Below are 57671 nucleotides of genomic sequence, written 5' to 3'. Positions count from 1 at the left end.
TATTAACAACTTATGAAATAAATTTTATTGCTGGGCAAATAAAAATTACTGGTTTAGAAAATTGGAATAAAACCTAATCATGGTTCGTTTAACGGATAAGCGCGCTCAATTTTACGCAACAGAGGATTTAACCAACATGATTCAAAATCGTTACGCTTCACTTCGCGTCAATTCGAATAGATTGGCGCCCCGTAAGCCAATGCCATGGTTGTTTGCATGGCTGTTCGCCTGCGTATGGGGACTGTTAACATCCGTGCCGGCATTCGCCGCGCAACAAGAAATGCCACTTCCAGATACCTTTGCCGAACATAAGGTGGTTTTACAGATCAGCGATCGCGATCCATTTAAACAAACTCTGGTACTGAATGTCGCCGCAAACCTGCAACGCTATTACGGTGCCTCTAATCTGGATCTGGAAATTGTGGGGTTTGGTCCCGGAGTACGCCTAATGCTCAAAGACAACGTCAATCAATCACGTATTCAGTCCTTGATGAATGCCGGAGTACGTTTTAGCGCCTGTTCCAACACGCTGAAAAACTTTGGCAAAAAACTTGGAAAGGAACCTGAAATTGCCGAAGGGATTCAAAGAGTTCCTGCCGGAGCAGGCCGTATTTTGCAACTGAATGCCGCTGGCTGGCAAATTCTAAAACCTTAAATATAAACAATAATCAAAGAAGGATGGATAGCCATGATGAAATCAATTAAACACGCGTTTCTAGTCCTGTTATGGATCGGCGCCGCACTGCTTCCCAACAGTTCTTATGCAGACGGCGGAAGCAAATACGGAATGCAAAAAGTGGTGTACCACATCAACTATGACGACGCCAAAAAACAGTCTTCAACCCTAAGAAACATTCAAAATCACATCAATGCAGTTGGGGCAGACAAACTTGACCTGCAAGTGGTGCTGCATGGCAATGGCCTTTCATTGTTACTCAAACCGGAAGCCTTGAAAAATGTACCCAAGTTCAAGACAGCCAATGCCACCCAAACCATGACTCAGAAGATCGATCAGCTCAAAATGCAGGGGGTTAAATTCAATGTCTGCGCCAATACTGTCAAAGGACGTAACGTTGATGTGACTCGCGATCTATATGACGTAGACACGTCCACGATAGTACCGAGCGGCGTCGCCGAACTCGCCTATCTGCAATCTAAAGGGTATCTCTACCTGCGCCCTTAATTACTCTTAGTTGCTAAAAATACAACCAAATACAGTCTCTATTCACGGAGAAGAGGATTCTTATGTTTAAAAAATCGATGAAAAAAACGGCTTTGCTGGTCGCTTTGGCCGGCGCATTCTCAGCCCAATCTGTTCAAGCGGCTAACTGGCTGATGCTCCAAGGAACGGAAAAAGAACACCAAGCCCCTAGAGCCAAGGTGTGGGGATTTGTACAAATCGACTATCAATCGACTAACGACACCAAGCTCAAGGCCGGACCCTTTGCCGGACAATCTGCTGCATTTAACCAATTAGGACCGCAGCTGACGACCTCTCAGGGATTTAATGTCCGTCGTGCCCGCATTGGCGTAAGAGGTAACAACTTTCCGTTAGATCCAAAAGTAAACTATTTCCTATTGGCTGAATTTGGAAATAACGGTATCACCACCGGAGGGAAAGCCTCACAAGGTCAACTGACCGATGCCAGTGTCACTCTGAACCACATCCCCGGGGCGCGTATCCGTGCAGGCCTGTTCAAAACGCCTGGAGCCGAAGAAGGTCTTCAGGCGATTGGCGTCTTTAACTACATCAACTTCACCAATGTCACCGACCGCCTGCTGCTGGAACGCCCTTTTGATAATGCCGCTGATAATACCGGCAGAAGCGGCCCGGTCGGCGCATTCCGTGACACCGGTATCCAGGTTTTCGATGCATTCCGCCAGGGAGACTGGGAACACAGCTATGCCGTCATGCTCGGCAATGGTAATGGATTGGCGATGACCGATGACAACAAACATCAAGACCTTTATCTATATGCCTCCACGGAAAAAATCTTTGGCGATTCCAAAGGAGCACGACGCCACGGCATGAAATTTTTTGCCTGGATGCAGGATGGAAAACGGACTCTGGATGATGTGGGAACGGTTGATCGTAAACGTGCCGGTTTAGGGACCACCTATTGGGATGGCAAATATCGATTGGCTGCCGAGTATATTACCGCTGACGGTATGATTTATGGTGGCACCAAGGGAGCAGGACTTCCAGCAGACGGCGCGACTTTTAGCGTACTGCCGGATGAAAAGGCAACCGGATATTATGTAGATCTCGGTTATCGGGTCTTACCAAACATGGAACTGAATCTGCGCTACGACCTGCTTGATGCGGCCACGGAAACCGATGCCCTCCACCGTGAACTGCAAACCACCACTCTCGGTGCCCAATATTTCTTTAACAAGAAGATGTCTCTAAAGATGAATTACGAACTGCGTAATATCGATGCACCGGATCTGCCAAGCGCGTCACCGGTACACGATATTCTGGACAGCATTGATAACCGTGTATCCGCACAGTTCAGCCTGATTTACTAAGGTGAATAGGGGGGAGTTGCTCCTTGGTTCCCCTTGTGAGTTTTACATTAACTAAGTCTAAGCCTTTGCCCGTATCCGTTCCAACCCGATGCGGGCTTTTTTTATGGTTGCTCTATGCGTTTTATTACGCTGCAATGCCAGTGTGACGCAGTAGAGCATCAATCTGTGGCTCACGTCCTCTGAATGCCTTAAACAGCACCATTGGATCCATAGAGCCCCCTGCCGCAAGAATGGTGTTTCTAAACTTGGCACCGGTCTCAGGGTTCAAAATGCCCGTCTCTTCAAACAGGCTGAAGGCATCGGCTGACAGCACCTCTGCCCATTTATAACTGAAGTAACCCGCCGCATAACCGCCGGCAAAGATATGGCTAAAGCTGTGCAGCATACGCGTATATTCTGGCGGTTGTACCACCGCCACTTCTTTGCGAATGCGTTTCGCCAACTCCAGAATATCCTCGGCTTCTTGAGGATCATAGAAACTGTGCAGTTCAAAATCCATTAAGCCGAACTCCAGTTGGCGCACCATCATCATCGCGGACTGGAAATGGCGACTGGCTTTGAGCGATTCAAATAGATCGTCCGGCAAAGGCTCATCTGTGTCGATGTGTCCGGAAATGCAATCCAAGCCCTCGCGTTCCCAACAGAAGTTTTCCATAAATTGCGATGGCAATTCCACCGCATCCCACGGCACACCGCTGATGCCGGAAATATCCAGATGTTCCATCTTAGTAAACAGATGGTGAATACCGTGGCCGTATTCATGGAACAAGGTGGTCACTTCATCATGCGTCAGACAGGCCGGTTTATCGCCGACCGGAGGGGTGAAGTTGCACACCAGATAGGCGACCGGTTTTTGCAAATCGCCGCCGCTGTGTTTCCAACGACTGATGGCTGAATCCATCCAGGCACCGCCGCGTTTGTTTTCACGCGCATACAGATCAAGATAAAATTGACCGATCACGTCATCGGCTTCATCCACCAGCTCGAAAAACCGCACGTCTGCATGCCATACCGGCACGCCATTCTCGCCCGTCGGTTTTTCACGCAAACGAATGCCAAACAGTGTTTCGGTGATTTCGAACAGGCCTGTTAAAACCTTATCAATTGGAAAGTAGGGGCGGAGCGTCTCTTGTGAGAGCGACAACGTTTGGTTTTTGAGCTTTTCGGAAGCATAGGCGACATCCCAAGGTTGCAGATCCTCAATCCCTAAATGTTCCGCTGCAAACGCTTTTAAGGTGTTTAATTCCTGTTCCGCTTGAGGCTTGGATTTAACCGCTAAATCACGCAAAAAACCGAGTACCTGATCCGCATTTTCCGCCATTTTAGTCGCCAGAGAATAGTCGGAATACTGTTTAAACCCGAGCAGATTCGCCAACTGATGACGCAGTTGACGGATCTGTTCGATAATTTCGGAGTTGTCGTAATCGGTATTATGGGCCTGATCGGAAGCACGCGTACCAAACGCTCGGTAAACTTCACTGCGTAACTCACGATCATCTGCATGGGTCATTACGGCAATATAGGATGGAAAATCCAAAGTGACCAACCAACCTTGCAAGTTTTTCTGCTGCGCCAGTTGCTGCAACAACCCGAGCGCACTTTCGGGCAGGCCGGCTAATTGTTGCTCATCGGTAACGTGTTTTGACCAGGCCTGGGTCGACTTCAGGACATTGTTACCAAATTGACTGCTCAGTTGAGAAAGACGCTGCTTGACCTGCTGATATTGTTTTTGCTGTTCGGCAGGCAGATCAATTCCGGATAGCTTGAAGTTACGAAGCGCGTTTTCAATCACTTTTTTCTGCGCCAGGCTATAACCTTGAAAATCAGGGCTCTCTGAAATGGTTTTAAACTTTTTGAACAGGCCTGCATTTTGCCCGACTTCCGTACTATAAGCGGTGATCTTTTGTAAGCAGGCGGTATAGGCTTCATGCCATTCGTCACTGTTTTTAACCGAATCCAAATGACCTATCGGCCCCCAGACACGTTCTAATGTATTATCGATTTTCTCCAATGGCTCAATAAAATTTTCCCAGTTAGGTTCAAACTCACCTTCAGACAAGCGCTTTATCTCTGCACGACTCTCCTCCAATACCGCATCAACCGCTGCTTCAATATGTTCCACGTGAAACAAATCAAATTTAGGCAGACCTGTTAGGTCTAATAGAGGATTTTTTAAAGTCGTTTTTTGCGCTGTTTGAGTCATTAAAGCTTACCGTTTTAGAATGTTTAAATCGAAATCTGTCTATTATAGCCCATCCCCCACAGGCCTTGAACTTTGCTAAAATCCCATGCCATTCACAAGCCGAGAATTTACGATTATGAAAACGTTTCAAACTGAACTCACCTTAGAAAGTCCTAAGCGGGGCACTTACAACATTACCCATGAAATCGAACGTGCCTTAACAGATTCTGGAATCACAACCGGACTGTGTCATGTCTTTATTCAACATACCTCTGCGTCGCTCATTATTACCGAAAACGCCGACCCTACGGTGCGCGAAGATATTGAATACTGGATGAAAAAAACCATTCAGGACGGGGACCCAAACTACCGCCACAACTATGAAGGCGATGATGACATGAGCGCACACATCCGCTGCATGATCACGGATATGGGCCAGACCATTCCGGTCACCCGAGGGCGTTTGAACCTGGGCACGTGGCAGGGACTGTTTCTTTATGAACACCGTACAGGGCGTTTTGAAAGAAAGATTGTCGTGACCATTCAAGGCGAATAAGCAGGCGTCTTAAACCAAATCCAATGCAAAGGATCTTACGCAGTTGCGCCCCGTTTTTTTTGCTTTGTACAAAGCACTATCAGCCTGCTTATAAAGTTCTGTTTCACTTTGCCCTTTAAATTCAGACACCCCCAAACTAATGGTTACCTTTCCAACTTTTGGGAAGTCCGTTTCTTCAATTACACCGCGCAGCTTTTCTGCGGCTTTTTCCGCTTGAGTGGTATTCTGATGGGTTAACAAAATGGTAAACTCTTCCCCGCCGACGCGGTAAAACAGATCGCCTTGACGCAGATGTGCCTGGATCTGTTTTGCCAAAGTCTGCAAAACAAGATCGCCAATATCATGTCCATAGGTATCATTAACCTGTTTAAACAAATCAATATCAAAAAGAATCAAGGATAAATTCGAACGATAACGTTTAGCCGTTTCAATCTCTTTTTTGATGTTTTCATTAAAACTGCGACGGTTCCATGCGCCTGTTAACTCATCTTTAAGGGCTCTTTCAACTAACTGCGCTTGTAAATATTCGCTTTTAGTGATGTCATTCATAACCACGACAGATAAACCTTGCGATTTATCAATGCAATTGGCTTTTACATTAAAAATCCACTCTTGAAGCTGATAACGAACCTTGGCTTTATACTCTGATTCTGGGTGACTCAGTAAATATTCAACCCAGGTTAATTCCCCCATTTTTTCTTGTAAAAACCCCTCCTCATTCACAAAGAGATTACAGATGCACTCATACTCTTCCTGAAAAGAATCCAGTGAGCTGTGGTCCTTAAAATAACTAAAAAACGCTTTATTCGCGTCTTTTAGCTTTTGACCGTCGGTGATGAGCACCACTTCATTCTCCTCATTGATAATGGCGCGATAATATCTTTTTTGATTATTAACCACTAATAGAAGCGCAACAAACAAAACTACAACCACCGACAGATTGCGCAGTGCTTCTATCGCATGTGACTCATCATCAAGCTGGTGCAATATTCCAACGACATTAATCTTATCAAGCGGTTTAAATACCAAAAACACCCCATGAAGCTGTTGATCAACACTCATCAAAGGATAGCGGACAACAAGTTGATCGTTCCAGATGGCAATATGATCTTTTTGGGAAAACCAATTTTGGAGATCTTTTTTGCCAATTTTGCTCAACAAATTCTGATCAGGCTCAAAATTCGCCAGATAATAGCCATGTAAGCGATTCTGACTAAATGGCTGGCTGATTAAACCGCTTCTCTCACTGGTTGCCACAACCAGCGAACTTAAGCCCTCTTGTTCCAAATCCTTCTGTATCGAATTGAAGTGGCTGATTACTTCGAAAAAACCAATCAGTTTTTTCTCATTGTAAATCGGCGAAATCGCCTTAATCGACAGATCACTTCTGCCTGAAGAGACGCTTGTTAAATGTTTTGGATGTTTCGTTAAATAAGAAAACTCGGGCTGCAAACTTGCTTGAGTGTGGTTAGAACTTAGCCATGAACGATATAAAACAGCCCCCTTTTTATCGGTGATTTCAAACTGGAGGTTTTTATATGCGGTATGTTGATTTAAGTCATTTAAAATGGGTTGCAACTCTTCTAAAGAAAAGCGGGAAATTTTCTCTTTAAACGGTAAATCAGGGCCCAAATTCGAAATTTGCGTCGCAAGACTCATGGATAAAATCAGGGTAGCCTGCTGTTTATCTTCGATTTTCTTGCGGAGTTGATTGGAAATCTTTTGGCCAATACTTTGATAGAGAACATCCTCATACTCTTTGTTGACAGACTGGCTATACTGAAAAAACAAAGCATAAATTAACGGAAGGCCAATAAATACGGTCAAAAGACTGCTTTTGTATCTGAGTAAGCGCTTGAACATACTAGTGACCGCAAGTGATTATGTTACTTAAACCTACCCTGATTCAATCTGAGGGTAAATAAGGCTTTTTACTCAGTATAACCAAGTTTACGCATACACTCATCATATGGGATTAGGCGTTGTCCCTCTGTCTGCCCTTCTCCTTGCCCTGTCGCCAATCCTTGGCAATAGGCTTTATCCTGGAGAAACTGTGTTTCACTTTGTCCCTGTTTGTTTGCAAAATGATGCGAAGTACAGCCTGATGATAGAATGGAAACCGAGAGTAAACACCATCCCAAAACACTACTTTGAGATGGTTTGAATAATAGATGTTCTGTTTGTTGCATGTAAAATCACTCCCTTCCCACTTGCTTTAACCGATATTAAACGGATTATTTCTGATTTTCAGAAACACGTCGTTCTCAAAGTAAACACATCATCAATCACAATCTTACACAATCCGGTCTTTGCCATAACCCCGGTGTTTCACGTGAAACCTAATAAAAAACGCAAAAAAATTAAAAATCCTCATTTAAATCGCCTATAAGGCGATTTTTACAAAAACCCAAAGTTTTTGCATCAAACCGCTAAAAAAACCTCTTCAACCCCCGTTTATTTGCGTCTAATTTTTGCACCGATTGATTAAATTTTAATCAATTAGCCTAGCTTCTATTCGATGCCGTTTTAAGTAAAACAAACATTAACTAATCACTTTAGAACTACTGTCTGATCCTGACTCTTTGGAAATTTCTGATAACTGTTGACGGGCAATCCGTTTTGACAAAGTGTGAAGTTGTTTTAATCCGTCAACAAACTGCATCTCATAACGAAATACTTTTAAACGCATTTCATTAGGAGTAAAGTGACGAATTTGGTGTGCTAACGCTTCTTGAATCAAATGATCAATCGTCGGTTTAATCGCGATCACTTCGAGAGCCGCTTCGGAGTCCTGCTTGTAAATACTTAACAACGCATTATCCATGGCCCTGCCAACCTCAGAACTTAATTGACCAACCAAATTCTGCATGGTTTCACTCGGCTTAATGTCCTCTTCGATCATTTCATGAGCTACCGAGAGAATATTAGATTGCATGCTTTCAAGCATCGATTCCAAATTATTCAGGACATTCATAAGCTTAAAGTGCTCATGCTGCTCTTCTGCGGACATTTCGACCTGGCCCGCCCGGCCTAAATAACTAAGGATTTTTTCCTGATAAGCCCTTAGGCGGCGAATCATTAAATCTTCACGACTCAACTTATCCATATTAGGTGAAGCAATCTGCGCCAAACTGCGTTTATAAAATAAATCCAACGGCTTTTGGTAATGCTCTAACTCTAATTTCACCGCCTTCATTGCCAAACTCGGATCCGAAAGCAGCGATTCATCCAAAAATTCAGCTTTAAATTCACCTCCCCCTTTCTCTTCGGCTAACACCGGAACCAATTTATTAACGACCCATAAAAACAAAGGAATCGCCGGTAAAAACACCACTAAACTGATCAAATTAAACAAGGTATTGGCATTGGCAATTTCGCGAGGGGTGTTTTCCGCCAACAACATCATGACCTCGTTATCCGCATAATCATGAGCAGAAATCCAAATTGAAAGCTGAGAAAGCTCCGGAATAAAGGGCAACCAAATTAATACCGCGAGTAAATTAAATTGGACATGAATCAGCGCTGTGCGCAAGGCTTCTCTGGATTTGCCAATCGTGGCTAATAACGCGGTAATTGTGGTTCCTATATTCGCTCCCATTGCTAAAGCGATTCCAGCTGGCAACGTTAAAAAACCATTACTCGCCATCACAATCACAATCGCAATCGTCGCCGAAGAGGATTGAATCAATGCGGTAAACACCATACCGATAAAAATCCCCCAAAAGGGGTTTTGTAACTCTCTTATCAGTGTCAAAAACGGCTCATAATCCCGCAGCGGAGCCATTCCTTCCCCCATCAGATTCATACCAAAAAAAATCAGTCCAAAGCCCATCAACAGCTCACCAATCGCCACTTTTTTACGAAGTTTGGCTAAAAACTGGATAGAAAAACCCACTGCGATTAATAAAAGTGCAAAGTTTGTAACTTTAAACGCCACAATTTGGGCAGTCACTGTTGTCCCTAAATTGGCCCCCATAACCACGCCGGCTGCCTGCGACGCGGTCATTAATCCAGCCGAAACAAACCCCACCGTCAAGACACTGGTGACCGAAGAGGATTGAATGACCGCCGTTACTCCCGCTCCCGTCAACGCCCCCATAACACGATTGGTTGTTAATTTAGCCAGCATGGACTTCATTTGATCTCCGGCAATCACCAATAGGCCTTTGATCATCTTTTCCATGCCGTACAAAAACAGCGCCAGTCCGCCTAACAACTCCATCAGCATGACGAACCAATCTAAATTAATGCCCGAATCCGTTAAATTTTGTGCTGAATAACTCAGATCAGAAAACATCATAAGACAGACTAATCCGCCCAGTATGAGCCAAAAATGCAATTTTCTATCAAAAACGGAATGGATCATGGGTCAAAAGCTTTATCAATATCAAAAGGGTTATCCAGCCATCATAAACCATTCACGCGCCAGGGTAACAATTAAGTGACGATTGGTATAAGTGATTAATATATTTAAAAAATTTATTAATCAATAAGAATAGAATTTGTTTATTAATAAATCGAATATTTATATTACTATATTCTTATATATTGTTATAAATTAGCCACTAATTACTTAACTACTACGAGGTTTTACTATGAAAAAGCGTATTATTGGTGCCGCTATGGCAACCGTTCTTTCGTTTGCTGCGGTGAGTGCTTTTGCTTCACCAGAACCTAGCGACCCAAAAAAACGTACTCCGCAAGGATTGTATGTGGACGCTAAAGAAACCTATGAAATGATGAAAAAAGATCCAAGCGTGATTCTGGTTGATGTTCGTACACCTGCAGAATGGCAATTTGTCGGTTACACCCCAATGGCGCAAATCATGATCCCTTCGGTTTTTTTCAAATACGACGCCATGGATGACAAAAAACCGCGTTACCGCTCACTTCTGAATGATAAATTTATTACCGAATTTGAAGAAAAGCTGTTTGATCTAGGCGCAGATAAGGAATCGACTTTCGTGATTATGTGTCGTTCTGGCGCGACCCGTGCGCAACCGGCTGCAAAAATGCTGGATCAATACGGTTACAAAAATGTTTATATCATGACCGACGGTTTTGAAGGTAGCAAACTGAAAGAGGGTGAACATAAAGGTTACCGCTTGAAAAATGGCTGGAAATACAACGGCTACCCATGGACCTATAAAATCGACAAAGAAAAAGCCTATTTCGAAAAATAAGACTCTCGGCTTTTCATAAACGGTTAATTGTATTTAAACCCAGTAAAAAAACCGCCATTGACGGAGTCTCTGGCGGTTTTTTTCACGTGGAATTCAATAGGCCTGGTTATTTAAACCGGTTAAATGCCTAAGCCTGTAATCCCTTAAGCAGCGCCAGAATCATCGCGGAGACCGAATCCTCAGCCATTGCTACGCCCACAGCTTTACGCTGCTGAGATTGCAAATAGACATAAGCAATCGCTTTAGCTTCCTTGCCACTGTTAGGCAGTGTCGGTTGATCAATTAAATGGACCGCATGCTCTGAATAATCCAATACATCGATGGCTTCACCGGTACGTTGCTGCCAAGCATCACAAAGGGCACTTAAGGTTCCGTTACCATGCCCCTTCCAAAGTTCACCATCAATTTCAATACTCAACTGTTCCTGGCCATTCACACGGTCCAACTGATAGTGATTCAATTGGATGACGGCTTGATCTAACGAGTAGTGTTCAGAAAAAGCCATGTATAAATCCTTATGGCTGACCACCCCACCCTGCTTTTCTGCCAAATTTTGCGCAATCGGAGCAAAGTCCAACTGTACCCATTTAGGCAAATTTAATCCATACTCTTGGGCGAGAACAAAGGCGGATCCCGCTTTTCCGGATTGACTGTTGACGCGAATAATTGCTTCATAATCTCGTCCCAAATCCTTGGGATCAATCGGCAGATACGCCACATTCCAAGGAGCGTTTTCCTGTTGCTTAAGCAAGCATTTGCGGATCGCATCCTGATGACTTCCGGAATAGGCGGTATAGACCACTTCCCCCACCCATGGATGACGAGGGTGGGTTTTGATCTGCGTGACCGATTCCACCACGGTAATCCACTGATCCGGATGCGCCAGATCCAATTTCGGGTCGATGCCTTCGCTATACAAATTCATCGCCAAAGTGACGATATCCATGTTTCCGGTGCGTTCGCCATTCCCCAGCAAAGTACCCTCAACGCGATCGGCACCGGCTAATAGCGCCAATTCGGCTGCGGCCACCGCACAGCCACGGTCATTATGCGTATGCACCGAAATAATCGCCGATTCCCGGTTGGAAAGATGGCGAATAAAATACTCGACCTGATCCGCAAAACGATTTGGTGAGGTGCTTTCCACCGTTGCCGGCAAATTCAAAATACACGGATTATCCGGAGTAGGATTCCATACAGCCATCACCGCTTCGCACACCTCCACCGCATAGTCGGTTTCCGTTTGCGAAAAACTCTCGGGAGAGTATTGAAACACCCATTCCGAACCTGGATGGGTCTGGTCTGCTTTAGCGGCATACTCCTGTACCCATTTAGCCCCCTGCACCGCCATCGCTTTGATTTCATCCTTGGATTTTTCGAACACATTTTCGCGCTGCACAACCGAGGTGGTGTTATAGACATGGATCACGGCTTTTTTTACGCCGCGCAGAGCTTCATAAGTGCGTTCGATCAAATGTTCTCTGGCCTGAACCAAAACCTGAATCGTCACATCATCCGGAATGCGCTTTTCTTCAATCAAACGACGAGTAAATTCATACTCCGGCTGACTGGCAGACGGGAAACCGACCTCAATCGTTTTGAATCCCATGGCCACTAACTGTTCCCACAGCGCCAGTTTTTGTTCTACCGTCATTGGATTGGCTAATGCCTGATTACCGTCACGCAGATCCACACTCACCCAAATTGGCGCTTGGGTAAGTTGGCGATTAGGCCATTGCCGATCGACTAATTCCGGTGTAGGGGTGCGATGATATTTACTGGGATTCATAAACGGTTACTCAAATTCTGATTTTCTAAACAATTGAAAAATATTGTAACCGTGACATCTAAAAATTTTATTGCAAACCATTTATTAAAAAACACTTTATAGGCAATAAAATTTCATTTTTATATATAATACAAATACTATATTCTATTTTATTTAAATTTTAAGTTATTTTATGCCTGTAAAAAATCAGCAAAGCCGCTCCCAAGTGTCGCTTGATCAATACGATCTGGCGATATTGGATGCCCTGCAAAATAACGGGCGTTTAACCAACCAGGAAATAGCGGATCAAATCGGCCTCTCCCCCTCAGCCTGTTTGAGACGCTTTAAAGCATTAGAAGAGTCAGGACTCATTATCGGCTATCGAACCCTGCTGGATGCTAAAAAGCTCGGGTTAGATTTAATGGCTCTGGTTCATATCTCAATGGATAAACACACTCAAGAACGTTTTGAAGAGTTTGAAAAAGCGGTGCGCGCCCTGCCGAATGTGCTTGAGTGTTTGCTATTGACCGGCCAAAGTGCCGATTACCAGTTAAAAGTGGTGGTAAAAGATCTGGAAGCTTACCAGGATTTGCTACTCAATCATCTGACACAAATTCCCGGTGTTAGCGGTGTGCACACCAGTTTTGTGCTCCGCAAAGTCGTCGATAAAACCTCCTTTCCTATTAGATAAAATTAAGCAAAAAAACGTATTTTTTAGCAAATTATTTGTAATAAAACCGCCCATCAGTTCTAATACAGACATTCACTGGGTAGGGTTTTATGTCAGTACAAGTAGAACAAGTTACATCACAATTAAGCGATTCCCGGACACGAAACCAACTTCGAGTTATTTTAGACCACGTACCATTTGGCATCTGGTTACAAAATACCCAAGGTAAAATGGAGTTTGTAAACCGTTGGTTCTGTGAATCTGTAGGGATTCCAGAAGTGCAGTTTCTCAGCGCCGAACACTATTCGGAGCTCTATCCCGAGGATATTGCCCAAGCCTGCATGCAATCAGACCGTGAGGCCATTAAACAGCCTAAACCGCATAAAACCATTGAACACCTTCTCTTTACTGACGGAAAAGAACATATCCTTGAAATCACTAAAGTTAAAATTTATGACTCTAAAGGCCAGTTTGATGGTCTTTTAGGCATTGCCGAAGATGTTACAGACAAAGTTAAAAGCCAAAAACGCGTCTATCAACTCGCCTATTTCGACGAACTGACCCATTTACCGAACCGAAGCTGGCTAAAACAGCAGTTCAATCAGTGGTTGGAAAAAGATCATCATCAAGGCATCTACGCCTTTATGCTTTTCGATATCGACCACTTTAAAGCCTTAAATGACACTCAGGGCCACGAAATCGGCGACAAACTTCTGCTGAAATTAACCCGAAGGTTACAACAACAGGATCAAAACTGCGTTAATGACCTTCAGCTGGTTAAATTTAATGACGCTCCCGCTTTTATCAGAATGGGGGGCGATGAATTTGCCATGCTCATTCGCTGCCCTACCACAGACCCTAAACTGGCCCAACACTATCTGGAAAACCAGTTTGAATGCTTGCTTTCAAGGCTAAATCAACCGTTTAATCTGCCACTGCAAATTCTGGAAGAAACCCAAAACTGGTTACACCGCGCCTCGATCAGTAGCGGCATTACCCTGTTTTCAGGAAAGCAAACCATTTCTCTCGAAGAAATTTTGAAACATGCCGAAGTGGCCATGTATAAAGCCAAAAAGAAAGGCGTTAATCAGTTACTGTTTTTTACTCCAGAAATGCAAGAGCAGCTGGACAGTCGTACTGAGATGATTAACCAATTAAATTTTGCCATTGCCAGAAACGAACTCTATCTTGTATTTCAACCGATCATGGATGCGCAAAATAGGGTCAATGGTGCCGAAGCCTTACTCAGATGGAAAAATAGTAAATTAGGTGCCGTCGCGCCGGACTGTTTTATTCCTTTGGCTGAACAGAGTGGTTTAATCCATACCATCAGTGATTGGGTCATTCATAGCGCTTTAAACACCCTCTCTTTCTGGCAAAAAGAGCCGGAATTGGGCCAGTTAACCCTGGCAGTCAATGTCAGTGTTAAACAGTTCCACCAAGATAATTTTGTCGAAGAGTTACAAACTCTAATCGATTTTTACGAAATCGATCCGCGTTATCTGAAACTGGAATTAACCGAAAGTGTCATGCTGGAGAGCATGGACAGTTCGGTGAATAAAATGCAGCGACTCAGAGAAATGGGAATTCGCCTCTCTATTGACGATTTTGGTACCGGATTCGCCTCATTGAGTTATCTGAAGCGTTTGCCGGTCGACGAAATCAAAATCGATCGCAGTTTTATTAAGGAACTGCCAGACGATCAGGACGACATTCAAATAGTTAAGGCCATACTCAAAATGGCAGACGCTTTGCAATTAAACGTAGTTTCTGAAGGCGTGGAAACAGAACAACAACTAGCCTTTTTACTTGAAAACGGAGGACGTCACTTCCAGGGCTATCATTGGAGTCCACCCGTGCCAGAAGAAGAATTTGAAGACTTTGTAACAAACCACAACATGGCCCAAAACTAAAAAGGCCACATAATCATGTGGCCTGAATAATTTATGCATCTCTGAACCTTATTGATTAACCGGGTCTTCAATTTGCACCAGATCGGTGAACGCATGCCAACTGGCGTAACCTAACAATGGCATGACCACCACCATAGCCAAGCCCAATGTGAGCAAGCCGACAGCCAACAGTACTCCGATCGTCAACGCCCATAACGCCATCACGGCTTTATTTTCCATCACCACTTTCCAACTGATGATCATGCTGGAAATCACGCCAATATTTTGATCACGCAGCAGCAGTGGAATAGTCACCACACTGACGGCAAAGACAAAAGCCGCTACCGCCGCACCAATGATCATAAAGGCGATCATAAACTGCATCCCGGCATCGGAAGTTAGAAAACCCATGACCCCCATATCTGGATCCACGATCAGCAAAGATTGTGCTTTGACAATCCCGGCAATAAGCGGCGTAATTCGCGACCAGATGGCGATAATGATACCTAACGCCACCGCAAACAGCGCAAACTCGGTGACATTATGCCGCCACGCCGTCAGAGAATGAATCAGATCCGGAGACTCACCTTTTTCGAGCTGATGAGCAACCGAGTAAAGCCCGGTGGCCAAAAACGGCGCAATCATCACAAACGAGGTGGCAACCGTAAACATTAAAATGGGATTTTCCTGAAAAAACAGATAAACGGTCATCACAAACAGTGTCATCACCAGACCGTAAAACAGAGAAGCCAAAGGGGCGTGTGCAATGTCCATCCATCCCCGCTTCAGCCAGCTGCCGACATCCGCAAATGTCGCTTCCTTAGAAATTAAATGTTCCCCACTTTCCGTGTAATGGTCGTGGGTGTGAAGGTGTGATTGAATAGCATGTGGCATAACTTCCTCCCTGTCTTTCGACAAAGTTAAGTCGGTGAACGGCTTTAATAAAAGTCGCTCATCGGCTACGATTGATTACAAGCAATTCAAATCTGATTATATAACCTAGCTTTCAAGTAGGTTATTTATTTATTTAATGATACCCCTTTAAATTCATAAACTTAATCAATATTTTTGGCTCAATAAACTCGGAATACCTCCAATGATTCGCATAAAAAACTGCGCCAAAGCGGTCATTATTGAAAATCAAAAAGTCCTACTACTTAAAAAGCAGTATGCCAATGAAAAGGTGATTTACACCCTTCCCGGCGGCACCCAGGAACCGGGAGAATCGCTAATACAGACCGTCATTAGAGAAGTCTTGGAAGAAGCGGATGTCCATATCGAAGTCCGAGGATTATTCAAAATCTATGAGCATCAAAGAACGTCTAAAACCGAGCCGGAAAACATTAAACACAAGGTGGAATTCGCCTTTTTAGCCACCCTGTCTGAAAACGCCTATCCTCAAAACGGCTGCCATCCGGACCCTCACCAACTCTCAGTAGAGTGGATTGCTATAAATCAGCTCAAACAACTGAGATTGGATCCGCCTTTTTTGGCCGAAGTCATACTCTCCGCCAAACTGCCGGAAGTCTCACCTTATTTGGATGGCTTAAATAAAAGCGATGTCGATTAAACCGAATGGGTGTGCTCAGTTTGAATTTATACAAAAAATCTTCTTCATCAACATACTGTAAAAGCCCCATTTTCACATGCTTACTCTACAGGGGAAACAAATCCTTGCGGTTTGATGGCCAATACCGAGCAGAATACTGAATTCGACAAAGGCGCTTTCAAACATAGATGGCCTCCTGTTGCTCACCGCTTGGATGCGTATTCAAATCAATAAGCTGTACGTACAACAGATTGAAATCATGTGAATTTCATCATAGCAATTACATGGCAAATTACCTATTTTTCAAAATCGATATTCATCAGAAAACATTGACTCTATCGCCGTTTATGGTAGCCTTTGAGGGTTATAAATAACCTTTATACTGACATTTCAACAGGCTGAACCGAGTATGAATCTACTGGCCGTAAACCTCCCCATTGTAGTGCTGTTGCCATTTGTCGGCGCGATCTTTGCCGCTCTGGCTTCCAAAATCAACCGTTTGGCGGCGGCCTGGACCAGTGGCGCTGTAACCCTACTTGCTCTCGCCTTTTTATCACCGGCGGTCTCTCTGCCGTTTGCAGGCGAGACTCTGGTACAAAGCTGGGCATGGATGGAATCGGCGGGACTTTTCTTTGCCTTTCGTCTTGACGGTCTGGCGCTGCTGTTTGCCCTGCTGATTCTGGTTATCGGTCTGCTGGTGATTCTGTACGCCCGCTACTATCTGGCAGCAAAAGACTGCATGGGACGTTTCTTTGCCTATCTGCTGATGTTTATGGGTTCCATGCTCGGGATCGTGCTCTCCGAGAATATTCTGCAGTTGGTGATTTTCTGGGAATTGACTTCGATCACCTCCTTCCTGCTGATCAGCTATTGGCAACATCGCAAGGATGCGCGTCAGGGAGCACGTATGGCCTTGGCAATTACCGGTGCCGGCGGACTGGCTCTGCTGGGGGGCGTCTTGCTGCTGGGACACATCGTCGGCAGCTACCAGCTTAGTGATGTCCTCGCTGCAGGTGACCTGGTGCGCACCCACGACCTTTACCTGCCAACACTGGGGTTGATTCTGCTTGGGGTGTTTACCAAATCGGCGCAATTTCCATTTCATTTCTGGCTGCCGCACGCCATGGCAGCCCCGACCCCGGTGTCGGCTTATCTGCACTCCGCCACCATGGTCAAGGCGGGGATTTTCCTGCTGGCGCGATTTTTTCCAGTGCTTTCCGGCACTCCGGAGTGGTCGTGGCTGGTGGGCGGAGCAGGCCTGCTGACTTTGCTCATCGGCGCTTACACGGCCCTGTTTAAACATGACCTGAAAGGGCTGCTTGCCTACTCCACCATCAGCCATTTGGGATTGATTACCCTGCTGTTCGGTTTTGGCACCCAGCTCGCAGCGGTGGCGGCGATTTTTCATATCATCAACCACGCCACCTTCAAAGCTTCGCTGTTTATGGTGGCGGGTATTATCGACCATGAAACCGGCACGCGCGATATGCGCAAACTTAACGGCCTGATTAAATACATGCCACATACCGCAGCGCTGGCGATCATCGCTTCACTGGCGATGGCCGGCGTGCCTTTGCTTAACGGCTTCCTCAGTAAAGAGATGTTTTTTGCCGAAGCGGTCACCGCTTCACAGGCTAACGCCTATGCCTGGCTGATTCCGGTCTTGGTGACTCTGGCGGGGATTTTTTCGGTGGCTTACTCGCTGCGCTTTATTCATGACGTCTTCTTTAACGGCGAACCGGTCGGACTGACGCGCACCCCGCACGAACCGCCCCGTTTTATGAAAATCCCGGTTGATCTGCTGGTCATTCTCTGTCTGGCGGTGGGGATTCTGCCGATTTACACCGTGGCACCGATTCTGGATGTGGCGGTGACCGGCACCCTACAAACCACCCCGCCTCAGTACAGCCTGGCGATCTGGCACGGATTTACCCTGCCTCTGCTGATGAGTTTGCTGGCGTTGTCACTCGGTGTGGCCGTTTACTATAAACGGGCATGGTTTTTTACCACCTACCGTCGTTATTTCCAGCGGATAAATGCCAAACGCTACTTTAACCGCCTATTTAAACAGCTAACCAGAGTGGCAGTGGCGATTACCCGCCGCTTTGATAAGGGTTCTCTGCAACACGCTGCCGTCTGGGTCATTGCGGCTTCGGTGGTAATCGGTACGGCCGGATTTATGCAGTTCTCTTCGCCGCTGTTCGGCGAACGGCCGTTAATGGCCGCAGATCCGGTGACCTTAGTGGTGGGCGTCATTTTGATGATTGCCAGCCTATTGACGGTCGCGCTGCACCGCCGGCGCCTGATCAGCTTGATCATCATCGGTGTGGTCGGACTGATTATCGCGCTTGGTTTTGTCAAATTTTCCGCGCCGGATCTAGCTCTCACTCAGCTTTCGGTAGAAGTGGTCACTATTATTCTGCTGCTGCTGGCACTCTATTTTCTGCCACAGGCGAGTCCGAAAGAGATCGGCCGCCGCCGATTATGGCGCGATGCGCTGATTGCGCTATTATCAGGGATCGGGGTCACCTTGCTGACCATGATGGTGCTGACACGCGAATTCGATCCGATTTCCAGCTACTTTATTGAAAACAGTGTCCCCGGCGGCGGCGGCACCAATGTGGTCAACGTCATTCTGGTTGACTTCCGTGGCTTTGATACCCTGGGTGAAATCGTGGTACTTGCCCTTGCAGGGCTGGGCGTATTTGCGCTCTTGCAAGGCATGAAACTGCCGGCGCCGCAGCACGACCTGCAGGGCCGTGTGTGGAGCCTGGACGCCCATCCGACCATTATGCAAACCCTGACCCGCCTGCTGCTGCCGCTGATGCTGCTGGTGGCGGTCTATATTTTCCTGCGCGGACACAATCTGCCCGGCGGCGGTTTCATTGCCGGTCTGATCGCGTCGGTGGCGCTGATTGTTCAATATCTCGCCAACGGCATCGCCTGGACACAGCAGCGCCTTAAGATCGATATGCACTGGTCGATCGGTTTTGGCCTGCTAATCGCCATTTCAACCGGGCTGGTGGCGATGCTGCTCGGCTACCCGTTCCTGACTTCCGCCTTTACTCATCTGCACTGGCCGATCGTGGGCGAATTCGAAGTTGCCAGCGCCATTGCATTTGATCTCGGTGTCTTCCTGGTGGTGGTTGGCGCTACGGTGATGAGCCTGGTGCAACTGGGCAAACTCAGTACCGCTTCGCATAAAGCGGATCATCCCACATCTCAGCAGAAGGAGAGTGTCTAAATGGAATGGCTGATTGCTTTGATGATCGGTGTGATGACCGCCAGCGGGGTATTTTTAACCCTGCGCGCACGCACCTTTCCTGTGGTATTGGGACTGACTCTGCTGGCTTACGCGGTCAATGTGTTTCTGTTTGCCATGGGACGTCTCAATATTGGTGTCCCGGCGGTGATTGAAGCGGAACGCTTAGCCTATACCGATCCTCTGCCGCAGGCGCTGGTTCTGACCGCAATTGTCATCGCTTTCGGCATGACTGCGTTTTTGATTGTACTGTCGCTCAAAGCGCGTTCCGAACTCGGCAATGACCATGTGGATGGCTTGCATCTGGCGCAAGACGAGGAATCTCTGCACGCCACGCTGCCGCCCAGACAGGCGGATCCGAAACGCCATGCAGATCACCCGTTTGAACAGACCGACGCCCTGATCGCTTCGACAACAACCCAACCGATTCAAGGAGAACGCCAGCAATGATGACGGCTACCCCGTTTCTTCCGGTTCTGATTCCGCTCATAGGTGGCGTGCTGGTTCTGCTGGCGCACCGCGGGGGTCTCAATCTGCAACGTCTGATGAGCCTGCTGCTGGTACTGGCGCTGCTGCTGGTCAGTGTGGATGCGATGCAAACCGCCATTCAGATGCCGCCGCAGGTTTATGCTCTGGGTAACTGGATTGCCCCTTTTGGCATTGTCCTGGTGCTTGACCAGCTTTCGGCACTCATGGTGTTGATTACCGCTCTACTTGCACTGGGCGCGCTCTGGTACGCTGTCAAACGCAAAGTGGATGCTCAGGGCGCACACTTTCACGTGCTCTTTCAAATCCAACTGTTCGGGCTCAACGGTGCTTTTTTAACCGGTGACGTGTTTAACCTGTTTGTATTCTTTGAAGTTCTGCTGCTCGCCTCTTACGGATTGCTGCTACACGGCAGTGGCCGTCTGCGCACGCGTGCCGGACTGCACTATGTGGCGATCAACTTGATCGGCTCTACCCTGTTTCTGTTTGCGGTCGGGGCGCTCTATGGCGTGCTTGGCACGCTCAATATTGCCGATATGGCGAACAAAATCGCCCATCTCGATCCACAAGATCAGGGCGTGGTCGCCGCAGCCGGTTTGCTGTTGTTGCTGGTATTTGGCATCAAAGCGGCCTTGTTCCCACTTTATCTATGGCTACCTCAGGCCTATGCCAACACTACAGCACCGGTGGCCGCCCTGTTTGCTATTATGACCAAAGTCGGCCTATATGCGATTATCCGCGTCCACGGCACCTTATTTGGCGATCAGGCCGGTGACTTGGCAGGCCTGCATCTGCCCTGGATACTTTGGCTCGGACTGATTACCATGTTAATGGCCGCTTTCGGCACCCTGGCCGCACGCGGTCTGCGCGAGCAAGTGGCTTATCTGGTGCTGGCCTCGGTCGCCACACTGCTGGTTGGGATCGGATTGAACTCGATTGACGCCCTGTCGGCCACACTCTACTACCTGATTCACTCTACTCTGATTGCCGGCGGCTTCTTCCTACTCGCCGATTTGATTGCCAAAGGGCGTGGCGCATACGACGACCGTTTTGTTTCCGGGCCGGCCACACCGAAGGCAATGCTGCTAGGCGCTACTTTTCTGTTTGCCGCCATCGCCATGAGTGGCCTGCCACCGCTGTCAGGCTTTTTCGGCAAGGTGCTGATTCTTTCGGCCGCGCTGGATCATCCGGCCTTCTCTTGGATCATCGCCGTGGTTCTGTTATCCGGCCTGATGATGATTATGGCTTTGGCGCGTTCCGGTTCGCTGTTGTTCTACAATACCCTGCCGGAAAACGGTCAAGACGCGCCAGCAGCTGCAGACGCTTCCAAAGAACACGATTTCAAGGGTGCCTATCTGGCGGTGGCCAGTTTACTCTCCGCGGCCCTGGTGTTGGTGGCGCTGGCCCATCCCCTGGGCCAGTTTACCCAGAGCGTGGCCCAACAGGTGTTTGACGCACCAACCTATCTGCAACAAGTGTTACACACCCCGGCGGTGGCCAAGGAGGCCATTCGATGAAACAATTCTTTAAATCTTTTCTGCCGCACCCCATTCTGAGTCTGGTGTTATGGGGAGTCTGGTTGCTGCTGAATAATACCCTAGCGCCGGGTCACATCGTCCTGGGGGCGATATTGGCCTTGCTGATTCCTAAACTGACCGCCTCTTTCTGGCCGGAAAAGGTCTGTTTGAGTCATCCGGTTACGATACTCAAATTTACCGCCATCGTTCTGTGGGACATCATGGTGGCCAATATTATTGTCGCCAAACTCATTCTTGGACGGACTCAGCACCTGCAACCGGCGTTTTTAACCATTGAGCTGGATATTCAGCACCCACTGGGGATCAGCCTGCTTGCCAACACCATCTCTCTGACACCGGGGACGGTCTCTTGCGATTTAAGCGAAGACCGTCGCTGCCTGCTGGTACATGGATTACATGTTGAAGATGCGGACGAAACCATTAACGAGATCAAACAGCGTTATGAACGCCCGCTGATGGAGATTTTTGAATCATGTTAACCACTGCTCTGAATATTGCCTTTGTACTGGTAACCCTGGCGGCGCTGCTGAGTTTTTACCGTCTGCTCAAGGGACCGGATGTGCCAGATAGAATCCTGGCACTGGACACACTGTATATTAATGCCATCGCCCTGCTGATCCTGTCGGGATTGAGGCTAGAAAGCGCCCTTTACTTTGAAGCGGCCTTGTTGATTGCGGTCATGGGATTTGTCGGCACAGTGGCGCTGAGTAAATACCTGTTGCGCGGCGACATTATGGAATAACACCATAAAGGATATTACCGATGTTGGAATGGATTTTAAGCGCTCTGATTATTATTGGTGCCGTGTTTACGCTGATCGGATCAATCGGCCTGTTCAAATTGCCGGATTTCTATATGCGCCTGCATGGCCCGACCAAAGCCACCACACTCGGCGTGGGGGCCATTCTGATCGCCTCGGCGCTCTATTTCGGTTTCAAAGAGGATGGCATCAGTCTGCATGAAGTGCTGATCACGCTGTTTTTGTTTATTACCGCACCCGTCAGCGCCCACCTGATGGCAAAGGCGGCGCTGCACATTGAAACCCGACGAATCCAACGTACCCGTCAACACCCCAAATGACGCAGTGAACAGGCCTGTTCACTTTCACGCCCGGGTTGGCCATTATTCAAAATCGAAATCGTCCAATTTAGGTTGCGGCGGATGGCCGTCATAGATCGCATTGGTACGATATTGCAAATAACTTTCACGCATAAAAATATAGGGGTCCGGTTGTTGGCGAAGTTCATCAATTAACGGGGTCGCTTTAGTGTAACTGACAAAGGCATCGCCAAAAGCAAGAGCAGGGCGATTCACATCATCTCCATCGACCATTTGATAAAGCAGATCTGAGTAGGAATCGACTCCCCAACCAAATAAGCTGCGCGTGGTATAAGGACCGATAAACGGCAGCATTACAAACGACGCTTCATCCCAAACACCCCAAACAGCCAGAGTTTGTCCAAAATCTTCTTTTTTGAGCTCCAAGCCTGCTGGAGTTGCAATATCCAATAAACCAAACAGGCCAAATGTAGAGTTAAGGGTAAAACGCATGATCCCTTCAAAACCTTCCTGGCCTTTGCCCTGAAGAAAACTGTTCATCACATTCAGAGGCATCCCTAAATTGGAAAAAAAGTTCTGTATGCCGGTCTGAGCCGGCTGAGGTACGTAATTCAGATAGGCCTTAGCAACCGGTTCGCCAATCGCATCATGAAAGGCCATGTTAAAAGTAAACATTTTACGATTGTAAGACTCATAGGGATCCTGTGGGTTCATCATTACCATCGCAGAGGAATCCGTTTTTTTAGCAGGCGGAGCTAAATCGTCTTCCCATGACGCCATGGCCGATGAAACAAGCACATTCATACTTAAAACCGTGATGACTGCAAAGAAATTAGATCTGTATGTACTTTTCATGCTTTTATCAATGTCATTATTTATCTGAGTTGTAAGGGATTGTACAAGGGATTGTTGCTTCCATCACCGATTGCTTGAAACGTTGCAAGATTTCTTCTCTTGGAAAGCTCTTACGCCATGCTAGAGCAATTTTTCTAGTTGGAGTAGGGCCTGATAGCTCTTTTATCGTAAAAAGCTCGTTATCGCGTTCAGAGAGCGAACTGCATGGAAAAATAGATAAACCTACCCCTGAGGCAACCATATATCGAATTGTTTCCAGTGAACTGCCTTCAAAGGTTTTTTGCAAACGATCACTTTGGTAATTGAGATGCATTAGATTAGGAAAGGCTTCAATAACTTGATCTCTGAAACAGTGTCCAGCACCTAATAATAATATGGTTTCGTTTTCAATTTTCTGTAACACAATCTCAGTATCGGTTTGGCTTAAGGGGTGTTCCTTAGGCACAATCAATTTAAAAGGTTCTTCATAAAGCAAACAGGTTTCAATATTGGGTTCTTGAAAAGGCAGTGAAAGAATCACTAAATCTAGTTCGCCGGTTTGCAGTTTGTCTGCCAGGACATGCGTGTAGTTTTCTTCAATAATGACCGGTACATTAGGTGCATTTTTATGAAAAATAGGAATGATCTTTGGAATCAGATAAGGAGCGATGGTATGAATGGCTCCAACTTTTAATTCGGTTGATAGGTCACCTTGTGCTTCTTTAGCAATCTGCTTAATGTCTTGACTGCGTTCAACGATCTCTTCAGCAATAGAGATGATTTTTCTACCAACGGGAGTAACTAAAACATCTTGTTTACGTCTTTCAAATAAGACAACTCCTAGCTCTTCTTCTAACTTCTTAACCGCCACACTGAGAGTAGGTTGGCTAACAAAGCAAGTTTCAGATGCTTTACGGAAATGTCTCTCTTTGGCAACTGCAATGATGTATTTCAATTCATTTAAGGTCATTTTTCAGCTACTTTGTGAATCAAGTTTGTCTTATTAAAGTATATATATTTTTTTATATATTCTTTATTCTTATTCTTCTTAGGAGGACAAATCTTGTTGATAAACGCAAATTGCTCAATTAAAACAAAAAATTAGCTTGTGAGTAGCTTGTGGTTATCCTATGAGATAGGTTAAGTGGATAAATGTGTGTGTTTTGTGGATAAAAATTCTATTTATAAAAAATGAAGGAGTTATCCACAAAGTTAAACAAGTTATTCACTTTGTTATTGCCTTGTGAATAGGGCGGCGATTATTGGATAATGGGACTTCATTCAAATGGATGTCGCGATTGAGTTTATCGTTTCAATTTACCAGCGTATATGCGAGATTATCCCTTATGCAAGCCATTTCTGCCATTCAATTACTTGATTTGATTCAATCCAGACGGACTTGTTATCAATTTGCTTCTGCTGATACGGATCCAGTAGCAGAAGAGGCTTTGCTGTTGTGTTTGGAAGCAGCAATATGGGCTCCGAATCACAAGTTAACCCAACCTTGGCGTTTTTGGCAGTTGAAGGGACAAACACGAAACCATTTGGCAGAGATTTATGCGCATAACAGGGCGAAAAAAAAAGCGACGGATCACTGTGATTATGAGTGTATTTATCACAAAGCATTAGATAAGTTTGCGCGTATTCCGGAAATCATTCTGGTCGGACAGGTATTGGCTGAAGAGGCGACGACACGCAAGGAAGATTACGCCGCCTGTTGTTGTGCGATTCAGAATTTCCAACTCATGGCCTGGGGCCAGCAGATAGGGGTTCAATGGAGTACCGGGCCCATACTGCAAGATCCTCGAACCTATGAGTTATTAGCCATTGATTCTGCTGATATTGAGCTAATTGGGGCTTTGTATATTGGACGTCTTAAAGAGCCTTGTAATCCGGTGCCAGCACGACGAAAGCCAGTGGAAGCCGTTTTTGCCCAACTGGATTAAGTCTTAAAGGTTAAGGGCCTCTTCTTCGGCAATAATCATGTGGTGATCTGCGTTCAATGAACTTCGGATGCTCTTTTTAAAGAGCAATTTATTCTGCACTGGCTGAGGCAAGTCGGTAAAACGCAGCAGTTCCTTATCGATCATCACATCAATCAAATCTTCGATAACACGCACCATATCCAGATCCAGTTTATCCAGTACGGTTTTAATCAATTCTTCACTGTGCGGATTATTCTGCAAAAATTCCTTGAGTTGGGGGTCAAACAGACTGATCTCTTCCAGGTTCGGTCCAGGAGTAAAATCGATTTCACTGATTTCGCCAGCCTCATTGCGTCGAATAAAAATCATATTAGACCTCACATTCCAAAGTAATTAATCTTCTATTTCGGAAAGTACGTTCCCTAGAAGTTCCGTTAACCGGTCATTTTGAGAATAATCGACCGGACAATCAATAACGGTTACGGTATCGGCTTTGAGTGCTTTTTGCAATTCCGGAAGCAGTTGTTCAGCCGATTCAATACGAACCCCTTCGGCACCGAAAGATTTAGCATAAGCGACAAAATCAGGGTTTTTGAAGTCAATAAAGGCAGAGCGGCCAAAACGACGCTGCTGTTTCCATTCAATCAGCCCATATTGGCTGTCGTTCCAAATCAGAATCACAATCGGTGCTTTGATACGCAGAGCGGTTTCGATCTCTTGTGAATTCATCATAAAACCGGCATCTCCGGTAACGGCCACGACCGCTTTGTCAGGGTTGGCCAGCTTGGCGGCAATGGCCCCCGGAACGGCAATGCCCATACCGGCGAACCCATTGGAAATAATACAGGTATTAGGCAGGTCGCAACGGAACATGCGTGCCATCCACATTTTATGAGCGCCGACATCACAAATCGCAATATCGGGTTTCTTCATTGCAGTACGCAGATCCCAGATGATTTTTTGTGGAACCATCGGCCAGGCGTCACTGGTGGAACAGCGGTCCATCTCCTTAACCATGGCATCACGTAGTGGAAAGTCGAGCAAGCCATTATGTTTAGGTGGGGGGAGTAACTCACCCAGAGCGGCGAGATTGCGTCCAATATTGCCGATCAATTCGATCTGCGGAATATAACTGTGATCCACTTCCGCTTTTTTGGTATCGATATGAATGATCTTGTGATTGCGTTTCGGATTCCACAGATGGGGATGATATTCCACCATGTCAAAACCGACGCAAATCACGACATCGGCTTTTTCAAAGCCACCGTTTTCATAGTCCCCTTTTTGCAAACCGGCGGTACCCATGGCCATGCCGTTTTTAAAGAATGGAGTGACCCCCTTAGCCATAAACGTGTTGACCACCGGAATGGAGTGTTTTTCGATGAATTCCTGAAGGTCGGCACCGGCTCGAGCACGGACCGCTCCATTACCCACCAGAATCAACGGATATGTCGCTTCTTCAATTAATTTGGCCGCGTCCATAAGAAGATCACGGTCAGCCAAGGTTAGACGGTTGGCACTGGTTGGAAGAGGGGTTTCATCGGTTTCCATTTCACAGATGTTTTCCGGAAGATCAATGAAGGTCGCACCGGGTTTTTCCGCTTCGGCGAGTTTGAAGGCCTTGCGCACCACTTCGGGAATGGTTTCCGGTTCCAATACCTGAGTGGCGTATTTAGTGATCGGTTTAAACATGCTGACCAGATCAACGACCTGGTGTGATTCCTTATGCATACGGGTAGTGGCGGCCTGGCCGGCGATGGCCACCAGCGGAGCATTATCCATATTCGCATCGGCCACACCGGTTACTAGGTTAGTGGCCCCGGGTCCGAGGGTAGACAAACAAACCCCTGCGCGCCCCGTCAAACGGCCGTAAACATCAGCCATAAAAGCGGCGCCTTGCTCATGACGGGTGGTGATAAACTGAATATTGGAGTCGAGTAGGGCGTCCATAATATCCAGGTTCTCTTCACCGGGGATGCCGAAGATGTATTCCACGCCTTCGTTTTCCAGACATTGAACAAAGAGTTTTGCCGCTTTCATTTAACTTTCTCGCTTTATTTTGAAGCTTTTACGTATTTTTAGCCGTTATTTAGTATCAGAATAAAAATAACAGGCCTGCTTAGATTATGGAAACTTTTTTAATTAATTTTGGATGATTTAAGTAAATAAAAAAGGGACCGAAGTCCCTTTTAAATATTATTAAATCGAATGATGCTTTGAGTGGTATCGGTTATTTTTCGGTCAGTTGATTAACCAGTTTCCACATTCGATCTTTGCCTTGAGCCATTGGCACATCGGTCAGGTAACGGCCATTGACGATGACTGCCGGAACCCCTTCAATGCCGTACTCTTTGGTTTTTTTCATGGCATTGCGTACCAGCTGATCTACCTTAAAGCTGTTAAAGGTCGCCTTGAAATCATCCGCTTTGATGCCAAACTGGGTGAAGAATTCGGCAATCGCCTCCACGGTGAACAGAGGTTTTTTCTCTTCATGCAGAGCGGTGAAGAAAGGCATATGGGACTGTTTCACAACCCCGAGTTCCTGGGCGGTAAAAAACACCTTGGCCATAAAGATCCAGTTAGGATTATTTAGAACAGCAGGTACCTGTTCAAAATGCACATCTGCCGGTTTGGTTTTCAACCATTCATGAATGCTCGGTTCGAGATGAAAACAATGCGGACAACCGTAATAGAATACCTCGGTAACCTGCTTTTGATGCGGTGCGATTGATTGCGGATGCGGGATCTTTTTGTATTCAACCCCTTCGACAAAGCCAAACTCTTCTTGTGCCGTTGCCGTGCCGGTTAACAGCAGCGATAAAGCGGCACCTGCTAAATATTTGAACCAGGTTCTACGTTGCATAGTCGCCTCTTGTCTATCCTTTTATTGCTCTTTTCTTGTTCTTTTAAAACCCTGCAGGCCTGTTACAACTCACCGTAGGAGTGCAGTCCGGACAGGAACATATTGACCCCCAGGAAAGCAAAAGTGGTGACCAGCAAGCCGATTAATGCCCACCAGGCCATTGGCTTACCGCGCCAGCCTTTGCTCATGCGGATATGTAACCAAGCGGCATAGTTTAACCAGACGATCAGCGCCCAGGTCTCTTTCGGATCCCAAGACCAGTAGCCTCCCCAGGCTTCGGCCGCCCACATCGCACCCAATACGGTAGCAATGGTAAAGAAAGCAAAGCCCAGAGCAATGTTCTTGTACATCAAATCATCCATCAACTCCAGGGATGGCATGCGCTTGACAAAGCCGCTGTCCGGATTTTTTTCTGCCACTTTGGCGGTGATCAGGTAAGCCAGTCCGACCATGGCGGCAATTGAGAAAGTTCCATAGCCGATAAAGTTGGCCGGTACGTGAATTTTCATCCACCAGCTTTTCAGTGCTGGAACCAACGGTTGAATCACATGCGCTTCTCGATCAAAAGTGTACCAGAGGATAAATCCGACCGCGGCGCTGATCACCAGCATGACAAAACCACCCAGGGTTTTGGTTTTGTACTTTTGCTCATAATAGAGGTAAATCAGCGCCGTCAGTACCACAAACAGAATGAACACTTCATACAGACTGCTCACCGGGATGTGGCCGTAATCGACATTGATCAGATAGGATTCACGCCAGCGCACCATCATGCCGACCAGACCGAATACCGCTGCCGACCACACCATGGCGGTGGCCACTTTTCCGGTAAATTCCGACTTTTGATAAAGCGCAAGGAAGTAGGTGATCATCGCCAAAATAAAGAGGGCGTTCATCCACATAATGGCCGACTGGCTGGAGATTAGGTATTTCAGGAAAAAGGCCTGTTCATTGGCGCTGAAAGCGTTACCGTGACTGGCATAAGTATAGATGGCCAGCACACTGAGCAGGGTTACTACAACGGTCGCCGGCTGAAAACTTGGCCAGAAACGCCCCAGCCAGATCAGGCCTATGGCAGAACCGGCTAAAATGGCGTCTTCATAGACATCCATATTGGCGCCATATTCGTTCCAGGCAAGCAAACTGCCGATGATGACAAACAGCGCCCAACCAAGATCGCGTAAAGTGAATTTACCTCTGCGCTGATTGGCAGCAGAGTGTTGAGGTGTCATAGTTTCTGTTTGCATAATAATGACCTTCAAGCTATGGGTTTTGAATCGGCTGGCGGATCTGCTCCACCATGGCCGCAAATTCTTTTTCAGTTTCCGGAAGCGGTTTATTGTCCTTTCCGGCAACGGTTATTTCTGAAGAAGGCGATTCGGATTCGTCTTTTTCAGAGGATTTTTGAATGTGTACCCAGATGCGTTTCTGGCGTACATAAAACATGAAGAATACCCCGATTATAAGCATTGCACTTCCGAAATAAACCACATCTTTACCGGGTGATTTGGTGATCTGCAAACCGGTGGATTGAATCTGTTTGAACGATTCCAATTCGAAATACATCGGTGGACCGTAATGAGACAAGCCGTTATAGGCGTTTAAAGCATCCTCGAACCACGTTTTGTCGAAATCGGTAATGTCTTGATCGTCAGTAATCGGGCGACCTTCTTGTTTGAGTACATCCATGTACAAGCTCTGCAGGGCAAAGCTGGTTTGACTGAAGTAGTAATCCGATACTTTTTCACGTTCCGCTTCCGGGACGTTTTTGTTGACGAACTCGCTGATGCCTTCAAACCCTTTAGCGCGGAACAGGGTTAAAAGTTGCTGCATCAGCTTAATTTGCAGTTCATAGGTGTTGTCCGCAATGTCTTCGGTTTTCGGGAAGGATTGGCGGAACACCTTATTTGCTTCCACCGGGTTATTGATTAAAGCAAGCAATTTGAAGAAACGCGCTTTTTTGCGGTTGGCATCCGCCGGAATAAACAGATAACGGAACGGCTCTGCATTTGAAGTGCGCACGCCAGTCATAAAGAACCAGCGGCCTTCCTGCAGGCTTGGCTGCATGTAGTTGTCATATTCCCACGCTTTACCCTGTTCATTACGTACCTTAAAGATCATAGAAGGGCCGTTGTTGTGGAACTTCTTGCCAGTCTCTGCGCGCTCTTCTTCTGTTGTTGGGACCATATTGAAGAGACGGAAATCATTGAGTTCCACACGGAATTTACCGACGGGGGTTTTCAAAGGTTCCACTTTGTTGACCGCGGTTTCCAGCGACAGCGGATTTTCAAATGGCGACAGCAGCGGGTGAACTTTCAGTTTAAGCAGTGAGCCGCCATCGCCGAAAGAGGACTGGTAGATCGCGTAATTTTTGTAATAGAGTGGGTGGTTGACCGCGATGGTTTTCACGATCGGTTCATCCAGTTCCGGCGAGGTTAGAATCAAATCACTCTCGTAGGATTTAGGCATCCCGGTATCGTAGTATTCGATACGGAAATCTTTGACCTCGATGGTAAACGGCAGTTTCTGTACCAGATAACCGTTTTCATAGGGTAGGAACAGCACATCGCTTTTCTGACCTTCCGGGACGTTGACGGTGCCACGGAAAGAGAGGTTTTCCGGTCCCATCCAGGCGGTTTGTGGAATCTCTTTCAGAGAAACCGAACGGGTTTCCGGAACCAGATCACCGGTTAATTCACGGTATTTCAACAACAGATTACTGTCGAGCAGCCCCCCGATACAGATCACAATGATGGAAACATGGGTAAAAAAGTAACCCAGTCGGTTCCAGCGGCCTTTTAAACCGGCAACGGTGACCGAACCGTCCTCTTTTTGATGGACCTTGGTTTTATAGCCATTAGCAGTCAACACCGCTTGTGCATGCGCTATTTCCGCTTCAGGGGGATTATCTGTTTGGAATGATTGCTGATTCGGTTGGTGCTTTAGGGCGTTCAGTGACAATTTTTCACTGAACTGTTTCATGTCTTTTAAAAAGCCTGGGGTATTGCGGGTGACACAGACACTGGTTGACAACAGCAAAAACAGCAGGACCAGAACAAACCAAGCCGCACCGTATACATGAAACAGTCCCAGAGCGTTAAAGACATCCGACCAGAAAGGTCCGAATTTAATGATGTAATCCTGAGTGGTTTGGTTCTGCTGCAATACAGTACCAATCACCGAGGCGATGGAAAGCATCACTAACAAGGTGACGGCCAGATTCATCGAGCCCAAAAAATCGAGCAGCACTTTACGATTATGGCGAGGTAAAACAGCGTTGTTTTTTGTCATTTCTGTCTGTTTCATGGTGTTTTGTATAACAGGTAAATCCCTTGTTTTTAGAGGGGTTTAACCCTTTTAAAGCAAACTGGCCTGCTAATATCCAAATTAAAAAATAGTGTAGAGTATATACTTATGCAAACCATTGATAAAGTATTAAAACCGAGCGTTTTACCCGGATTTATAGCGTAATTTTACGAATCTTTTACGAATAAAACTTTAAGCAGGCCTGTTGAAAAATCCTCTCATTCTTTTTTCATTCTTTTTTGAAAATTGGATTTTGCTTTTCATATCAGGTTGATACGGTAACCCCCTCGGTTGAGGAATTCTTTTATGCAACACCCTTTGTATCAAAAAGCGCACTATTTGATGAGTGTGCCTACTTTGGCTTTATGCCCGGAAGACAGCGGTTATGAAGTGGCTTTTGCCGGACGTTCCAACGCGGGAAAGTCGAGTGCTTTAAATGTCATTACTTCACAGAAATCGTTGGCCAGAACCAGTAAAACCCCGGGTCGCACCCAGATGATCAACTTTTTTGAATGTGACGATGAACACCGTCTGGTGGATCTTCCCGGTTACGGTTTTGCTAAGGTCAACGTCAAAATCAAACGCGCCTGGGAAGCGGGTTTAAGCGAGTATATTGAGAAACGCCAGTGTTTACGCGGAGTGATTCTGCTGATGGATTGCCGTATGCCGCCGACGGAAATCGATCTGGTGATGCTTGATTGGACTTTGGATCTGCAGTTGCCGGTGCACGTTCTGCTGACCAAATCCGACAAATTGAAAAAAGGCCCGGCCAAGGCCAGTCTTTTGAAATTGAAAAAACTGCTCAAAGAGCAGTACCCGCACGCCAGCGCCCAATTGTTTTCATCATTGAAGCGCGACGGTTTGATTGAAGTGTGGAACAAGCTCGACGAGTGGATGGAGTACGAGCGTCCGCTGAAGAAAGATCAAAAACCGCAAGCCGATGAGAATTAAATTGGATTAAAAAATCAAAATTAAAACTGAGCAGGCCTGTTTGATTCCATTATTTTATCTTGCAGTTGGGTAATGGCTTCCGGTTACTATTTTTGCTTGCCCAAAAATAGTAACCACAAAAAAGCACTCCATTCCATACATTGGCAAATTCTAAACTTGTTCACTTAAAACGCCGAACTCGCTTTGCTCAAACAGCAGCGTTTTTTTACCGTTCTCTTCGTTAACAACTTTGCCCAATTTATTTCAAAGGAGAAGGGGGCCCGAACCATCATGCATAAATCTGATTTCATTAGTTAAAATTAAATCAATCATAAAACGTGTTCATAAAGAACGATAGAAAACCGACCAGGCCTGGTCGGTTTGTTAACGACGTTTCGATTAAAAACGGTAGCCGGCTTTAATCGAATAGGTACCCAGTTCACCGATTTGGTTATAGCCGACCAGGACATCCATCACCAGTAGGTTGATATTCATCCCCGCAGCAAAGCGCACCAGATCGCGTTCTTCGGTTTTTAACGAGACAGCAGGCTGAAGGTTGTCGACTTTGGGATCCACTTTGGCCAGTGTCCAGCCGATGCCGGCGTAAGGGGTCAGGTTGGCAAACCCTTTGGAAACCGCTAAATCGATGCCATAGGCGGTATAGCTCAGTGCTTCGATCCCCGATGCCTGGGTGAAATGGCCGCTTAAAGAGACCGCTGGATTAGCGGTGCCACCCTCAACCAGCGCATAGCGCACTTCACCGGTCCAGCTTGATGCCTGGCTGTCCGATAACATCTGATAGTGCAAGCCCACGTCCCAGCCGCCAGGCAGACCTTTTTGTGCATGGACGCCGATCATCGGCAGCATATCGCGATCGCGTTCACTCTGATTGGACAATTTGTAGTTGGTTTCGGCAAAATTCAGTGAAGCACCGACATCAAAACCGCTTAACCCCAAGGATTCCGCTGGTTGCAGGGGTTTATAGCCGAAGACATTGGCGATACTATCGGCAAAGTGTTTAAAATCGGCACGAGAATCAAAATTAAGCGTCTCAATATCATTGCCGGCTTGCGCGGTTTGCGCAGCAAAACAGAGGGCGGCAAACGTCATCGCCAGTTTGTTGGCTGACGTTTGAGTTGAAGGCCAAATAGTCAAAAATGTCATGGTAATTCCGTAAAGTGTTTAATTTTAAAAAATGAGGGATTAATGGGCTTCATCCCAGTTCTGGCCTTCACCGACATCGACGATTAACGGTACCTTGAGTTCCATCGCCGATTCCATCAGGCGTTTAATCTCCGCTTTGGCGTTTTCCAAGTCGTTTTCGGCGACTTCAAACACCAGTTCATCGTGTACCTGCATCAGCATTTTCAGATCCAGAGGAGCGTCTTTTAACCAGGTATCAATGCGGATCATGGCGGTTTTTATGATGTCGGCGGCGGTGCCTTGCATCGGTGCGTTAATCGCGGTGCGTTCCGCATACTGACGCAGCTGGCCGTTGCGTGCATGAATGTCCGGCAGATAAAGGCGGCGGCCTTTCAGGGTTTCCACATAACCGTTGGCTTTAGCGTTCTCTTTGGTGGTTTCCATATAGGTCCGTACCCCCGGGTAGCGGGCAAAGTAGAGGTCAATATACTCTTGAGCCAGACCTCGAGAGACATTGAGCTGTTTGGCTAGCCCAAACGCGGACATGCCATAAATCAGGCCGAAATTGACCGCTTTGGCGCTGCGGCGCTGTTCAGAGGTGACGGCATCCAGAGGGACGCCGAAGATTTCCGCTGCGGTGGCTTTGTGAATGTCCTTGCCGTGGGCAAACGCATCCAGTAAGCCGGCGTCGCCGGAAAGGTGCGCCATGATACGCAATTCGATCTGCGAGTAGTCGGCCGCAATTAATTTATAGCCGGGACGGGCGATAAATGCCTGACGGATACGCCGGCCTTCCGGCGTGCGCACCGGGATGTTCTGCAGGTTCGGTTCGGTAGAGGACAAACGTCCGGTAGAGGCCACCGCCTGCTGGTAAGAGGTATGCACGCGGCCGCTATCCGGGTCAATCTGCTTGGGCAGCGAGTCGGTATAGGTCGATTTGAGTTTGGCCAGACTGCGGTATTCCAGAATCAGAGTCGGCAACTCATGACCCTGTTCGGCCAATTCCACCAGCACCGGTTCCGCGGTAGAAGGCTGACCTTTCGGGGTTTTTTTGATAATCGGCAGCTCCAGATTTTCAAACAGAATCACTTGAAGCTGCTTGGACGAATTAAGGTTGAACACTTCACCCGCAATCAGATGCGCTTTTTGTTCCAGGGAACTCAATTTTTCACTGATCTCTTCGCTCTGTTGAGCGAGCATCCCGGTATCCAGCAACACCCCATTGCGTTCCATGCGTGCCAGAACCGGCATCAGCGGCATCTCAATATCAGTAAATACCTTTTCCAGAGTCGGTTCGGCCTGCAACTGCGGCCAGAGGGTTTCATGCAGCTGCAGGGTAATGTCGGCGTCTTCCGCGGCATAAGGGGCGGCGGTGTCGATATCGATTTGATTAAAAGTCAGCTGTTTTTTGCCTTTGCCGGCAATCTCTTCAAAATGGATGGTACGGTGATTGAGGTATTTGAGCGCCAGATCATCCATATTGTGGCGGGTGGCGACACTGTTTAACGTATAGGATTCAAGCATAGTGTCAAAACGCATCCCTTGCATATTGATGCTGTGGTTTTGCAGCACATGCCAGTCGTATTTGAGGTTTTGACCGCATTTGGCGACACTTGCGTCTTCCAGCAGTGGTTTGAGGGTGTTGAGCACCGTGTCCCGATCCAACTGTTGCGGTGCGCCCTCATAATCATGTGCCAGCGGAATGTAACAGGCGTGTCGTGTCGTTCCATCTTTCACCGCAAGACACACGCCCACTACCTGGGCCTGTTGGGTATTTAACGAGGTGGTTTCGGTATCAATCGCAAACAGTTCTGCGTTTTTTAGACGCTCCAGCCAAGCATCGAACTGTGCTTGTGTGAAGACGGTTTCATAAGGTTCGCTGGCATCAAGCGCCGCTTTGGAGCGCAAGGTTGGGGAGGCCTGTTCAGTTTGAGAACCGGTTTTGGCAGCGGCGCTTTTCTTGGTCAGGGTTTGGCTGTGCGCTTTGGCGCCATTGGATTTGGAAAACGGGGCTTCTCCCGCCATCACCTGATTAAGCCAGGTGCGGAACTCATATTCCTGGAACAGGTCTTGCAGTTTTTGCAGATCCGCCGGTTGGCGATTGATGTCGCTGAGATGAACCGGCAGATCGCAATCGGTTTTAATGGTGGTCAACTCGCGTGACAGTTTAAGCTGATCCAGATGGTTGCGCAGATTTTCGCCGATTTTGCCGCCGATGCTGTCCGCGTTTTCAATTAAGCGGTCGATATTGTCGTGGGCAACCAGCCATTTAACCGCCGTTTTGGGACCGCATTTGGGAATGCCGGGAATGTTGTCGGCGCTGTCGCCCACCAGGGCCAGATAATCGATGATCTGGTCGGGACGTACACCGAATTTTTCTTTAACGCTTTCAGGAGTCGACAGGCTGTCGTTCATGGTGTTGATCAAAGTAACATGCTCGTTGACCAGTTGCGCCATGTCCTTATCTCCGGTGGAGATCAGGGTATCGTGCTGAGTTTCGGTGGCTTGACGCGCGAGAGTGCCGATGACGTCATCCGCTTCGACGCCTTCAATCACAAACAGAGGCAGGCCGAGCGCCTTGACGATCTCGTGCAGCGGTTCAATCTGGCTGCTGAGTTCTTCCGGCATCGGCGGGCGGTGCGCTTTGTATTCTTTATACATCTCATGACGGAAGGTTTTGCCCTTGGCGTCGAAAATTACCGCCATTTTTTCCGGCTGATACTGTTCGATCAGTTTGCCAAGCATATTGACCACGCCAAAAATCGCACCGGTTGCTTGCCCTTTGGAATTGGTTAAGGGTGGCATGGCATGGAATGCACGGAACAGATAGGAGGAGCCGTCAACGAGGATAAAAGGGCTGTCTGGGTTCACGTTTAGCGGTGGGGTCGATTGGGTCATTGGACTGCCTGTTGGTTGGGTTGTACCGGAACCATGTGAGATAAAACGAAAATAAGTGGATAAATTTATCTCTTTTTTATTTGGTTCCTGACTCGTACAAAGCTCTCATGGTAAAATTCGTGCAATTATTTTAACGTATCTTAACCCAGATCGAGAGTCTGGCGTCTATCTGCCTAATTTATCCGCCAAGGTCGGATTTTTGACTCTCTTAATAGAGACTGATTTTATGTCTGTTTATACCGTCGTTGAAGAACCGCAGTTAGTGGCATTTTTACAAGATTATCAGGTGGGCACGCTGGAATCGTTTGAAGGAATCAGTGCCGGCATTGAAAACACCAATTATTTTGTAAACACCTCTTTAAACGGTCAACCCCAGCGATTTGTTCTGACGATTTTCGAGCACCACACCTTTGAAGAGCTGCCGTATTTTCTCGATATTATGGCGTTTATGGCCGAACACCAGATTCCGACGGCGCATCCGGTAGCGACTATTTCTAACGGTTATTTGAAAGAGTTGTGCGGAAAGCCGGCCGCGCTGGTTGAGTGCCTCAGTGGCAGTGGAGTAGAGAACCCTTCGGTCACGCAATGTGGCGTGATGGGGCAGCAGTTAGCGCGCTTTCATCAGGCTGGTGCAGATTTTGAATCTCATCGCGACAATGACCGCGGCTTGGACTGGATGCAGGCTACGTACAACTTAATTAAAGGGCATCTGGACGCAGATGAATGTGCTTTGATTGAACAGGAACTGGAATACCAGTCTCAAATTGACTGGTCGGCGTTGCCGCAAGGGGTGATTCATGCGGATTTGTTCTGCGACAATGCTCTGTTTGACGGCGATAAGTTATCGGGAATCATCGATTTGTATTACGCCTGTAATTCGGTCTTGCTTTACGACCTGGCCGTGATGGTCAACGACTGGTGTCGCATTCACAGCGACAACCCGCAAGAGATTGAGTTTGATGGAGCTCGAATTGACGCGATGGTGTCGGCTTATCAGCAGCAGCGCCCTTTGAGTGATGCTGAACAGCAAGTTTGGCCGGCGGCATTGCGATTGGCGGCATTACGTTTCTTCCTCTCCCGTCTTAAAGACAAGCATCTGCCTCGTGAAGGCGAAATGACGCAAATTAAAGACCCTGATGTCTTTAAGCGCATCCTCTCTATTCACCGTCAAGCGGATTAAGCAAGCAGGCCTGCTGAAAATGAAAGATGCACTCCAGCAAGCGGTGGAACTTTTACAAGCCGGTGAGGTCATCGCTTATCCCACTGAAGCGGTGTATGGTTTGGGGTGTGATCCGTTTAATGAAACGGCTGTTTATAAAGTGTTTCACGTGAAACAGCGCCCGCTGGAAAAGGGGGTGATTTTAGTGGCGGCGACTGTCGAGCAGATTGAATTTTATGTGCAGCTTAAAGGCACGCCGTGGGAAGAGAAGGTGCTTAACACTTGGCCTGGGCCTTATACCTGGGTACTGCCACTGAAACATGCCATGCCGGAGTGGATTACCGGTGGCCGCGATACGGTTGCGATTCGCGTTTCCGCCCATCCAACTGTCCAAGCGCTATGTCGTGCTTATGGCGGGCCGATTGTCTCCACCAGTGCCAATCGCAGCGGGCAGCCCCCTGCCAAATCGTGTGCAGAAATCCAGAAGGTGTTTGCGGATAAAGTGTTTTGTGTTGATGGCGAACTCGGTCAATTGGATAAACCGACGCAAATTTGGGATGCAGTCAGCGAACGTCAATTGCGCTAGTATTATTCCGCTTTGTCTTTCCAAATTTATTTATTGTTTAGTGCGTAAAGCCGCTTTATAAAGGGGTTCGACGCGTTGGGCGTATTTTTTCAGATCCTTAATGCGCGTATCATGTGCCGGGTGGGTGCTGAGAATTTCCGGTGTGCCGCCATTGCCCATCTTACTCATTTTGTCCCACACTCGAACCGCGGCATAAGGGTCATAACCGGCACGCGCCGCCAATTCTACCCCCATGCGATCGGCTTCGGTTTCGTGGGTGCGGCTGTTAGGCAGCGTCAGGGTCACATTGATTGCCAAGGCGGTCAGATCCAGTGCCGGGCCTTGGATGCCGGTAAAAATCTGCAAGGCGCTCAGCCCAACTTGAGTCAGTTGCGCTTCCGAGGCGCGTTCGCGCCCATGTTCCCGCAATGCGTGCGCCATTTCATGTCCCATAATGGCGGCGATTTCATCATCGGTGAGTTTGAGTTTATGGATGATGCCGGTGTAAAACGCGATTTTTCCGCCTGGCATACACCAGGCATTGAGCTGATCGGACTTAATCAAGTTCACCTGCCAGTTCCAACGCGGGGCATCCTTGCGAAACACCACCGTTTGTGGAATTAACCTATTGGCGATAATTCGAATGCGTTGCAGGGATTTGGGATCGGTGTTCAGGGTCTTTTTTTCCTGGGCCTCTTTCAAAATGGCATCATAGGCCTGATTCGCCCCTTGATTGATTTGTTGTTCTGAAACCAGCATGAATTGCTGCCGTTCAATGCCAACTGCGCCTTGTTGCGTGGTTTGTGTGGTAGCACAGGCACTCAAGAGCAATAGAGCAAAACCGGATAGGAAGGTTCTGAGCATTTTCATAATCAATCGGTTTAGTTCGCTAAGTTATTCTGTTGTCGTACCAAAGACTTTTTTAAGCAGTTCAGTCGTCTGTTTTAGCGGGTCTTGGCGAATTTTCTTCTCTTCTTCGGCCAGATAGTAAAACAGGCCGTCCATGCCTTTTTGGCTGACATGTTCGGTGAGATTGGCTTTGATGTCAGGTACAAAAGGCAAGGATTTGTAGTTTTCAATGACTCGATCATAGGCTTGTACCGCGCCAACTTGGTTGAGCGTATTCTGGATGATCGGACGCATTTTTTCTTTGAGATCATCAGAGGTTTTTTCCTGCAGATAGCGGGTGGCCGAATCCTGTGGGCCATTATAAATGGTTCTGACATCTTCAAATGTCATGTTGTTAATCGCATTGAGAAACAGCGTTTTGGCTTCGGGCGCGGCGGCTTCCGCAGCGCGGTTGAGTTTGAGTTCAAGATCTTCGGTCAAAGAGCCCATTCCGGCTTTGCTCAACCAGGAGTGTACCGTTTGCAGGCTGTCCGGCAAAGGAATGTGAATGTTAGGATCGGCATTAAAGGCGTCTTTAAGGCTGAGTTTTTTCACCACTTCTTCCGAGCCGAGACTCAAGGCTTCTTTGAAGGCCTGATTAAGGTCGGTATTCGAAAGGGAAGGCGTTGTGGTCGATTCGGCTTGGTGGGTGTCAGCAGAGTCGGTTTTAGAGCCGGTAATGAGTTCTAAGCCTTGTTCCCACCAGCTGCTTTGAGCGGGAACGCTATAGATGAACAGACCGCTGATCATCAATAAAGGAATTACTTTAGGACAACGCATGACGAGGGCACCTTAATTAGGAGATGATTAAAATTTTACCTTAGAGAGTTGTTAATAGAGTGGTTTTTTATCAGGCCTGTTCGGTTTTCATAACGGTTAATTTAAGGTGATTTCAGATTGGTCTGTTGCTTAATTGGGCGTTTTTTAGGCTTTTCGGGTTAGAATAAGCACTTAAATTTTAACGAACGGGAAGATCATGTCAGACACACAAGTGAATATTGAAGCGGTGAAAACCTATCTACTGGGGTTGCAGGACGATATTTGTGCGCAGCTGTCAGAAGAGGATGGTTCAGCGGATTTTATTATTGATGAATGGCAGCGTGAAGGCGACCCGGGGGTGATGGGACTGACCGGTGGCGGTCGTACCCGGGTAATGGAAGGGGGTGACGTCATTGAAAAGGGTGGGGTGAACTTTTCTCACGTACGCGGTGAAAAACTGCCGGCGTCGGCCACCGCGCACCGCCCGGAATTGGCGGGGCGTTCCTTTCAGGCATTGGGCGTTTCTTTAGTGATTCATCCGCGTAATCCATATGTACCGACCTCACATGCTAACGTCCGTCTGTTTGTTGCCGAAAAAGAGGGGGAAGAACCGGTCTGGTGGTTTGGCGGCGGCTTCGATTTGACTCCTTACTATCCGTTTGATGAAGATGTGATTCACTGGCATCAACAATCCAAAAATGCGTGCGATCCGTTTGGAGAGGAGATCTATCCGAAATATAAAAAATGGTGTGACGAGTATTTTTATTTGAAGCATCGTGATGAAACCCGTGGGGTGGGTGGCTTGTTCTATGATGATCTCAACAGCGACACCTTTGGCTGGGATTTTGATACCTGCTTCGCCTTTATGCGTTCGGTCGGCGATCACTACATTAAAGCGTATCGTCCGATTGTGGCTAAGCGTAAAAACAACGACTATGGCGAGCGTCAGCGCGATTTTCAATTGTATCGCCGGGGGCGTTATGCAGAATTCAACTTGGCGTTTGACCGCGGCACCATTTTTGGATTGCAGACCGGGGGGCGAACCGAATCCATTTTGATGTCGATGCCGCCGATTGCGACCTGGAAATACGCCTATCAGCCGGAACCGGGCAGTGAAGAAGCCAAGTTGTATGATTACTTAAGCCCTAGAGAGTGGCTCTAAGGCAGCTTGGTTATGGAAGCCATAGAAAAATTACGCGTCGATAAATGGTTGTGGGCGGCGCGCTTTTTTAAAACCCGTGGCGTCGCGTTGGATGCGATTAAAGGCGGCAAAATTGAACTCAACGGGCATCGCCCTAAACCGAGCAAAACGCTGAGCATCGGCGATAAGCTGAAAATTACCCAACCGCATCGCCAAGTGGAGGTGACGGTTTTGGAATTAAGTGACCGGCGGGGATCCGCCGAGCAGGCGCAAACGCTTTATCAAATGGACAGTGAAGTCCTTAATCAGCGCAAGCCGAGTGCGGATATGGCGTTGGTGGGTTACCGTGAAAAAGGGGCGGGAAGACCGACTAAACGCGATCGTCGCAAAATTGACAAATTAGGGTTCAATAATTAACATTCCGCAACTCTAATAAGTATTTTTTATTAAGGAGAAGAGTTGTGAAAAAAATCGCAATGACGGCCGCGATTGTTTCTTCGTTGGCAATGGCGAATTCGGCGCAAGCCAATTCGGTTGAAGGGCTCGGCGTTAGTGCCAACTATGGCTTGTTTTCTGGTCCAACCTTGGAATTAACGTATCCGATTAATGATGTCCTGCAAGTGCGCGGCGCTTTGTCATCGGGCATGAATTTAAGTGAAACCACCAGCGATACCGACATCGACTATGACGTCGAAGCGGATGGTGGGATTAACCGTTTGGCGTTGGATTACCACCCTTTTGGCGGTACCTTCTTTTTGTCAGCCGGTTATGCGGTCAATAACTTTAAGCTAACCGCCAATGGAACTTCCGCAACTGGACAAACCGTAGAAATTGGTGATACGACTTATGACGTGACCGGTGACGTGGCTTTAGTGGGTAAGTTGGATTGGGAAAGTGGCGCTACCTTGAGCATGGGGTGGGGACACTCTCCGGCTCAGGGATGGGGCGCGATGGTGGAAATCGGCGCCATTTTTACCGGTGCTCCGGATGTTAACCTGAATGGTACTGGTACCGTATCGGATGGTACCACCACCTATGACGTTTCTTCTGAATTGGAAGAGGATATTAAAGCTGAAGAAGATAAAATTGAAAATGATGTAGGGGACTACAATTTCCTGCCGATTTTACAAGCGGGTGTGACTTACCGTTTCTAATATCGAATTCATTTTCGTTTGTTGCAAAAACCCTCTGTGTTACGACAGGGGGTTTTTTGTTTATGGCCATTAAAAATGTGTAAACTTACTGATGCTAGACAATAATAAAAGGGTTGAAGCAGGTATGGCCGATTGGATGGTGCTTTACGATGCGGCTAAGGCAGAACAGTTTGAAAACGAAGTCAAACCGCTGTTACAAGATCGGCCGTGCCGTTTTGAGGCCTATGATCGTAATGATAGGCCCTCGTTTGAAGCGGATTCCCGAGTGATTACCTGGTTGGACGATGAGTCGCTTTACGATTTACTGCCTTATGCTTCTAAGCAGGCCTGGTCTGTTGGTTTGCTGCCTCATCCCGGTCTGATTCGTGGCATGAGAAGTTTTTTTGTTGCTAAAAAAATCGAAGAAGCGATTGAGGCGATTTTCTCATCGGAAGTCCCCACTTTGGCTGACTTGATGTACTGTAATGACCGTTTGGTCCTGGGATCGGTGATGCTGGGCAATCCGGTGACAATGAAACCCGCTGCGCAGGTGGATGCGGGCTTTTGGAGCAAGCTTAAGCATCTGATGGTCATGACCTCTAATTTGAGCAAGACCTGTCTGTTACCTTATAAACTGACCACCGCCAAAGAGACGACAGTCAGTACGGCTGCATTGGGTATTACCGTGGTTTACCGTCCTAGCGGGAGTGATTTTACTAAAAGGGTTGTTGGCGAGGTTTTAGAGGATGAATCCACTTTAAACGCAGTGATTTTGGCACCGCGCAGCATTTCAGAAGTAATGCACTTTATTTTGACGCGTGTTTTGCCGAAAAAGGTTGAGGTAAAGGCGCTTAATGATTATTTAGGACATATCAAAAGTGAATATCTGCTGATCAGTGGTAGCCAGCAATTGGATTACAGTATCGATGGGGAGATGATGCAAGCAGACAGGCTTTCCATTCGAGTGGATGAGAATGCCCTCCAAATCTGGAATCCTTTGATGCCACAGAAAGGGATTGAAAAAGAACATAAAGAGTCTGTTCGCGTCAGTGGCTTGCCGAAAGGGGGCGCGGTGAATGAGTTGATTAATCGCCCTCTTCCATGGATTCATCACGCGGATCAGGAGGAGGTTAAAGAGACCTTCGTCACTCTAAAAGAGAATGCACAAGCCTCGGAGTCCTATTTGGTTCTGATGGTTCTGGCAACTCTATTGGCAACAGTGGGTTTGTTTGCAAACTCTGCCCCGGTGATTATCGGAGCAATGATTCTAGCCCCTCTGATGGCCCCGATTATTTCTTTATCCATGGGGGTGTTACGCCAAAATGGCGATCTCATTCAGGCAAGCGGACGCACCCTGGTTACCGGTATTGGCTTGGCGTTGTTGTTTGGTACTTTACTCACTTGGATTACGCCCTTGCATACTCTAAACCATGAAATCAGTGCGCGATTGAGTCCCACCCTATTGGACCTTGGGGTGGCGATTATTTCCGGTATTGCGGGTGCTTACGCCAATGCGCGCTCTGAAGTGGCCAAGAGTTTGGCCGGGGTGGCGATTGCCGTTGCTCTGGTGCCGCCTCTGGCGGTTTCCGGGATTGGCATCGGCTGGTTTGATTGGACCGTGTTTTCCGGCGCGTTTTTATTGTTTTTAACCAACTTGGTGGGGATTGTGTTGGCGGCGGCGGCGACGTTTTTGGTGATGGGTTTCAGTCCATTTCACTTGGCTAAAAAAGGCCTGTTGCTTTCGTCAGCGTTTGTGGCGGTGGTGAGCGTCCCTTTATTGTTCGCTTTTACCAGTATGGTTAAAGAACAAAAAGCGATCTATGCGCTTGAAGGTTGGGAGTATCAGGGGATTGAGGTACGCGAGGTCAAAATCCGCAGTGGTAAGCCGATGCAAGTATCTGTTAAGTTGATCACTCAGCGTCCATTAAAAACGGAGCAGATTGATGCAATTAAACAGAAAATGGAGATGCGATTGGGTGAACCGATACGCTTAGAAGCCAGTACGGCGATTTTAAGAGAGTAAATTAAGAGATAAAAAAACCCGCTAAATGCGGGTTTTTTTTACCAAAAGCCTTTAGTCAAGGCGGTAGCGATTAGCCTTGAGCAGCCAATGCGGCACGTTTTTTAGCAATCAGGTTTTGGATGATTGGCGTCATCATCAAATCCATCGCCTGTACCATGTGCTCGCCGCCGCAAACCAGTGTTTCTGCATTTTGCAGGAAAGCACCTGGGATTTGTGCCTTGATCGCTTCCAGGTCGATGTCTTGGTGACGAACGTGGCAGATGATCAATGAATCTTCTGGCGCAGGTCCCATCGGTGCGTCTGGAGACATGGTAGAGAATGGATCAGACGTATCAATCAACGGAACGCGGTGGAAGTTGATGTGCGTACGGTGGAACTGAGGAACGATGGTTTCAATGTAGTCCGGCATACGCTCAAGAATGACATCACGAACCTGCTGTACAGAATATGGACGCTCAGAGGTATCACGGTAGATTTTTTGCATCCATTCAATATTGATAGATGGCGCAACACCGATACCTAGGTCAACGTATTGGGCCACATCGTGCATGCCTTCTTCTGGACCGTGGTCTTTACGCTTAACCATGCCGTGCAGACCTTCATAGAATAGAACATCTGTTCCTTCTGGAATCGGTTCCCAAGGCGTGAATTCGCCGGAAGAGAAATTCGTTCCCAGGCGTGCGTTGTGTTCTGCCGCTTCTTCGTCGCTGTGAATGTAGTAACGACGCTTACCAGTACCTTTTTCTTTGTACTCTTTGAAAAGCGCTTCCAACTCATCAAATAGGTTAGCGTGCTCAGAGAAGTGAGTCAGCACAGGACCACCATTGGCTTTAGACTCAGCCACTTTCTCTTTCATTTCTGCACGGTTGTACTTGTGGTAGCTGTCACCTTCGATTACCGCAACATTCAGGTTTTCACGATCAAAGATTTTTTCAACGGCACGTTTCACAAACGAAGTACCGGCACCAGAGGAACCTGTTACGGTTACAATTGGGTGTTCTACTGACATAACACAGTCTCCTAATTTAAAGAAATGGCCGACGTTGGCCATTTTAAAGTTTCAAATTTGTAGTAGCTTTAGACTAATAGCTGCGTATTAGAAACTAAAAGTCCTTGTTTTTCAAAATTAAATTTGTATGACGTTTCATATGAATAGGGTTTTAAACGTCCAAATTTTCAACCTGCAAGGCATTGGCTTCGATGAAATCTCGACGCGGTTCTACTTCATCACCCATCAAAGTGGTAAAGACTTGATCCGCTTCAATCGCATCTTTGATCGTAACTTGCAACAGACGACGTACTTCCGGATTCATCGTGGTTTCCCACAGTTGTTCCGGGTTCATTTCCCCAAGACCTTTATAGCGCTGGATATTTTGACCGCGCTTGGCTTCATTGAATAGCCAATCAATGGCTTCATTAAAGGTTTGCACCGGTTGGGTTTTTTCACCGCGCTGAATGTAGGCGGTGTCGTCCAGCAGGCCTTGCAGCGATTGTCCCAACTCTACAATCTGTTGATACTCTTTACAGGCAAAGAATTCCGCATCGTAGTTGTGTGAACTCAGGGTACCGTGCTCACGCTGCTGCAAGCGAATCTGGAACTGGGCATCGGCTTCCATATCACTGGAAGGTTCAACCGTCAGTTGATAGTCGATCTTGTCGCGTTCACCCAGTGCTTGAAGGTGAGGCATGACCGCTTTCACCCAAGCCGTGATTGCGTCGTAATTGTTGAGCATGGCCAGATCGACTTTCGGTTGATCGATCATCAGTTCCATAAAGGTTTTGTTGTAACGGCGCGCCATGCGATTGATCACGTGCTGCGTTTTAAAGAACTGCTTGGCAAGGGTTTCCAGTGCCATGCCACTGATGCTCGGCCCGGATTTGGAAACCCAAAGGGAGGCACCGTCAATCGCGGTTTGCAACAGGTAGCTTTCCAGTTCGACATCGTCTTTCAGATAGGCTTCCTGCTTACCTTTTTTGACTTTGTATAAAGGCGGTTGCGCAATGTAGATATAACCATTTTCGACCAACTCCGGGTATTGGCGGTAGAAGAAGGTTAATAGCAGGGTTCGGATATGCGAACCATCGACATCGGCATCCGTCATAATGATAATACGGTGATAGCGCAGCTTTTCGATATTGTATTCTTCGGCACCAATCCCACAGCCTAGCGCGGTGATTAAGGTTCCTACCTCGGCGGAGGCGAGCATTTTGTCAAAACGCGCTTTTTCTACGTTGAGGATTTTACCTTTCAACGGCAAAATCGCTTGCGTCCGGCGATCACGTCCCTGTTTGGCGGAACCGCCAGCGGAGTCCCCCTCCACCAGGTAGAGTTCAGACAAGGCCGGATCTTTTTCCTGACAGTCCGCCAATTTTCCAGGCAGGCCTGCAATGTCCAAGGCGCCTTTTCGACGGGTCATTTCACGGGCTTTACGTGCGGCTTCACGGGCACGAGCGGCATCCACGATCTTGGCGAATACTGCTTGAGCGTCTTTCGGGTTCTCCAGCAGGTATTCGGCGAATTTTTCATTCATCGCGGTTTCCACCGCGCTCTTCACTTCCGAGGAGACCAGCTTATCTTTGGTCTGTGAGGAGAATTTCGGATCCGGTACCTTAACCGAAATGACCGCAGCCAGCCCTTCACGAGCGTCGTCGCCGGAGACATTGATTTTGTATTTTTTGTTCAGCCCTTCCGATTCGGCATAGCTGTTCATGGTACGCGTCAACGCGGCACGGAAACCGGAAAGGTGGGTTCCACCGTCGCGCTGCGGAATGTTGTTGGTGAAACAGAAGATCGATTCCTGATAGGCATCGGACCATTGCATCGCCACTTCCACTGTGATGTCGTCCTTCACCGTGCTGAAATAGAATGTTTTTTCGTTAATCGGCGATTTATTGGTGTTGATGTAGTCCACAAACGCTTTAATACCGCCGTCAAACTGGAAAATTTCATGACGGTCATCCCGTTTGTCCAATAGTTCAATGTGAACGCCTGAGTTCAGGAATGAAAGCTCACGCAAGCGTTTCAAAAGATAGTCAAAGCTGAATTCCGTTTGACTGAAGGTTTCTTTGCTGGGTAGAAAACGGATTTCGGTTCCGGTTTCATCGGTATCGCCTACCGCTTCCAGAGGCGCGTCGGGGACACCGTGACGATAAGTCTGTTTCCAGATTTTGCCTTCGCGTTTGATTGTGAGGTGCAACTCTTCGGAAAGGGCGTTCACCACGGACACCCCGACCCCGTGTAAGCCACCGGAAACCTTGTAGGAGTTATCGTCAAACTTACCACCGGCATGCAGTACCGTCATAATGACTTCGGCGGCAGAGACTCCTTCTTCAGGGTGGATGCCGACTGGAATCCCTCGGCCGTTATCACTGACGGAAACCGATCCGTCGGTGTGGATGGTGACAATGACTTTGTCACAGTGGCCAGCGAGTGCTTCATCGATACCGTTATCGACTACTTCAAATACCATGTGGTGTAAACCGGTGCCGTCATCGGTGTCCCCGATATACATTCCAGGGCGTTTACGAACGGCGTCCAACCCCTTTAATACCTTAATCGAGGAGGAGTCGTATTGCGTTTCTTCAGTCATAGATTCCAGCGTCTTTATCGTGTTGTTTTGAATACGGAAATATTCATAAAATTTTACCATAAATTGTACGTAAATGCATGCTCAGTGATCCTTGTGTAATTGTCTTATAAATCATATGCATAGATCATATATGAATGCCTGGTTTGGCTATTTGAATTGGACCAGGCCTGTTCGGTTTGTAAAACAGGATGAACTGAAACCAAAAACAGACCTTAAATTGATTTAAAACAAATGTTTACGCAGTCATATCGTCTACTATTTTTTTACCTTGTTTAAAAAATCTCAGGGGGTTGAATTGTGTGCTTGCCGTTCCTAGTAAACAAGGTAATCAAGTCGTAACCCATTGTTATGCATTGATTTTATTGTCTGATATAACTGATTAGGAGGGATTTAACATGAGCATGTTACTGAGAAGTTTTGATCCGTTTAAAGATTTGAGTCAAGAGTTTAAGGCGATGGAGCGCCGTTTCCACAACCTGATGCCGAGCTTGGAAAGCGAAGCCAACCTGGCCGGTTTCACACCTTCTGTGAATACGCGCGAAGGGGATTACGCCTACCATGTTGAGGTGGATCTTCCCGGCGTTAAAAAGGGGGATATCAAGGTTGAAGTCAAGGATAACCGTTTAACGATTTCCGGTGAGCGTAAAACTAAAGAGGAAGTGAAAGAAGACGAGTATTACCGGGTGGAAAGCAGCTACGGTAAATTCGAGCGTAGCTTTACCCTGCCGGATAATGTGGATGCGGAAAACGTCAGTGCCAGTTGCGCTGACGGGGTATTGGAAGTGGTGCTGCCTAAAAGAGAACGTAACGGCGGAACCAAGCAGGTAGAAGTGAAATAATTAAATTTAAACTTCTGTATTGATCTTGTCGTTTGGTTGGAGGGCTGAAATTTCAGCCCTTTTTTTATCTCTGATGTGGGCTTTTATAGAGCACAGTTCAGTTACCGAACAGCCAACTGGATGGGTGAGGGATTTCCTGCTGTTTATTGAGGTACCTGATGCCAATGACGCAACGGATAATCAGCCAGATAACGGTCAACAGCAGCATAAACCAGCCAATAATGATCACCGTGAGAACGGTGCCGATAAAACCGAAAAGTAACCCAATCCAAAACGTACGAATTTGAAAGCGGTAATGGGAGGGTAGAAAAGCCTCAGCGTCACTGCGGTTTACATAGGCCATAATAATGCCAACGAGTGCTGCAAAAGGCACGGCCAGATTAAGTAAATACAGGACGTAAATAACCATGGGGATGTTGGTAGAAACCGACGGCGAGTTTGGCGATGTAGGTTCAGAGTTTGTCATAACAATCCTTTTTAAACCGGCATAAACCGCCGTGATTTTGATCAGACGTTCAGTATACTCAAGTCTTAAGGTGAGAGATAGACGGAGATGACGGAGGCTTGCGGAGAAACCCGAACAGGCCTGTTCAGATTAGTCTTGGGAGAATTCACCCTGTTTAATGTGCCAGACGGATGTGGTTTCCGGATTGAGAATCGGTATGAGTGATTCAGCCGTGCTGGTGACAATATGCTGGATATTCAGAATCTGCAGCAGCTCCAGCAGTTTTAGACGATGCGTTTCGTCGAGTTCAGCAGGGAGGTCATCAATCAGCATAATCACCGGTTCCTGTACCACTTTTTCATGCAGGCTCGCTTGAGCTAACAATAACGCACAGACAAACAGTTTTTGCTGGCCGCGAGACAAGGTTTGCATCGCTTCTTGCTGACCAAAGCGAAACCGGATATCGGCGCGATGCGAACCGTATTGGGTATGACCGAGCTGACTGTCTTTATCAAAGTTCTGTGCCATCAGCGCATACAGGTCGGGCGTATTTTTAGGCCAGCCGGAACGGTAGTGGCAACTTACCGATTCTTTAAGTTCGGGCATTAACGCATCACAGAAGGTTTCCAGGTAAGGGGTGAGCGCCTGCAGATAATCTCGGCGGATTTCATCGATTTTCAGTGACGTCTCCACCAGTTGCGTATCCCACAGTTGGATTTGCGCTTTAGGGAGACGTTTTTTCAGAGCGACATTACGCTGTTTGAGAATCTTGCGTTGCTGGCGCCATAAATGAATGAACTCCGGGGTTTGGTAAAAGCAGCCCCAGTCCATAAACTGGCGACGAGCTTTTGGGCCTTCTTCCAGCAGACGGTGGCTTTCTGGTGTGAGCAATTGCACCGGCAGTAAACGGGCGATATCACTCTGGTTTCGGGTGGTTTCACCGTCAACCCGCATGAGGGTTTGCTGAGCGCTTTTCTGCAAGCCTAAACGGTGGATTTTGTGGTCATCATGGCTGGAAGCGACTTCACAGAATAGGGTGGTGCGGTCTTGTTCTCTTTGAATAAGCTGCTGGCTCTGATTGGCACGGAAAGAGCGCCCGGTGGCCAAGAGCCAGATGCCTTCGATCAGTGAGGTTTTACCGGCGGCATTGTCGCCGACAAACAAATTAAGCCCGGGCGCGAGGCGGCAGTGCGCCTGTTTGCAGTTGCGAAAATGCTGCAGATGCAGCTGGTTGATCCGCGTCATGCAATTACTCTTTGCCCCAAGTATGGTGTTGCTGGTCGTTTTTGAGGCTGACCGGTTCCTGGTGAATAATCACGTCAAGATTGTCGAAGCGGGCTTCCAGCGCCTGGGTGACCTGTTCGGCAATCCGGTGGCTCTCTTTCAGAGTCAGGTAATCGTCCAATTCCAGATCCAGCTGCACAAAACGGTTAGGGCCGGAACGATAGGTGCGCAGGTCATTAAAGCCGTGTACATTCGGAGTTTGTAAAATGATCTGCTGAATCAGCTGGCGCTCTGCCTCCGGAAGCTCGCGGTCCAAAAGCTGGTTGGCGGCCTCTTTTCCAATTTGCAGTGAACTTTTGAAAATCCACAAGGCAATTGCCAGTGCCAGAATTGGATCCAGCCACTGAATATAACTGAACCATAGGCTGATGATCACCAGGATATTGGTGGCCACGTCGGTCAGATAGTGCAGTGAATCCGACTTGATGGCGCTGGAATCGGTTTTAGCGATGACATAACGTTGAAACGCAATCAGCCCCAAAGTCAGTAACAAAGAGATCGCCATATACCAGACCGCTACTTGGGCATGCTGAATCTCCTGCGGAAAAAACAGGCGTTCCAGTGAATAGATAACCAGATAGAAAGCGGAACCGGCAATAAATACGCTTTGTGCCATGGAAGCCAACGGTTCGGCATTACCGTGGCCAAAACGGTGCTCTTTGTCCGGTGGGATTTGCGCAATATGCACGGCCACGGCGATCATTAAAGACGCGGCAATATCCAAACCGGAATCCAACAGGGAAGCGAGAATACTCACCGAGTCGGTGCGCAGCCATGCGGTGACCTTAATGATCAACAGCACCGTGGCAACGGTGACTGAGGCATAGGAAGCGATTTTGACCAGTCTAAGCGTATTCATAAAGGGGAAGCGGGGGATTATAGGTTGAACAGGCCTGATCAGTTTTAAACCCAACAGGCCTGTTCAGTTTGGGTGAGGGACTACAGGCGCATCGGCATAATGACGTGCTGACACTGGCAAGCGTCAGAGTTCGATTCGATCAGCGCACTGCTGTTGGAATCCTGCAGCTGCACGGTAACGCAATCTTCCTGCATGGAGTTCAGTACATCCAGAATATAGCTGACATTGAAACCGATCTCCATTTCCGGACCGCTGTAGTCAATCGCCATATCTTCATGCGATTCGTCCTGTTCGCTGTTGGAAGCACTGACCGCCAACAGGTTATTGTTCAGGCTGAGGCGAATCCCTTTGAACTTGTCATTTGACAGAATAGAAGCACGTTGCAGCAGGCTACGCAGCAGTTCGCGATCGGTCTGTACAACTTGGGTGTTGTTTTGCGGGATGACGCGGCGGTAATCCGGGAAACGCCCGTCTACCAGCTTACAAGTGAACACGGTCTCTTCAAATTGGACTGTCAGGTAGTTCTTTGCCAAAGAAAACTGAATCAATGAGTCGTCGTCACCAATCAGTTTAGACAGTTCCAATACCCCTTTGCGCGGCAGAATCGCCTGAGTTGGCGTCAAGCCTTCCATCGCCAACTGGGTGGAACAGGTGGAAAGTCGGTGACCGTCCGTGGCCACAACACGCAGTACCTGATTGCTGATGTCAAACAGCATGCCGTTCAGGTAAAAACGGACATCCTGGCTGGCCATCGCAAAGCTGGAGTGTTGAATCAACTGTTTCAACTGATGTTGCGACAGCGAGAAAGAGAGTTCTGCCTGACTCAAGTCGATGGTTGGGAAATCATCGGCTGGCAGGGTAGAGAGCTTAAAGCGCGAACGCCCTGCAGATAGCGTGCAGCGTGACTCTTCGAAATCCATAATGATCGTCAGTCCGTCCGGCAAAGAACGCACAATGTTAATCAGCTTAATCGCTGGAAGCGTGATCGCAAACTGTTCGGTGTCACTGGTTTCCAGTTCGGTTTGCGCACGGGTCTCAATTTCCAGATCGGAAGCGGTGACCGTCAGGGTATTCTGGTAAACGTAAAATAGTACATTGCCTAGAATGGGCATGGTTTGGCGTTTTTCCACCACGCCGCCGACGGTTTGCAATACTTTAAGCAGGTTTTCACGAGAAAGACTGATTTTCATCTTGAGCTCTCTTAAATGTTAATTGGTGATGATTCGAATTAGGCTGTTAAAGTCTTCATCCATGCGATGGTCGGTTTCACGCAACTCTTTCACTTTGCGGACCGCATGGAGCACGGTCGTATGGTCTCGGCCGCCAAAGGCATCGCCGATTTCCGGCAAACTGTGATTGGTCAGCTCTTTGGCGATGGCCATCGCCAGCTGACGGGGACGTGCAACGTTGCGCGAACGGCGTTTGGACAGAATGTCCGCCACACGAATTTTGTAATAGTCGGCCACGGTTTTTTGAATGTTTTCCAGGGTCACCATTTTCTGCTGCAACGCCAGCAGATCTTTCAGGGCTTCTTTGACCAGCTCAACGCTCAATGGCTGTTGAGTAAACTGGGCAAAGGCGCCAACCCGTTTTAAGGCCCCTTCCAGATCACGTACATTACCACGTAGGCGTTTGGCAATAAAGAAGGCGACTTCATCCGGCAGAATAAAACCAAATTCAGAGGCTTTTTTCAGCAAAATGGCGACACGCATTTCAAATTCCGGCGGTTCAACGGCAATGGTCAAGCCCCAGCCAAAACGCGATTTGAGGCGGTCTTCGAGGCCTTCCACTTCTTTCGGGAAGCGGTCACTGGTGAGAATGACCTGTTTATTGCCTTCCAGCAGGGTATTGAAGGTGTGGAAAAACTCTTCCTGAGACTGCTCTTTATTGGCGAAAAATTGAATATCATCGATTAAAAGTGCATCTAAAGAACGGTAAAAGCGCTTAAATTCGTCAATCTTGTTGTGACGCAAGGCGTTAACCATGTCGGCTACAAAGCGCTCGGAATGCAGATACACCACGCGTGCTTTCGGATTGTCCTTCATCATCTGGTTACCGATGGCGTGCATCAAGTGGGTTTTACCCAGACCAACGCCACCATAGATAAAGAACGGGTTATAAGCCCCTCCAGGATTTTCCGAGACCTGACGGGCCGCCGCCGCCGCCAGCTGGTTGGCTTTACCTTCTACAAAGGTATCAAAGGTGAAGTTGGCATTCAGACCGTGCTTGATTGTCGCTTTGGCCGCGCTGGCTGTTGTGGCTGGTTTTTCGGCTTTTTTCTCATCTTTAGCACGGTGAACGTCATCGTTTTTAGCCGTTTGCAAAGGTTGAGGAATGGTCGGTTCGCTTTCATCCAGGGTTTCAATGACATAGTCACCGATTTCCAGTTTGACGTCCGGCGTGTTGACCGGAGCGGCTAAGGCCACGGCCTGACGAATGTTGTTCATCAGCTTTTTATTGACCCAATCCAAAATAAATGAAGACGGCGCCAACAGGCGAATTTCCGACTCCTCTTCAATGGCTTGCAGCGGACGGATCCAGGTATGGAACTGTTGATCATTGAGATCGTTTTCCAAGTGTTTAAGACTTTGTGCCCACAGATTAGACAAGAGAGTATCCTTTATAATTTTTTGACAACAAAACGCCCCCGGCGACGGATTAAATCGCTTCGATTTCGTGCTTGGGGGAGGATTGCGCAAACCGTGCTCAATCCGGTTTGAAAAGTTATCGCCTAGTATACCTGTGAATAACTTGAATTAACAGCCTGTTTCTGTGGATAACTTTGGGGATAATGGTTGTGGATAACTAAAATTTTTTATAGGCTAACACTATGTTTTTATATCAGTTTTTACGCCCTTAAAAAATTTAGGTAAAAAAGAGCATCTTCGCGGCCAGCAACAGTAAAAATACACCAAATCCGCGTTTCAAGGTCTTTACCGGCAGCTGATGAGATAAACGTGCCCCGAAAGGTGCGGTGAGCACACTGGCCGCGACAATACCGAAAAAGGCCGGCCAATAAATATAGCCTGTCGCGTAATCCGGAAGGTTGACCGCATGCAACCCGCCAATTAAAAAACCAAACGTGCCAGCCAGGGCAACCGGTAGGCTGACGGCCGTGGAAGTAGCAATGGCTTGATGCATGGAGACATTGTTCCAAACCAGATAGGGGGTCGTCAGGGTGCCGCCGCCAATCCCAACCAGTGAGGAGAGGCTGCCGATAATGCTTCCAGCCAGGGTGTTGCCGGGTAATCCCGGAAGTTCGCGATGCGGGCTGGGTTTTTTATCCAACAGCATATTGATTGCAATCAGCACCTCTAAAACCCCAAATAGGACTCCCAGGGCGGTTGAGCTGAAAAACTGTGATCCCCATCCTCCTAAAAAAGCGCCCATGAAGACGCCGAAAGCGAGCAGACGAACGGCATCCCAACGTACCGCGCCGTGACCGTGGTGCGCTCTAACAGAGGATAGAGAGGTAATTAAAATAGTCGCTAAAGACGTACCGATGGCCAGGTGTACCACATGTTCGGTATTGAGAAACATAACGAATACCGACGTCAGCACAGGAACGATGATTAATCCACCGCCAATGCCTAAAAGGCCGGCGGCAAAACCGACAACCGCACCGGTTAACAGGTAGATGGGTAATTCAAAAAGTAGAGATTCTGGCATGGTCAGCTTTAGCGGGAATGGCGGTAAGCCATTCATTATAGCTATCCGTTAAATTTTATATAGGGGCTCGTGACGATAAAGAGTAAGAAACTTTTTGTACCTGGTTTGAATGCATTGGCATTAATAAAGCGTTACATGCCGGAAAGAGAGAGTAACCGTTTTGATTAGGACCGACATGCACGCTGTTGAGGTTCATATGTTAATTGAAGGCGGGGTTGAGTCAATCATTATCCGTAATTTTTTGTATTAGAGTTTTTTTGTTGTCCATAAATCATAAATATTAATGCCCTTTTATTTTCGGGCTTAAAGCAGGTTTCAGGATTCGGGGTTTTTAGGTGTTCGGATTGGAGGTGTTTGGTTCCTTCCTCCGGTTAGGAAAATTTGGCGGATTTCTTATAAAATATTTGTTTTCTTATTGATAACTCTATATAATTCCCGTTTTTTCCGCTTTCGGAATTAGAAATTTAAGGACAACAGACATGAAACGTACATTTCAACCAAGTGTTATCAAGCGTGCGCGTACTCACGGTTTCCGTGCTCGTATGGCCACTAAAAACGGTCGTAAGGTTTTAGCTGCTCGTCGTGCAAAAGGACGTAAGCGCTTAACTGTGTAATTCTGGGTGTGCTTGGATGGTACACGCAGAAGGTAAGTCGGGTGAGATGAAATCCATGCAGGCTGATCAAACGGCCGCTCACCCGGACTTAACCCCTTCCTTAAAACCGACTGATCTATCAGACCCCGGTTTCTCCAAAACCTATCGGTTGCTCTCTCCAAAAGATTTTCAACAGGCCTTTTCTGATGCTGAAAAGTTCGCCAATCGCCATTGGACATTGATTGTCAGTCAGAATGATAAAGGCTATCCAAGACTCGGTTTAGCGATCAGTAAAAAACAGCTGCCGCGCGCTGTTTGGCGAAATCGCATAAAAAGAATCGCCAGAGAGGCATTTCGATTACATAAAACAGACCTAAATGGGTATGATATTGTGGTTTTGGGTCGCAAAGGCGTGCAAGAAACAGATAATCAAACTTTGTATAACAGTTTTTTACATCTGATCGGTAAAATTCGCAAGCAAGGTTTAAAAGATCAACAGCATCAAAAACAAAAAGATTCGAATCCCTGAATCGTTCAGGACTCGCTAAGGGAAGATAAAGGTTAAATCATGAATATGAGATCGTTCTGGTGGATGGCTTTGGCGTTTACGCTGGTTTGGATTTGGTTGGAGTGGATGAAGTTTTCCGCTCCGGTTACAGAACCGGCGACAACTCCTGCACAGGTGAGTGCACAGTCTAATGCATCGATGTCTGCACCAACCGATGTGCCAGGGGCGCATTCTGCGGCACCTCAGAGCGGTGCTGTCCCGGTCGCGCAAACTGCGATGCAGCGGGCACAGCGGATTCACGTCACCACCGATACTCTGGATCTGATCATCGATACGGTCGGTGGAGATATTCGTGATGCCAAACTGCTTGAGTATGGCGCATCTCATGATCCAAGCCAGCCTTTCCATTTGATGAGCGATGAGGGCGCCCTGCTGTATGTGGCACAAAACGGAATTGCCACTCAAGCGACAGCTAAATTGCCGGCACCGAACCATAAAGCGATTTATCAAGCGGCGCAAACTCGTTATGAGATGAGCGGCGACACCTTGGTGGTGCCGCTGACGTGGGAACAGGACGGCGTTAAGGTCACCAAAACGTATACTTTTAAAAAAGGTCAGTACCTGATTGATGTCGCTTATCAGGTTGAAAACCAAACTGATCAGGCCTGGTCAGGAAGTTTGTACTCGCAATTGGTCCGCAACCGCCATAACCCGGAAGAAAGCTGGATGATGTACACCTATACCGGTCCGGTGTTGTATGACGGTCATGCGGAAGAGAAATACGTTAAGCACTCATTTGACGACCTGATGAGCGAACCGGTTCAAGGCAAAGTGGTTACCGGTGGTTGGGGTGCGATGATTCAGCAGTACTTCCTAACAGCGATTATTCCCGATCAACAGGCGCAAAATAACTACTACGCCAAGCCACTGGATCAAGGACGTTATGCCGTCGGTGTCGTTGAACCTTTGGTGACGGTGGCGCCGGGTGCGCAGGGTGAATTGCGCTCACAAATTTATATCGGGCCAGAAAAACAGGACGAATTGGCCGAGATTGCTCCAGGTCTGGAATTGACTATCGACTACGGTATGTTGACCTTCCTGGCGGAGCCGCTGTTCTGGTTGCTGAAGCAAATTCATAACCTGGTAGGCAACTGGGGTGTGGCCATCATTCTGTTAACGCTGCTGATCAAACTGGTGTTCTATAAGCTGTCGGAAACCTCTTACCGCTCTATGGCGCGTTTGAAGAAGTTCCAGCCTAAACTGCAGCAGCTGAAAGAAAACTACGGCGACGATAAAGTGGTTTTCCAGCAGAAGATGATGAAGCTTTACAAAGAAGAGAAGATCAATCCGTTGGGCGGTTGTCTGCCGATCTTCATTCAGATGCCGGTCTTTATTGCGCTTTACTGGGTACTGTTGTATTCGGTAGAAATGCGTCAAGCGCCGTTTATGTTGTGGATTGAAGACCTGTCTGCGCAAGACCCGTATTTTATTCTGCCGATCATTATGGGAATTACCATGTACATTCAGCAAAAGCTGAACCCGTCGGCAATGATGGACGAAATGCAGCAGAAAGTGATGAAGGCATTGCCGTTTATCTTCACCCTCTTCTTCCTGTGGTTCCCCGCCGGTTTGGTCTTGTACTG

At 47.4% G+C, this 57671-nt stretch carries 50 protein-coding genes and 1 pseudogene (1 of these 51 cut by a window edge); 26 read left to right on the top strand and 25 right to left on the bottom strand.

The window, feature by feature from the left end:
• The first annotated feature begins 136 nt into the window (after positions 1–136).
• From QCB44_RS08720 to QCB44_RS08710, 3 genes are all read left to right on the top strand, one after another.
• The gene (locus tag QCB44_RS08720) at positions 137–655 is read left to right on the top strand and encodes a DsrE family protein (protein ID WP_279409488.1); all 519 of its coding nucleotides are present in this window, start codon (positions 137–139) and stop codon (positions 653–655) included.
• Positions 656–688: 33 nt separating this feature from the next.
• Positions 689–1183 carry a DsrE family protein gene (locus QCB44_RS08715; protein ID WP_279409487.1) on the top strand — a complete coding sequence of 165 codons (495 nt, stop codon included), beginning with the start codon at positions 689–691 and terminating at the stop codon, positions 1181–1183.
• Positions 1184–1245: 62 nt separating this feature from the next.
• Positions 1246–2529 carry a porin gene (locus QCB44_RS08710; protein ID WP_279409486.1) on the top strand — a complete coding sequence of 428 codons (1284 nt, stop codon included), beginning with the start codon at positions 1246–1248 and terminating at the stop codon, positions 2527–2529.
• 124 nt (positions 2530–2653) lie between these two features.
• Here QCB44_RS08710 and prlC read toward each other — a convergent pair whose 3' ends face one another.
• Positions 2654–4732, bottom strand: a complete 2079-nt coding sequence (gene prlC, locus QCB44_RS08705) for an oligopeptidase A (protein WP_279409485.1) — start codon at positions 4730–4732, stop codon at positions 2654–2656.
• 115 nt (positions 4733–4847) lie between these two features.
• Between prlC and QCB44_RS08700 the strand changes: the two genes are divergently transcribed.
• Positions 4848–5267: a secondary thiamine-phosphate synthase enzyme YjbQ gene (locus tag QCB44_RS08700; protein ID WP_279409483.1), complete on the top strand. Its 420-nt coding sequence runs from the start codon at positions 4848–4850 to the stop codon at positions 5265–5267.
• Between the two features lie 9 nt (positions 5268–5276).
• On the opposite strand, the gene QCB44_RS08695 is transcribed toward QCB44_RS08700, so the two are convergent.
• The 3 genes from QCB44_RS08695 to QCB44_RS08685 all read right to left on the bottom strand — a co-directional run bounded on the left by QCB44_RS08695 (position 5277) and on the right by QCB44_RS08685 (position 9567).
• A complete protein-coding gene (locus QCB44_RS08695) occupies positions 5277–7094 on the bottom strand; it encodes a diguanylate cyclase (RefSeq protein ID WP_279409482.1) in 1818 nt (605 codons plus the stop codon).
• 104 nt (positions 7095–7198) lie between these two features.
• The gene (locus tag QCB44_RS08690; protein ID WP_279409481.1) at positions 7199–7456 is read right to left on the bottom strand and encodes a hypothetical protein; all 258 of its coding nucleotides are present in this window, start codon (positions 7454–7456) and stop codon (positions 7199–7201) included.
• 353 nt (positions 7457–7809) lie between these two features.
• The gene (locus tag QCB44_RS08685) at positions 7810–9567 is read right to left on the bottom strand and encodes a Na/Pi cotransporter family protein (RefSeq protein ID WP_279409478.1); all 1758 of its coding nucleotides are present in this window, start codon (positions 9565–9567) and stop codon (positions 7810–7812) included.
• A 295-nt stretch (positions 9568–9862) separates the two neighbouring features.
• Here QCB44_RS08685 and QCB44_RS08680 point away from each other — a divergent pair, with 295 nt between their 5' ends.
• On the top strand, positions 9863–10450 hold the full coding sequence (locus QCB44_RS08680) for a rhodanese-like domain-containing protein (RefSeq protein ID WP_279409477.1): 588 nt from the start codon (positions 9863–9865) through the stop codon (positions 10448–10450).
• A 127-nt stretch (positions 10451–10577) separates the two neighbouring features.
• Here the strand turns inward: QCB44_RS08680 and QCB44_RS08675 are convergent, their stop codons facing one another.
• Positions 10578–12239 carry a 2-isopropylmalate synthase gene (locus QCB44_RS08675; protein ID WP_279409476.1) on the bottom strand — a complete coding sequence of 554 codons (1662 nt, stop codon included), beginning with the start codon at positions 12237–12239 and terminating at the stop codon, positions 10578–10580.
• Between the two features lie 172 nt (positions 12240–12411).
• On the opposite strand from QCB44_RS08675, the gene QCB44_RS08670 reads away from it, so the two are divergent.
• Positions 12412–12909, top strand: a complete 498-nt coding sequence (locus QCB44_RS08670) for an Lrp/AsnC family transcriptional regulator (protein WP_279409474.1) — start codon at positions 12412–12414, stop codon at positions 12907–12909.
• Positions 12910–12998: 89 nt separating this feature from the next.
• Positions 12999–14801: an EAL domain-containing protein gene (locus QCB44_RS08665; protein ID WP_279409472.1), complete on the top strand. Its 1803-nt coding sequence runs from the start codon at positions 12999–13001 to the stop codon at positions 14799–14801.
• 48 nt (positions 14802–14849) lie between these two features.
• Here QCB44_RS08665 and QCB44_RS08660 read toward each other — a convergent pair whose 3' ends face one another.
• Entirely contained in the window at positions 14850–15674 is an 825-nt protein-coding gene (locus QCB44_RS08660; RefSeq protein ID WP_279409471.1) for a DUF2189 domain-containing protein, read from the bottom strand.
• Between the two features lie 202 nt (positions 15675–15876).
• Between QCB44_RS08660 and QCB44_RS08655 the strand changes: the two genes are divergently transcribed.
• The 7 genes and pseudogenes from QCB44_RS08655 to QCB44_RS08625 all read left to right on the top strand — a co-directional run bounded on the left by QCB44_RS08655 (position 15877) and on the right by QCB44_RS08625 (position 22695).
• Complete coding sequence (locus QCB44_RS08655; RefSeq protein WP_279409470.1) at positions 15877–16350, top strand: NUDIX domain-containing protein; 474 nt, start codon at positions 15877–15879, stop codon at positions 16348–16350.
• 388 nt (positions 16351–16738) lie between these two features.
• Positions 16739–19573: a monovalent cation/H+ antiporter subunit A gene (locus QCB44_RS08650; protein WP_279409468.1), complete on the top strand. Its 2835-nt coding sequence runs from the start codon at positions 16739–16741 to the stop codon at positions 19571–19573.
• A pseudogene (locus QCB44_RS08645) lies at positions 19574–19912 on the top strand (Na+/H+ antiporter subunit C); the annotation flags it as partial.
• A 125-nt stretch (positions 19913–20037) separates the two neighbouring features.
• Positions 20038–21594, top strand: coding sequence for a monovalent cation/H+ antiporter subunit D (locus tag QCB44_RS08640; protein WP_279409464.1), 1557 nt, complete (start codon positions 20038–20040; stop codon positions 21592–21594).
• Positions 21591–22094 carry a Na+/H+ antiporter subunit E gene (locus tag QCB44_RS08635; RefSeq protein WP_279409463.1) on the top strand — a complete coding sequence of 168 codons (504 nt, stop codon included), beginning with the start codon at positions 21591–21593 and terminating at the stop codon, positions 22092–22094. The genes QCB44_RS08640 and QCB44_RS08635 overlap by 4 nt, the downstream gene beginning before the upstream one ends.
• Entirely contained in the window at positions 22088–22357 is a 270-nt protein-coding gene (locus QCB44_RS08630) for a K+/H+ antiporter subunit F (protein ID WP_279409462.1), read from the top strand. Before QCB44_RS08635 ends, QCB44_RS08630 begins: the two co-directional genes overlap by 7 nt.
• A 20-nt stretch (positions 22358–22377) precedes the next feature.
• Positions 22378–22695: a Na+/H+ antiporter subunit G gene (locus QCB44_RS08625; RefSeq protein ID WP_279409461.1), complete on the top strand. Its 318-nt coding sequence runs from the start codon at positions 22378–22380 to the stop codon at positions 22693–22695.
• A 42-nt stretch (positions 22696–22737) separates the two neighbouring features.
• Here the strand turns inward: QCB44_RS08625 and QCB44_RS08620 are convergent, their stop codons facing one another.
• Positions 22738–23478, bottom strand: a complete 741-nt coding sequence (locus QCB44_RS08620) for a VacJ family lipoprotein (protein WP_279409460.1) — start codon at positions 23476–23478, stop codon at positions 22738–22740.
• 67 nt (positions 23479–23545) lie between these two features.
• Entirely contained in the window at positions 23546–24478 is a 933-nt protein-coding gene (locus QCB44_RS08615) for a hydrogen peroxide-inducible genes activator (RefSeq protein WP_279409459.1), read from the bottom strand.
• Between the two features lie 376 nt (positions 24479–24854).
• Here QCB44_RS08615 and QCB44_RS08610 point away from each other — a divergent pair, with 376 nt between their 5' ends.
• On the top strand, positions 24855–25454 hold the full coding sequence (locus QCB44_RS08610; protein ID WP_279409457.1) for a nitroreductase: 600 nt from the start codon (positions 24855–24857) through the stop codon (positions 25452–25454).
• Between the two features lie 3 nt (positions 25455–25457).
• Here QCB44_RS08610 and QCB44_RS08605 read toward each other — a convergent pair whose 3' ends face one another.
• The 5 genes from QCB44_RS08605 to QCB44_RS08585 all read right to left on the bottom strand — a co-directional run bounded on the left by QCB44_RS08605 (position 25458) and on the right by QCB44_RS08585 (position 31587).
• Positions 25458–25802 carry a hypothetical protein gene (locus QCB44_RS08605; protein ID WP_279409456.1) on the bottom strand — a complete coding sequence of 115 codons (345 nt, stop codon included), beginning with the start codon at positions 25800–25802 and terminating at the stop codon, positions 25458–25460.
• A 24-nt stretch (positions 25803–25826) separates the two neighbouring features.
• Positions 25827–27473, bottom strand: a complete 1647-nt coding sequence (locus tag QCB44_RS08600) for an acetolactate synthase large subunit (protein WP_279409455.1) — start codon at positions 27471–27473, stop codon at positions 25827–25829.
• Between the two features lie 190 nt (positions 27474–27663).
• Positions 27664–28296 carry a thiol:disulfide interchange protein DsbA/DsbL gene (locus QCB44_RS08595; RefSeq protein WP_279409454.1) on the bottom strand — a complete coding sequence of 211 codons (633 nt, stop codon included), beginning with the start codon at positions 28294–28296 and terminating at the stop codon, positions 27664–27666.
• A 62-nt stretch (positions 28297–28358) separates the two neighbouring features.
• Positions 28359–29543, bottom strand: coding sequence for a c-type cytochrome biogenesis protein CcsB (ccsB, locus tag QCB44_RS08590; protein ID WP_279409452.1), 1185 nt, complete (start codon positions 29541–29543; stop codon positions 28359–28361).
• A 16-nt stretch (positions 29544–29559) separates the two neighbouring features.
• Entirely contained in the window at positions 29560–31587 is a 2028-nt protein-coding gene (locus QCB44_RS08585; protein ID WP_279409451.1) for a cytochrome c biogenesis protein ResB, read from the bottom strand.
• A gap of 321 nt (positions 31588–31908) precedes the next feature.
• Between QCB44_RS08585 and yihA the strand changes: the two genes are divergently transcribed.
• Entirely contained in the window at positions 31909–32553 is a 645-nt protein-coding gene (yihA, locus tag QCB44_RS08580; RefSeq protein ID WP_279409449.1) for a ribosome biogenesis GTP-binding protein YihA/YsxC, read from the top strand.
• Positions 32554–32931: 378 nt separating this feature from the next.
• Here yihA and QCB44_RS08575 read toward each other — a convergent pair whose 3' ends face one another.
• Positions 32932–33696, bottom strand: a complete 765-nt coding sequence (locus tag QCB44_RS08575; RefSeq protein WP_279409448.1) for a hypothetical protein — start codon at positions 33694–33696, stop codon at positions 32932–32934.
• A 39-nt stretch (positions 33697–33735) separates the two neighbouring features.
• Complete coding sequence (polA, locus tag QCB44_RS08570) at positions 33736–36573, bottom strand: DNA polymerase I (protein WP_279409447.1); 2838 nt, start codon at positions 36571–36573, stop codon at positions 33736–33738.
• A 226-nt stretch (positions 36574–36799) separates the two neighbouring features.
• On the opposite strand from polA, the gene QCB44_RS08565 reads away from it, so the two are divergent.
• Both QCB44_RS08565 and QCB44_RS08560 read left to right on the top strand, forming a co-directional pair.
• On the top strand, positions 36800–37753 hold the full coding sequence (locus tag QCB44_RS08565; RefSeq protein ID WP_279409445.1) for a homoserine kinase: 954 nt from the start codon (positions 36800–36802) through the stop codon (positions 37751–37753).
• A complete protein-coding gene (locus QCB44_RS08560; RefSeq protein ID WP_279409444.1) occupies positions 37710–38318 on the top strand; it encodes an L-threonylcarbamoyladenylate synthase in 609 nt (202 codons plus the stop codon). Before QCB44_RS08565 ends, QCB44_RS08560 begins: the two co-directional genes overlap by 44 nt.
• Before the next feature lie 30 nt (positions 38319–38348).
• Here the strand turns inward: QCB44_RS08560 and QCB44_RS08555 are convergent, their stop codons facing one another.
• A complete protein-coding gene (locus QCB44_RS08555; protein ID WP_279409443.1) occupies positions 38349–39167 on the bottom strand; it encodes a M48 family metallopeptidase in 819 nt (272 codons plus the stop codon).
• Between the two features lie 24 nt (positions 39168–39191).
• On the bottom strand, positions 39192–39965 hold the full coding sequence (locus QCB44_RS08550; RefSeq protein ID WP_279409441.1) for a DUF4197 domain-containing protein: 774 nt from the start codon (positions 39963–39965) through the stop codon (positions 39192–39194).
• A gap of 196 nt (positions 39966–40161) precedes the next feature.
• Here QCB44_RS08550 and hemF point away from each other — a divergent pair, with 196 nt between their 5' ends.
• From hemF to QCB44_RS08530, 4 genes are all read left to right on the top strand, one after another.
• Entirely contained in the window at positions 40162–41106 is a 945-nt protein-coding gene (gene hemF / locus QCB44_RS08545; RefSeq protein ID WP_279409440.1) for an oxygen-dependent coproporphyrinogen oxidase, read from the top strand.
• Positions 41107–41118: 12 nt separating this feature from the next.
• Positions 41119–41502, top strand: coding sequence for an RNA-binding S4 domain-containing protein (locus QCB44_RS08540; protein WP_279409439.1), 384 nt, complete (start codon positions 41119–41121; stop codon positions 41500–41502).
• A 44-nt stretch (positions 41503–41546) separates the two neighbouring features.
• Positions 41547–42239, top strand: coding sequence for a hypothetical protein (locus tag QCB44_RS08535; protein WP_279409438.1), 693 nt, complete (start codon positions 41547–41549; stop codon positions 42237–42239).
• 91 nt (positions 42240–42330) lie between these two features.
• On the top strand, positions 42331–44241 hold the full coding sequence (locus QCB44_RS08530; protein ID WP_279409436.1) for a TIGR00341 family protein: 1911 nt from the start codon (positions 42331–42333) through the stop codon (positions 44239–44241).
• Positions 44242–44311: 70 nt separating this feature from the next.
• Here QCB44_RS08530 and QCB44_RS08525 read toward each other — a convergent pair whose 3' ends face one another.
• Positions 44312–45250 (bottom strand): phosphoribulokinase, encoded by a 939-nt coding sequence (locus QCB44_RS08525; RefSeq protein ID WP_279409435.1) that lies wholly within the window; start codon positions 45248–45250, stop codon positions 44312–44314.
• Between the two features lie 151 nt (positions 45251–45401).
• Positions 45402–47831, bottom strand: a complete 2430-nt coding sequence (gene gyrB, locus QCB44_RS08520; protein ID WP_279409434.1) for a DNA topoisomerase (ATP-hydrolyzing) subunit B — start codon at positions 47829–47831, stop codon at positions 45402–45404.
• 395 nt (positions 47832–48226) lie between these two features.
• On the opposite strand from gyrB, the gene QCB44_RS08515 reads away from it, so the two are divergent.
• Positions 48227–48670, top strand: a complete 444-nt coding sequence (locus QCB44_RS08515; RefSeq protein ID WP_279409433.1) for an Hsp20/alpha crystallin family protein — start codon at positions 48227–48229, stop codon at positions 48668–48670.
• Positions 48671–48767: 97 nt separating this feature from the next.
• Here QCB44_RS08515 and QCB44_RS08510 read toward each other — a convergent pair whose 3' ends face one another.
• The 6 genes from QCB44_RS08510 to QCB44_RS08485 all read right to left on the bottom strand — a co-directional run bounded on the left by QCB44_RS08510 (position 48768) and on the right by QCB44_RS08485 (position 54963).
• A complete protein-coding gene (locus QCB44_RS08510; RefSeq protein WP_279409432.1) occupies positions 48768–49136 on the bottom strand; it encodes a hypothetical protein in 369 nt (122 codons plus the stop codon).
• 129 nt (positions 49137–49265) lie between these two features.
• A complete protein-coding gene (recF, locus tag QCB44_RS08505; RefSeq protein ID WP_279409430.1) occupies positions 49266–50360 on the bottom strand; it encodes a DNA replication/repair protein RecF in 1095 nt (364 codons plus the stop codon).
• A gap of 4 nt (positions 50361–50364) precedes the next feature.
• Positions 50365–51258 carry a cation diffusion facilitator family transporter gene (locus QCB44_RS08500; RefSeq protein ID WP_279409429.1) on the bottom strand — a complete coding sequence of 298 codons (894 nt, stop codon included), beginning with the start codon at positions 51256–51258 and terminating at the stop codon, positions 50365–50367.
• 80 nt (positions 51259–51338) lie between these two features.
• The gene (dnaN, locus tag QCB44_RS08495; RefSeq protein ID WP_279409427.1) at positions 51339–52448 is read right to left on the bottom strand and encodes a DNA polymerase III subunit beta; all 1110 of its coding nucleotides are present in this window, start codon (positions 52446–52448) and stop codon (positions 51339–51341) included.
• A gap of 18 nt (positions 52449–52466) precedes the next feature.
• Positions 52467–53867 carry a chromosomal replication initiator protein DnaA gene (gene dnaA, locus QCB44_RS08490; RefSeq protein WP_279409426.1) on the bottom strand — a complete coding sequence of 467 codons (1401 nt, stop codon included), beginning with the start codon at positions 53865–53867 and terminating at the stop codon, positions 52467–52469.
• A gap of 256 nt (positions 53868–54123) precedes the next feature.
• The gene (locus tag QCB44_RS08485) at positions 54124–54963 is read right to left on the bottom strand and encodes a sulfite exporter TauE/SafE family protein (RefSeq protein ID WP_279409425.1); all 840 of its coding nucleotides are present in this window, start codon (positions 54961–54963) and stop codon (positions 54124–54126) included.
• 443 nt (positions 54964–55406) lie between these two features.
• On the opposite strand from QCB44_RS08485, the gene rpmH reads away from it, so the two are divergent.
• The 3 genes in view from rpmH to yidC are tightly spaced (at most 39 nt apart) and all read left to right on the top strand, a layout consistent with a single transcriptional unit that may run on beyond the window.
• Positions 55407–55541, top strand: a complete 135-nt coding sequence (rpmH, locus tag QCB44_RS08480; protein ID WP_024852172.1) for a 50S ribosomal protein L34 — start codon at positions 55407–55409, stop codon at positions 55539–55541.
• Positions 55542–55557: 16 nt separating this feature from the next.
• Positions 55558–56049 carry a ribonuclease P protein component gene (rnpA, locus tag QCB44_RS08475; protein ID WP_279409422.1) on the top strand — a complete coding sequence of 164 codons (492 nt, stop codon included), beginning with the start codon at positions 55558–55560 and terminating at the stop codon, positions 56047–56049.
• 39 nt (positions 56050–56088) lie between these two features.
• Positions 56089–57671: the 5' portion of a membrane protein insertase YidC gene (yidC, locus tag QCB44_RS08470; protein WP_279409421.1), read on the top strand. It continues 76 nt past the right edge of the window; the window shows 1583 of its 1659 coding nt (coding positions 1–1583); the start codon lies at positions 56089–56091; its stop codon lies off the right edge, out of view.

The sequence above is a fragment of the Thiomicrorhabdus sp. zzn3 genome (assembly GCF_029767755.1).
Classification (GTDB): domain Bacteria; phylum Pseudomonadota; class Gammaproteobacteria; order Thiomicrospirales; family Thiomicrospiraceae; genus Thiomicrorhabdus.
This window is presented reverse-complemented; position numbering and strand designations above follow the sequence as displayed.

Bases quoted from the DNA above. Each gene is read 5' to 3' on its own strand.
- QCB44_RS08720 (WP_279409488.1), top strand. From the start codon at position 137: ATGATTCAAAATCGTTACGCTTCACTTCGCGTCAATTCGAATAGATTG.
- QCB44_RS08715 (WP_279409487.1), top strand. From the start codon at position 689: ATGATGAAATCAATTAAACACGCGTTTCTAGTCCTGTTATGGATCGGC.
- QCB44_RS08710 (WP_279409486.1), top strand. From the start codon at position 1,246: ATGTTTAAAAAATCGATGAAAAAAACGGCTTTGCTGGTCGCTTTGGCC.
- prlC (WP_279409485.1), bottom strand. From the start codon at position 4,732: ATGACTCAAACAGCGCAAAAAACGACTTTAAAAAATCCTCTATTAGAC.
- QCB44_RS08700 (WP_279409483.1), top strand. From the start codon at position 4,848: ATGAAAACGTTTCAAACTGAACTCACCTTAGAAAGTCCTAAGCGGGGC.
- QCB44_RS08690 (WP_279409481.1), bottom strand. From the start codon at position 7,456: ATGCAACAAACAGAACATCTATTATTCAAACCATCTCAAAGTAGTGTT.
- QCB44_RS08685 (WP_279409478.1), bottom strand. From the start codon at position 9,567: ATGATGTTTTCTGATCTGAGTTATTCAGCACAAAATTTAACGGATTCG.
- QCB44_RS08680 (WP_279409477.1), top strand. From the start codon at position 9,863: ATGAAAAAGCGTATTATTGGTGCCGCTATGGCAACCGTTCTTTCGTTT.
- QCB44_RS08675 (WP_279409476.1), bottom strand. From the start codon at position 12,239: ATGAATCCCAGTAAATATCATCGCACCCCTACACCGGAATTAGTCGAT.
- QCB44_RS08670 (WP_279409474.1), top strand. From the start codon at position 12,412: ATGCCTGTAAAAAATCAGCAAAGCCGCTCCCAAGTGTCGCTTGATCAA.
- QCB44_RS08665 (WP_279409472.1), top strand. From the start codon at position 12,999: ATGTCAGTACAAGTAGAACAAGTTACATCACAATTAAGCGATTCCCGG.
- QCB44_RS08660 (WP_279409471.1), bottom strand. From the start codon at position 15,674: ATGCCACATGCTATTCAATCACACCTTCACACCCACGACCATTACACG.
- QCB44_RS08655 (WP_279409470.1), top strand. From the start codon at position 15,877: ATGATTCGCATAAAAAACTGCGCCAAAGCGGTCATTATTGAAAATCAA.
- QCB44_RS08650 (WP_279409468.1), top strand. From the start codon at position 16,739: ATGAATCTACTGGCCGTAAACCTCCCCATTGTAGTGCTGTTGCCATTT.
- QCB44_RS08640 (WP_279409464.1), top strand. From the start codon at position 20,038: ATGATGACGGCTACCCCGTTTCTTCCGGTTCTGATTCCGCTCATAGGT.
- QCB44_RS08635 (WP_279409463.1), top strand. From the start codon at position 21,591: ATGAAACAATTCTTTAAATCTTTTCTGCCGCACCCCATTCTGAGTCTG.
- QCB44_RS08630 (WP_279409462.1), top strand. From the start codon at position 22,088: ATGTTAACCACTGCTCTGAATATTGCCTTTGTACTGGTAACCCTGGCG.
- QCB44_RS08625 (WP_279409461.1), top strand. From the start codon at position 22,378: ATGTTGGAATGGATTTTAAGCGCTCTGATTATTATTGGTGCCGTGTTT.
- QCB44_RS08620 (WP_279409460.1), bottom strand. From the start codon at position 23,478: ATGAATGTGCTTGTTTCATCGGCCATGGCGTCATGGGAAGACGATTTA.
- QCB44_RS08615 (WP_279409459.1), bottom strand. From the start codon at position 24,478: ATGACCTTAAATGAATTGAAATACATCATTGCAGTTGCCAAAGAGAGA.
- QCB44_RS08610 (WP_279409457.1), top strand. From the start codon at position 24,855: ATGCAAGCCATTTCTGCCATTCAATTACTTGATTTGATTCAATCCAGA.
- QCB44_RS08605 (WP_279409456.1), bottom strand. From the start codon at position 25,802: ATGATTTTTATTCGACGCAATGAGGCTGGCGAAATCAGTGAAATCGAT.
- QCB44_RS08600 (WP_279409455.1), bottom strand. From the start codon at position 27,473: ATGAAAGCGGCAAAACTCTTTGTTCAATGTCTGGAAAACGAAGGCGTG.
- QCB44_RS08595 (WP_279409454.1), bottom strand. From the start codon at position 28,296: ATGCAACGTAGAACCTGGTTCAAATATTTAGCAGGTGCCGCTTTATCG.
- ccsB (WP_279409452.1), bottom strand. From the start codon at position 29,543: ATGCAAACAGAAACTATGACACCTCAACACTCTGCTGCCAATCAGCGC.
- QCB44_RS08585 (WP_279409451.1), bottom strand. From the start codon at position 31,587: ATGACAAAAAACAACGCTGTTTTACCTCGCCATAATCGTAAAGTGCTG.
- yihA (WP_279409449.1), top strand. From the start codon at position 31,909: ATGCAACACCCTTTGTATCAAAAAGCGCACTATTTGATGAGTGTGCCT.
- QCB44_RS08575 (WP_279409448.1), bottom strand. From the start codon at position 33,696: ATGACATTTTTGACTATTTGGCCTTCAACTCAAACGTCAGCCAACAAA.
- polA (WP_279409447.1), bottom strand. From the start codon at position 36,573: ATGACCCAATCGACCCCACCGCTAAACGTGAACCCAGACAGCCCTTTT.
- QCB44_RS08565 (WP_279409445.1), top strand. From the start codon at position 36,800: ATGTCTGTTTATACCGTCGTTGAAGAACCGCAGTTAGTGGCATTTTTA.
- QCB44_RS08560 (WP_279409444.1), top strand. From the start codon at position 37,710: ATGTCTTTAAGCGCATCCTCTCTATTCACCGTCAAGCGGATTAAGCAA.
- QCB44_RS08555 (WP_279409443.1), bottom strand. From the start codon at position 39,167: ATGAAAATGCTCAGAACCTTCCTATCCGGTTTTGCTCTATTGCTCTTG.
- QCB44_RS08550 (WP_279409441.1), bottom strand. From the start codon at position 39,965: ATGCGTTGTCCTAAAGTAATTCCTTTATTGATGATCAGCGGTCTGTTC.
- hemF (WP_279409440.1), top strand. From the start codon at position 40,162: ATGTCAGACACACAAGTGAATATTGAAGCGGTGAAAACCTATCTACTG.
- QCB44_RS08540 (WP_279409439.1), top strand. From the start codon at position 41,119: ATGGAAGCCATAGAAAAATTACGCGTCGATAAATGGTTGTGGGCGGCG.
- QCB44_RS08530 (WP_279409436.1), top strand. From the start codon at position 42,331: ATGCTAGACAATAATAAAAGGGTTGAAGCAGGTATGGCCGATTGGATG.
- QCB44_RS08525 (WP_279409435.1), bottom strand. From the start codon at position 45,250: ATGTCAGTAGAACACCCAATTGTAACCGTAACAGGTTCCTCTGGTGCC.
- gyrB (WP_279409434.1), bottom strand. From the start codon at position 47,831: ATGACTGAAGAAACGCAATACGACTCCTCCTCGATTAAGGTATTAAAG.
- QCB44_RS08515 (WP_279409433.1), top strand. From the start codon at position 48,227: ATGAGCATGTTACTGAGAAGTTTTGATCCGTTTAAAGATTTGAGTCAA.
- QCB44_RS08510 (WP_279409432.1), bottom strand. From the start codon at position 49,136: ATGACAAACTCTGAACCTACATCGCCAAACTCGCCGTCGGTTTCTACC.
- recF (WP_279409430.1), bottom strand. From the start codon at position 50,360: ATGACGCGGATCAACCAGCTGCATCTGCAGCATTTTCGCAACTGCAAA.
- QCB44_RS08500 (WP_279409429.1), bottom strand. From the start codon at position 51,258: ATGAATACGCTTAGACTGGTCAAAATCGCTTCCTATGCCTCAGTCACC.
- dnaN (WP_279409427.1), bottom strand. From the start codon at position 52,448: ATGAAAATCAGTCTTTCTCGTGAAAACCTGCTTAAAGTATTGCAAACC.
- QCB44_RS08485 (WP_279409425.1), bottom strand. From the start codon at position 54,963: ATGAATGGCTTACCGCCATTCCCGCTAAAGCTGACCATGCCAGAATCT.
- rpmH (WP_024852172.1), top strand. From the start codon at position 55,407: ATGAAACGTACATTTCAACCAAGTGTTATCAAGCGTGCGCGTACTCAC.
- rnpA (WP_279409422.1), top strand. From the start codon at position 55,558: ATGGTACACGCAGAAGGTAAGTCGGGTGAGATGAAATCCATGCAGGCT.